Consider the following 43,074-nt stretch of genomic DNA (forward strand, 5'->3'; position numbering starts at 1 on the left):
AGGGATCACCGCTGTTAAAATTTGCGGTGGAAAGTGAGCTTTAGTGCTTGCTGTCCACCTCAGGGCGTGTTGTTAGCGCAAAACAGGCTCAAATCTGGTTGGAATACCGATAAAACACGTAAACTTACCATAACATTGGGCTGTTTAATTATGCTACCGGCACTGCTTGCAATGGCTAACCCAGGTGGCCCAGTAACAGCGGTACTTATTATGGCGGTTATTTTATTTGGTTTTCAAACAGCCATTGGTAACGTACAAACATTACCGAGTGACTTACTGGGTAAAAAGGCTGTGGGCACACTATCAGGCTTCTCTGGTATGGCGGCAAAGTTAGGTGCTGTAGGCCTTACATCTTTGGTTCCTATACTTACTGCCGATGGTAATTATGCGCCAGCATTTATTATTGGTGCCTCATTAGCAATTATTGCAATGGCTGCTGTTTGGATCCTTATTCCAAAAATAGAACCTCTTAAAAAGCCTCAATAATCTCGATACTAACTGCTATGCCACTGTGTTTTATAAAGCGCATAGCAGTTAACTACATAGGATAACTTCCAAAATGAAAAATATTTACTTTCTTGGTGAATGCATGGTCGAGCTTAGAGCTATGAGTGAGGCAACACTGCACCAATCATTTGCAGGTGATGTTTATAATTCTGCTGTTTATTTAAAGCGTAGCTTTGCGCAAATTTCGACCTCTGTTGTAACCGCTTTAGGCCAAGATAACTTAAGTAAAAAAATGCTTGAACGCTTTGAAAGCGAACAGTTAGACACTCAGTTTGTATTTGCTCACGATACCAAAGTACCGGGCATGTATTACATAGAAACGGATGAGCATGGCGAGCGTAGCTTTATTTATTGGCGCAGTGATGCTGCCGCTAAAAAGATTGTTGATTTTTTAACTCCCGATCTTGTTGAGCAACTTTCACAAGGTGATATGTTTTTCTTTTCGGGTATTTCACTTGCTGTAATAGAAGAAGGAGCGCGCGAGCGCTTTTGGCAAATTGTAACGCAGCTCAAAAATGCCGGAGTAAAAATAGTGTTTGATCCCAATTACAGAGCGCGTTTATGGAAAAACACAGAGGAGACGAAAGCGCAGTATCATTTAGCGTTTTCTGTTGCAGACATTACCCTGCCAGGCGTTGAAGATTTAGCCACACTTTATAATGTGCATAGCGTAGATGCGGTTATTGAATACTTACAAAAATATAAAATTGAAGAAATTGTTGTGAAAAATGGTCCAGCATCAGTTGTGACAAAACACGACAATACACTTCAGAGCCATACTATTATACCGGTTAAAAATGTTGTTGATACAACCTCCGCGGGTGATGCTTTTAACGGTGTATATTTAGGTGCGCGTTTATCGGGGCTAACTATTGAAAACGCAGTACAACTTGCTGCAAAAGCTGCCGGTGCAGTTATACAACAACCCGGGGCTATTGTGCCAAAAGATATATTTCAGTTAGCAATGGCTGAAGCCGCTATTTAACTAAATTTAAAGGCCGCATCAGTTCGGCCGGATTATCTTTAATAAAGGAACAAGGTTATGACTCGCTTTTCTGAACTTATGTCAGGGCAAACATTATTGCCTATAATTCAAGCCGACACACCAGAGCAAGGCGTTAAAATAGCTCAAGCTATGGCCAATGCTGGCCTTACTTTGGTTGAAGTAGTTCTTAGAACTGATGCATCGTTAGATGCATTAAAAGCTATTAAAAAGCAGGTGCCAGCGCTTAAAGTAGGTGCTGGTACAGTAATAAATACTGACATTTTAGAGCAAGCACTTGCAGCAGGTGCCGACTTTATTGTTACGCCAGCAGTGTCTCCGCAATTATTAGCCGCGCTAACAAAATGCAATGTACCGGTACTTCCTGGTGTGTCTAACACGGGTGACATTTTAATGGCGCTTGAGTACGGTTTTGAAGAGCAAAAATTATTCCCTGCATCGCTCGCTGGTGGTGCACCATTCGTATCGGCTGTATCGTCAGTATTTAGAGCCGCTAGCTTTTGTCCTACAGGTGGCGTAAGCGAGCAAAATAAAATGGATTACTTATCTTTAAATAATGTATTTGCTGTGGGTGGCACTTGGATCGCAAATAAAGAGTGGGTTGCACAAGAAAACTGGCAAGCAATTACTGACTCGTGTATTCAAGCATTAAAGTAGTAAGGAACAAACAATGAAAGATTTAGCCCCGGCAATATTGCCAGGTGTAGTAGTTGGCGACGATGTAAGAATTGTATACGAACATGCACGTGCTAATCAGTATGCTTTACCTGCGGTAAATGTTGTTAGTACAACGTCTATTAATGCAACGCTTGAAGCTGCAAAAAAAATGAACTCGCCTGTTATTATTCAGCTTTCTAATGGCGGCGCACAATTTTTTTGTGGTAAAAGTTTGGTATTACCAGAGCAACAATCTGCAGTACTTGGCGCAGTTAGTGCGGCTAAATATGTACATACAGTTGCTGCGCATTATGAAATCCCCGTAATGCTACATACAGATCATGCTGCTAAAAAGTTACTACCTTGGATAGATGGTTTGCTCGATGCAGGTGAACAGCACTTTGAGATAACGGGCAAACCACTTTTTAGCTCGCATATGATAGATTTATCTGAAGAACCTTTAGAAGAAAATATCGAGATATGTGCGCGTTATTTAGCGCGCATGAGCAAAATAGGGATGACGCTTGAAATTGAACTTGGTTGTACCGGTGGCGAAGAAGATGGTGTTGATAACTCTCACCTAGACAGTTCTGCACTGTATACGCAACCTGAAGATGTTGCTTACGCGTATGAGCGATTAAGCAAAATAAGCCCTAACTTTATTATTGCGGCGTCTTTTGGCAACGTTCATGGTGTTTATAAGCCGGGTAACGTGGTACTTACACCAACCATTTTAAAAGACTCACAAGCTTACGTATCAAATAAATTTAATTTACCCCCTAACTCAATTAACTTTGTATTTCATGGTGGTAGTGGCTCAGAGTACGACAAAATTGTTGAATCTTTAACCTATGGCGTAGTTAAAATGAATATTGATACCGACACCCAATGGGCGTGTTGGACCGGTATTTTAGATTATTACACTAGCAAGCAAGCGTACTTACAAGGCCAAATTGGTAACCCAGATGGGGACGATAAACCCAATAAAAAATACTATGATCCACGCGTATGGCTTCGCCATTCAGAGCAAAGTATGGTTGCAAGGCTTGTTCAGTGTTTTAACGATCTAAATTGTGTAAATAGGTATAGCGCATGAAAAGACTAAATACAGTATTAAAAGAAGATGGCGTACAAACCGACCTTATTTTACTTATTCGCACAATTTTAGCGACCAGCAAAGAAATTGCATTTAGAGTAAGCCAAGGTGAATTGGCCGGTGTTTTGGGTTCAACCTTAAATGAAAACATTCAAGGTGAAGTGCAAAAAAAGCTTGATGTAATAGCCAATCAACTACTTAAAGATATTTTGCTAGACGACAACTCAGTGAGAACTGTCGCGTCAGAAGAAGAAGACCACGCAGTCGGAGCCAACCCAGAGGGTAAGTTTATAGTGGCATTTGACCCACTTGATGGCTCTTCTAACATAGATGTAAATGGCCAAATAGGCACTATTTTTACTATTTATTTAGCCCGAGATGATGTGCCCTACGATAGCGATGAGCAATTTAACCAATTAGGTGCAAACCAAGTTTGCGCGGGCTATGTGCTTTACGGCCCCTCGTCATTACTTGTAATGAGTACTGGCGGCCCTACACGGTGTTATACATTAGACTCTACACACGGCGGTTACTTACTAACAAATAATCAGCTTAGTGTGCCAGAGCAAAGCAGTGAGTTTGCCGTAAATATGGCTAACTACCGTTATTGGGATGAGCCTACACAGGTATATTTTGATAAGTTGCTGTATACATGTAAAAGCTTTGATAAAAGCTCAGTGCGTTGGAACGCTGCTATGGTGGGAGATGTACATCGTATTTTATGCCGTGGCGGGTTATTTTTATATCCACAAGATAACCGCGCTGGTAATGAAAATGGAAAAATAAGACTCCTCTATGAAGCAAATCCATTAGCCTTATTAGTAGAAAATGCCGGCGGTAAAGCCACTTCAAAAGGAGCCCGAATATTAGATATAGCCCCGACTAACTTGCACCAGCGTGTGCCTGTTGTTTTAGGCTCTATAGCGCCAGCTGAATATTTTAATAGCACTGTTTATAACAGTAATGCTAAATATTAGTGTATATAAAACGTGTAGCGATGTGTTAAGGCCAATACACGCAATTTGGTTGCTCTTTTGTGCGTTACCCACATAGATGTAGGTAGCGCGCATTACCCCAAGTTTACTTGAGTCGGCTTACTCGGCTCTTGTATGGGTGTAAGGCTAAAATAACGCATAAGCAGTTATCGAGCCCATTAGAGGTTAAACTCGCGTTAATTTTATTTTTTGCTCCTCCTTATTACTCCTTAATTACTCATACCTTAATAAATCACACTTAAAAGCCTTACTTAAATTAATAGCCTCAAGTAAATACCAATACAGGGTAATAAATTGGTAATAACAAGAAGTCGTTGTTGGTAAGTTGTTTATGGGCGTTTCAAGCTTGTTTCGTTATTCTTTTGTGAATTAATTGTTCTTTTTTTGATTGTTTTTAGTGGCAAAAGTTATTTTATTATGGTTATATGACCAAGCTGGTTAACAGTGTAGGGTTTTATTTATACAAATTGGTAATGTATAGGTTTTTATTTGGTAATGTAAGTGGGTTTGTAGCGTGAAAAATTGATTTACAAATTTTCAGCGTTAAAGAAAAATCCACACCTAATAATAAACGCAGTAATAAAAGTCCTTTAACAAAAAATAGCTGCCTTAGTTCATTTACACAAATAAACGGCTAGCAACACACTTCACACACAACTAGAAAGGAGAATTTGTAATGGCGTTGAACAAAAAACATATAAATAATGTTGAAGCGTACAAACAAGTTCGTAATCGATTTAAACTTAGCCCAGTAGCTAAATTAATTAAAAACAGCGTTATTACAGGTGTATTAGGCTCATTTGTTTTTTCCGCAAATGGACAGGAAGCCGTTGAAAATACTCAAGCAAAAGAAGACGTTGAAGTTATTAGTGTTACAGGTACTCGTAGAACTATACAAGACCAAATAGCAATTAAACGCGAATCAACTACTGTGGTCGATGGCCTTTCATCAGAAGACATTGGTGATTTACCGGCGTTATCTATCGGTGAAGCACTTGAATCTATTACTGGCGCTGCCTCTCATCGTGAAAATGGCGGTGCAACAGAAATAACTATTCGTGGTCTTGGTCCTTTCTTAAGTGCAACACATATTAATGGCCGTGAAGCGACTAATGGTAGTGGTGATCGCTCAGTTAACTTTTCACAGTTTCCATCTGAGCTGGTAAAAAAAGTAGCCATATATAAAACCCAAGACGCATCAATGATAGAAGGTGGGGTAGCAGGTGTAATTGCACTTGAAACCATTACTCCGCTCGATTTTGGTAAGCAAAGTATATCTGGCGAAGTTAAATTAAATTACAACCCAGATGAAGGTAACGTAGATAACTCACTACAAAGTGATATGGGCTATCGCGGTACGTTTAGTTATGTAGATCAGTTTGAATTTGACAATGGGCAAGCCGTTGGTGTGTCGTTTGGTGTACAGCGCCAAGATATTAGCCAACCAGAAGCTGAATATAGAAGCTCTAGCCCATCGGGTTCATCATTATGGGCTTGTATAAACGATCCTAACAATACCAATGAGGGATTTTATCGCAGTAAAGCTGGCGACTGTGAAGACCAAGTAGCGGGCGATGAATTAAAAAACCAAGGTTATCAAACCAAAATAGACTCGCAAACTGGTAAAGCAGAAAGTGACGGTACTCCATATGCTTGGACTGGCAGTAGCCGCAGCTTTCGTCAAAACGAAACGTCTGATGAGCGTGATGCGGTGTTTTTTGCATTGCAGTACCAGCCATCGGCTGCGTGGGATATTAACATTGATACGCAAATATCAGATAGAACACAACAAGAAGCGCGTCACGATCTAATCTTTTTACAAAAACGTGCTACACCAGGTATAACAGGCCCTACATTGGTTACCAATGATGTAGGTGGTATTTTGCATTGGGAAGGTGAAGAGCGCATAGAGTCGGCGGGTGAGCAATTTTCTCGTGAAGAAAACTACCAAGGCTACGGCATAAACATTGAACATACTGTTACCGATAGATTAACAGTTGACTTAGATTTAGCCTATTCAAAAACTGAACGAGAAGAGCTGCAAATATCTAACCGCGGTAGGACTTCAAGCCAAAAATTCTTTACCTGGGATATGGGCACAGAAATACCTCACTTTACGTTAACAGACTTTGATGTTACCGATATTTCAAACTTTACAGATAGCTTAAGAACACGTTTAGATCGTGAAAACGTTCGTGAGAACGAAGTTATGTCAGCTCGACTAGATTTTGATTACTTACTCGAGGGTAATGTTTTTACTAGTATTAAGGGCGGCATTAGAACATCAGAATTGAGCTTTGTGCAATTTGGTGGCAGCCAAGGTAATGGTTCAAGAAACGAATTTACGTTAGATTCAGGCACTGATGCGCTTAATGTGCTACAAGGATGTCAAATCGACTTCCCTGAATCAGGTTTTTTATCAGGCGTATCTGATGGCAATATTGTAACCAATATAGATGCTGATGGTAATGCAATAGGCACTGGTACAGGCTCATCATGGGCAACCTACGATAACGTTTGTTTTTCTCAAGCAGTTGCCGGCTCTAACGTAGACGGGCAGTTTGCTTACCCCGATGTTGAGTACGAAAATACAGGTACAATAGATGTAACCGAAAAAACAACATCAGTATATTTAATGGCTAATTATGATACTGAAATGTTTGGTAAGTTTATTCGCGGTAACTTTGGTCTTCGTATTGTAGATACAGAAGTTACGTCGATTGGTTTTAGAAATAGCTTTGATATAGTAACAAGTGACACAGGTGTGCTTTCTCTTGTTGAATCAAGTTCAGGCTCATTAGATAGAATACAAAGTGGTGGTGATTACACTAAATACTTACCAAGCTTTAACTTAGTTATTGATTACAGTGAAGATATTTTACTTCGGGCGGGTATATACCGTGGTATGTCGCGTGCTGATCCATCAAATTTAGGTTACAGCCGTACATTTGAAGAAGATAAAGAAGGTACTGCAACATCAATTAGTGATTTACTAGTAGGCGTAAATGGTTCTGGTAACCCAAATACTCAACCACTTATGTCGTGGAACTACGATGCCGCTTTTGAATGGTACCCAAATGAAGACTCGATTTTTGCGTTAAGCCTTTACTACAAACAGTTCCAAGGCGGTTTTCAACAGCAAACAGTTATTGAAGACTTTATTGTGGGCGGTGAAACAGTATCTTTACCCATTACTAACTCTGTTACCTCTGACGAAGATAGCGAAATATTAGGCCTTGAAGCCTCATTTTCATATCGCTGGGATAACGGAATTGGTATGAAGTTTGGTTATAACTTTGCCGACACTGATTTTGAGTTCCAAGATAGTTTATACGGCGACACGTATGAAACTGATGTAGATGGAAATTCAACTCAACTGCAAGCAGGTATTATTCCACCAGCTTCAGTACCTGGCTTTTCTAAGCATGTATTTAGTAGCCAGTTGTACTACCAAATTGGTGGATTTGATACCGCGGTTATTTACAAATACCGTAGCGAATACTTCCAACCTTACACATCTAATGGTACTCGCTTACGTTATGTAGACGGGGTAGGGGTGTGGGAAATGCGCGCATCTTATAAAATTAATGAGCACATTAGAATTAAAGCAGAGGCAATTAACTTATTTAGTGCACCTAAATCACAAGACTTCTTTGTTGAGGGGAACTTAGGTGAAGTGAATGACTATGGCCCACGCTTATTCTTGGGTATGAGCTTTAAGTTCTAAATTAAAGCAACTAACACAAAAAAGGCTCTAATTTAGAGCCTTTTTTATTTGGTGAACACACTAACTTAGTGGGTTAAATGGGTAATAGAATACAATCCACGGGTTTCATCTGTTTTACGCTTTATCTCTTCAAGCGCTTTAGCTTCACTCGCTGCAAATAATGCGTTAATTAATCGGTTAAAGTGGTTATGCATTGCTTTTCTTGCTGCTGATGAGTCATGCGATGCAATTGCTTCGTATATAGCAGTGTGTTCTTGTATTCGTTGCTCGTTACTTTGCGAACAAACATCTTCATGAGCCGAGATAATTTCAGGTTCGGTTAATCTCAACTTCCAAAGATTATTAATTGTTAAAACAATAGCGTTATTGCGGGTTGATTGCGCGATAATTTCATGAAAACGTTGATCGGCTGCATTCGCAGTTTCAGCAATACGCATGTCATCAAGTGTTTGTTTTAACAACGCTAACTCTTCACTTTGTATCGTTGCCGCAGACAGTGCTGCAGCCTCTGCTTCAACCAAAGCACGGGCTTGAGTTAGCTCAAATGCACTTATTGGTTTAGCGAAGCTTTCTGACTTTTTAGTGTCAGTAACAAAAACACCAGATCCCGTTTTTACTTCAACGCGCTCTCTGACTTCAAGTGCAATAATTGCCTCGCGTATAGTTGGGCGGCTTACTTGGTGAATTTCGGCTAACTCACGCTCTGCTGGTAACCGTGTACCCACAGGATAAATACCTTGATCTATCGCGGTTTCTAATTTTTCAACAATTGTCCAAAAACGTCTGCGCCTTTTCATTTTCATATCCTCTGATTTAAATTGTTGTAAATTCATAATGTTGCCACAATAGAAAATTAATAAGGCTACTTTACGCCTACTTTGTAATCGTAAGTTAATTGGTAATTTTATAATACTAATTGGTAAGATAACCCCCTTCAAGAGGCTTGTCAAATTGGCTTCACTTTTCATGTAAGGTATTGATATACATTTCTCTATTGATAAATACCTAGCGCATTATTGCAAACAAAAACGCATTTATTAATCAATCTTATTTACAAATAAATCTAAGGCATAATACTGTGGTTTGAGGTAGCCTATTTAGCATTTTAAAAGGTGCATTTATAAGTAATTAAAAATTTAGCGATTAAATACATGGCGTATTTAAATACATAAGTTAAATATATCAATAAAAGGAGTTTAGTATGAAAAGTTATAAAGCGTTCCCGCTTGAAGTTAAAAATGACATAACAGAGTCAATTAAAAGTCAGTTTGGTGATACTTTTTCAAATGATTTAATTTTAACCTTTATTCGGGTAATGGAAGAGTCAACATTTGTTGAAGTTGACTTTGCGGATTTATTAGCATTTTTAGCCGAGTGTAAACATGGTTTTAAAACCTTTTCTAATCAAGATACGTTAACTGAATTTGTTAAATCAAATCAGTACACACCAAAGGCTTTATTTGGGCATAAAAAGTTGCTTGAAAACTCCGAGACTAATTTTATGGATGACTTTTCTGATAGTGTAAATAAGCTTAAACAGCTTGTAGCAAATGATGGCTTTTTATATGTGTCGGCTGGCTTTAATCAAGACTTAAGTGAGCAGAAAAACGGTTTTGAATTTTTTATGATTAGCTGTCATGAATAGAGAAGGTTAATTATGTAGTGGAACTGGTATAAGGGAGAATATATAAGTGCATTATTTAAATGGGTTATATAAATTAAACCACAGACTAAGGTTAACCACATTTATTACTGCTGTAATTAGCTGGCTTTTTGTTAGAAAAGCCAGCTAGCAATAACTGCGTTTTAGCATAAAACTCACAAATAGACCGGGTTACACTATTAAGCCAATAAAATTATTTGCCCTTTAAGGGCAGCAAATATTACAAAGCATCCTTGCTTATCAAAACTGTGTTTCTAGCTGTAATATCAAAATTTAGATATAACTAATAGTTTATAAGCAGCCAGGTAAATGTTTTGCAGGGTCTGTTTCACGTGCTTTTATTGCATCAGCAACCGTCATTCCAAGGGCTTTAGCAACACCTTCACCATAGGCAGGATCGCACTGATTACAGTTACGAATATGACGATATTTAATAAAGTCATAGGTATCACCCATTTGTGCCGCCGTATTACTAAATAGCGCTTGTTTTTGCTCATCATTCATTAAGTTAAAAAGAGCGCGTGGTTGGCTAAAGTAGTCGCTATCGTCTTCACGGAAGTCGTAATGTTTAGCATCGCCATTAATTTTAAGTGGCGGTTCAACATATTGTGACTGCTCTTGCCACTGGCCAAAGCTATTCGGTTCGTAGTGTGGCCTTGCGCCATAGTTACCATCAACACGGCCTTGTCCATCGCGCGCATTGCTATTAACAGGGCAGCGAGGTTGATTTACCGGCACTTGATTATGATTCACACCTACACGGTAGCGCTGTGCATCAGCGTAGTTAATTAAACGGGCTTGTAGCATTTTATCTGGTGATACGCCAATTCCAGGTACTAAATTACTCGGTGCAAAAGCAGCTTGCTCTACGTCAGCAAAGTAGTTATCAGCGTTTTTATTTAACTCATACTCACCTACTTCAATCAGTGGGTAATCAGCTTTAGGCCATACTTTAGTTAAATCAAAAGGATGATACGGCACGTTATCAGCTTCGGCTTCAGGCATAATTTGCACATACATTTTCCATTTAGGGAAGTCGCCGCGCTCAATCGATTCAAATAAATCTTTTTGATTACTTTCACGATCCATAGCAACTATTTCAGCAGCTTCTGCATCGGTTAAGTTTTTAATACCTTGCTGTGTACGAAAATGAAATTTCACCCAAAAGCGCTCACCGGCTTCATTCCACAAACTATAGGTGTGTGAGCCAAAACCATGCATATGTCTATACGAGGCAGGTATACCACGATCACTCATTACAACCGTTACTTGATGGAGCGCTTCAGGTAATAAAGTCCAAAAGTCCCAATTGTTAGTTGCAGAGCGCATATTAGTACGAGGATCGCGCTTTACCGCTTTATTCAAATCTGGGAATTTAAGAGGATCACGTAAAAAGAATACAGGGGTATTATTACCAACCATATCCCAATTGCCTTCTTCGGTATAAAACTTTAATGCAAACCCACGAATATCACGCTCAGCATCAGCAGCGCCACGTTCACCAGCAACCGTACTAAATCGAGCAAACATTTCGGTTTTTTTACCAACTTCGCTGAATATTTTTGCACAAGAATACTTACTAATGTCGTTAGTAACAGTAAATGTGCCAAACGCGCCAGAGCCCTTTGCATGCATACGGCGCTCTGGAATAACTTCGCGTACAAAATTTGCCAGCTTTTCATTTAGCCAAACGTCTTGAGCAAGTAATGGCCCACGCTTACCAGCGGTCATACTATTTTGGTTATCAACAACAGGCGCACCGCTGTTAGTGGTGAGAGGGGTATGGTCAAAAGGACATCTTTTATCACTCATACAATTGCTCCTTTAATGATTATTTAGAATAAAAACAAAATACACTGATCACTCAATACTATACTAATAGCCCAAATAGTATAGTACGAGAATTAGCCGAGATAGATCCCTGTAAAAAATGGTATTTAAAGTTTTATAAAAAGGCTTTTAGAATAGGCTTATCTTCGATAGCGAAACATGCAAATCAAATTATCATTAAACAAAGCTTTAGTTGCAGCCAAAGTTTATACTTTTAGTAATTATGCTAAGTATTAAGAATTAGATAAACTACTTGGGGTATTTAACTGCTTAAAATGAAAGAGTTAGCTGGTGTGATTGAGTTGGTTTTAACCGTAGAGCTTTAGAGTAGGTGAGCAAGAGTTGGGAGTGTTCTTTTTAGATGTTTTCATTACTTTGAATTGGTACGACTGAGTGGATTCGAACCACCGACCCCTACCATGTCAAGACGTTAGTTTAATTACTTCTATAAATAATAATCTCCAGTAAATATAATGAATTGCATATTATTACAATAACTTAGATAAAATTTAGTTAATATTAAAATCTGTTTTTGAGTGTTTTACGAACATTTAAAGCTTGATCTGGGCACTATTTAGGCACATTATGAAAATGTCAAAAATGACTACTTATTGTTCTGGTGCTGAATATGATTGATGAGAATGTTGAAGGCAAATTAAAAAAGATCGATGAATTATTAGACAGGTCTACATTTGAGTATATTGTCGCAGAAAATATTACCCTTGAAAAAACCATAGATAATTTAATCAGTAATATAAATTTATTTTCGTTTTTAAAACCAAGTTCAAACGACAGCTTTGATACAATTACTACTTGGAAACTTGATGCTTATCAAGCCCCGATAATTGGATATAAAACTGATAATGAAAAGTTAAAACTAGTCTCTGGCTTATTTACATTTCATAAAGTTTGTCGACTTCAAGATCAGTCAAATCAACTTGTCCCATGTTTGATCCTTCCTAATCGTCCGACACCCGATCTTAGACGTTTAATTTTTCTTAATGATATTGTTCGGCTACTTTTTAAGCAGTACTTTAATGCATCCGGCCCTTTAATCTCAGAGTTACTTATTGGCTTATTCAAAGGTGAACAACCAGTAATTGATTCAACAGAATGGCGTACCTTATTTCCAGCTATTAAAACAAAAACAGAATTATGTAAATGGCTTAAAATTAGTACAAAGGTGATTAAATTATGACGGGTATGCTAAAAGTTAAGCTTCTTGAGCAGATTGAGTTGTATTGCAAAGGGGTAAACTTGGAAATCAGTATCGAGGATATAAAATCTGACTTTGATGATTTTACTTCTCGCATAAGTGCTCCTGAAGATTTGAGTGGTTTATCACAAGTTTTTTTATTATTACAAAGGATGAATGATGCATCACGAAAGCTATGGGAGTTTACTAAAAGTGAGCTATGTCTTCCTGAGTATATTTATTACGCCTTTAATGAGTATGGAGTTGAGCTAGATGCAAGCTCAAGAGAGAGTTTTAAACGCTGTACATATAAAAATGGATGGTGCAATGAGATACCATTTTATGTATTACTTATTAAATCATATGAGTATAAGCAAGATTCAAAATCATTAAATCTTCTTGCTAATTTTATTGGTAATTATTTTAAAACAATACATACACTCATCGATCCTGAATTAGCTACAAGCTCGTCAACAAGGGAAGTAGAGGTTTGTAGAACGTTTCGCTTATTAATGACAAAGTACAATATAGCCTCCGAACTGGATAGAGATAAAATATTAACGAACTACCTTGATTCAGCTTCGTCAATCGCGAGTAAGTTAGAGTCAATTAATAATGATATATATAGTAATGATGCCAGAAAGAGAGGTTATTTAAATACTTTAATTCATTTTTATAAGAATGACTGGCAACCAGCTCGGCTTTATAAAACCGGAGGCCGTTACAGAGGCTCCATCGCTAAATGGTATAAAAAACCCAATACTTTACCTGTTATCGGTACTGTTGATAATTTGTCAGTTTTAATACCATTTTTAAACCATTCATTAGATACAGAGGGGTTTAATCCTGAAGATTCAGAGGTTCAGATGCCTTTTGTAATTGATAACAATGAAGGTAATACTGTACGAGATAAAACCGAGCATCAAAGTATTGAAATGATTTTTAGTCCCGCCTCTAAGAAGAAAAAACAGATAGATATAACTCGTAATGTGCACAGAGCTCATAATATTGCTTACCAAGATACGCGATTATTAAAGGCGCCAGAACTGGGTTTATTATTTGATACACTAAATAAGTATGGCCATTCCGATAAAAATATTGAGCTAGCGATATTGGGATGGCTGATGTTTTTGTTGGGTAAGACGTTGCATGAGATAAAAGATTTACAGATATTTAATAAAATAGATGACAAAACACGAGGTTTGTTTCTAGATGAAAATGACCGTGGTTGGTGGTATTTTCCTATAACTCAAACTGCTAAACCAACGATTAAAAAAGTTGGTCTTATTAAAACAGCAAATGGTGTATTTACAGCCTGTCCTACATTTTTTACAGATTTAATAATTAAATATTTAAAGGGCAGAAAAGAAGGTTTACTTATTAACGTAGACAATTTTGCAGCACTTGAAAGCAGTTTAGCCAAAAAATTAAAAAAGGTATCAGATAGAGCTTATAGCGGAAGACTAAGTATCAATAGCATTAGTAATTTTATTGGGAATTATATTAATGCAACAGGTGTGATAGACCCTATTTATATAGACTTTAGTTACGATGTAAAAATGTATTCTACTCGAGTATCTAGAAGCTATAGCAATATTGATGATGTTACGCGGTGTGAAAGGCTATTTGAGTTTTGGCAAGAAGTTGAGTCTGATTACTATGATTATTGTAAAGAAAAATTCCCTATAAAACTTTTTGAATTAGTGTGTTTTGATAAGCGTAATCGTATGCTTGGTTCTAAATTTACACCAAAGAATATGACAGTTAAGAGCCTCATAGCAGCTTTGGCATTAGAAGTTAAAAACACTAAGTTAAACTCTTTAAAACAACTTGATGCAATCTTAAAATACCATAACGCGTTTACAGTCTATACGGCATGGATGTTAATGTTTGGAACTGGTTATCGGGCTGTTTGGAACCCGTTACCAACTTTTTCTCTGTATTTTCCAACGCTAAACCTCATGGGGATAAGTGATAAAGATGATAGTGATTTTACGCATTCTAGATTAGTTTGTTTACCGTCTATTTTAAATGCGCAAATCACAGCTTATCAAGAGCACCTTAGTTGTTTGAGAGGGTTAATAAGAGTATTAAAGCCCAAGTTATGCCAGTCAATAGATGACTTTTTAAATGCCGCCTCTAAAAGCTTAAATCTCGATTACAAAGAATCTTGTCAGTGGTTTAAGCTAATTAGAAATTCACGTATAAATCATGGACCTTTATTCATATTTCAAAGACAAAGAGCAGGAATTGTTACTAAAGGTATTTCTCCTACAGAGTTAGTTCTCAGGTTACCTAAGGAACATAAAATACCTGCAAATGCAGGAAGGCATTGGCTTAAAAGTAATTTGCTTTATAACAATGTCAATTCAGAGCTAATAAACTTTCAAATGGGCCATTGGCAGTCTGGTGAGGTTCCTTTAGCTGATTATTCGACACTAAATTACATAGATTCTGTAAATGAATTATTACCTATTCTAGATAAGTTATTTAAGGGGGTAGGGTGGCAAACTCTAAAGTCCGATCTTATTTAAATGAACTGAAGAAGCAAGGTAAGTTCCATCAATGTTTTCAACAGATTGTAAATGCTTATAGAAACGGCTCAGATAATGATTTTGGAATTAGATTTAGCGATGATGATTTTTTAAACGAATATAAAAAGCTATGCATGCTAATGCTTAGGTATTTTAAAAAATCCGATGAGAATGTTCTTTCTAGTGAAATGAACATTTTAAAGTCACGGTTAAAAGAAGACTTAACGATTAAACACCTTCAGCTCATGCTTATTGATGCTATATTAAATTATGGATTAAAGCATCATGGTATTGAATCTTCAAAAGTCCCTCAAATCGTCGTACTAAAGCGCGATAAACCTATGTTATCACCAGTAGAATTAATAAAACTACCGATAGCACTACAAATTAAGTCAATATTAAGTAAAGAGCTACAAACACCAACTGCTAATTTATCAAAAGAAGCTAGTTATGGTCGGTTAGTTTTATTTTTATATATGACAACAGGTGTTCAGTTTGACGAGCTTATTACAATCATAAATGCCCCAGATGCTTTAATGTATTTAGGTGGTCAAGTATTTTGGTATGGGAAAAGCGAAAAAGAGGAACGACGATACGTACTATGTGATGCTGTTGTCCTTTTATTATTACATCATAAAAACTTCATTAAGCCGTCTGAGAAAATACGAGTAAATAAAAATAGATTAAGTGAATTTATAATAACGTTTTTAACAGAAGCTAGTGGTACAAACTGGCAAAGCTTGTCACTTTTAAAATTACGAACACTTAGAAAAATAGATACTATAATCAACCTCAGCCCTATCGACTATCAGATGTATTTACGGTCTAGTACCTGTACCGAGCTACCTCAAACAGCTTTTTTAAGGTTAATAAGTAATAAGGCATTAGTTGCAGACGAAATAGCAAAACAACCTAAGAAATTTAATGAGCTTAATAAGCTATTGTCATTTGATAGTGACAGCTTTGATTATATTGAGCCTAAATTAATAAAAGCCAAGTTAGAGTATACCTATAAAAATGTGAGGGAACTGAATGGCCAAAGAGCTTCAAGGGCACAGTGCATTAAATTTGTTGAACAAGAATTGAAAAATGATAAAAATAGTATTTATTTCAATATTTTGTGTGGTTGGCTTTATTATCTTTTGAAAGAGGGAGGGGTAACTAAAAAGAAGTTAAAAGTAGACACAGTAATTGATTATGTGAAAAGTATCAGTGAACCTTTTTTAAATGTTTTTACTCGAACTGATCTAGCAGTAATATCAGCGTCAGATTGGGCAATAAAGTTAAATGATACGAGTGAATATTTTAATTCTGCCCAACGTAAAAAGTATTTATATTATTTCTCTGTGTTTTTAATAGAGTCTGAAATTGTCAAAGACTTGTGTATTGACGATCTTGATATAGCTCCTGTCCAAAGTAAAGTTGATGCTAATTTAGTTTCAGCTAGTCATGTAAGCGCAATTCTTGAATATTTAAGTGACAGCCTCAATAACAGTCCGGTTGAGTTATATGCATATTTATTAATGTGTTTTTGTTTTTATAGTGGCTTGCGCCGTAATGAAGCCGCTAAGCTGTACTTTGGTGATATTCAGGTTTCACCTATAAAGCCAAATGAAGATGAATATGATTGGGTTCTACTATCAATCAGACCAAATAAAATAAGGAGTTTAAAAACACCTTCAGCTAGAAGAGAACTACCCCTAGATGCGTTATGGCCAAAAGAGCATTTAGCCAAGCTAAGAAGCTTTTATGACGTTAAAAAAAACACTGAAAATAAGCCATCAAATTCATTGTTATTTAACTGCTCTGTTAGCGTAAATAAAGCATACGAGCTATTAAAGCAATTACTGCATTACTATACTAAGGATCATACTCTAAGAATTCATCACCTAAGACATAGCTTTGCTAATTGGACTTGGTACAGATTAAATTCAAACTTGGTACTAACGGGAAGGCAGTATTTATCCATATTTGAAAATGACTTATTTGATCAAAGTTTTATTACTCACTTTAACAAAAGATTAAAAGTTAAAGACAATACTCGTTCAAAAATGTTTTTTTTGTCTCATTTACTTGGTCATAAAGTCACAGTGTCGACACTAAATAGCTATTTACACTTAAAGGACATACAGCATTACGCTCTAATGAATCAGACATATACAGTATCTAAGTATTTTTTATCTGAATGTATAGGGAGAGCTAATTTTAAGGAGCTTATGCCAGGTGAAAGTTTAATTGAAAGAATTGAATTTTATAGTAAAAAACAAGAGCAAGACTATTCGATCCAATATGCGGGTAAGGTTAGTGATTTAATCACACCATCGTTTAAAGGTTTTAAACAAAAGTTTGAAGCTGATGGGCAAATAAGAATGTTAGATTATGCAAATGCTCTTAAATCGCTAGAACTAAACTCAATACACGATACAGCATCGAGTTACTCACTCCCTGTGGAGCAAGTTCAAAAATTACATGATAATGCTCTGAGTGTAAGCAGAGAATATCCTAGGAAAGGTAAAAAGCTGCCCTTAATTCCTAACTTCCCAAGTTTAGATAATACTAAAGATGACTTAAAAAGAGTTTCTTCACAAAAAGCATTTTATTATTTATGTCAGAAATTTGATACTTTACTAAGTCAGAAAAATGTAACTCTTAGTGAAGCATTTGATGCCCTGCAAATATTAAAATATGCTGCTGCAGGGAAAAATTTCGCTCTTCGTTGTCCTGAAGAGCAAGTAATACGCAACTTTTTGAATTTATGTATAAAATTTAAATTAAAGTCGAGCCACTTCAAATTTCGTTTTCATCAAGTAGATTTAAAAAATCAAAATGTTACTCAAGCGAGGACTTACTGGGAGCAATTAGTTTCTTCATTTGGATTAAGCGATAGTCACATCGAAAGCGCCTCAATTGAGGAGGGCAGGTTTCTAGGTAAACATAATGGCAATGGCTTTTTGGAAGTTGGATTATTAATTACAGTAAAGGGTAGTAAAGGCACATATAAAAAGTCGAGGCGCCACCATAGCTTAATGAGTTTTCTTCATTTGCTGCTTATTATAAGTTATAGGGCCGGCGAAGACCCTTAAAAGCTTCAAATTAAGTTTAGGTATTTTAAAACTTTAACTCATTCTTTTAAGAACTTTATCGCCAACTTTACAAAAATGGTAGTAATCAGGAAGCTCTTGAAATTTAGCATGTATAAAAGCTGATTCAGAAGAGCATCGGTCAGCTTGTTGCACAATATGCTCAATTGCATATCTCGCTTTATAGCCAGATGGCTTGGCAGCTAATAAACTGCTTAATAACTCAAGCAATTGCCTATTCCGACTGCCTAGCTTCGCTAAAGGTTCAGCTAAGATAGCAAAGTTATAACCTTCGTGTGGTCCTGGTATATAGCGATCGTTGGCTTGATGTAGCATGACAAATATTTTACCAATATCATGAAATAAGCCAGCTACTAATGCAGCTTGGCATTCAATGCTGGAATGATTTAAGTGCTTGGCGTTATTAAATGCAATTTCAGCTACCTCTATACTGTGCTCAAACAACCCATGAGTATAAGAATGATGGTGGTTTAGGCTAGCCGGTGCTTGTATGAATTTTTGTAGAGTGCTTTGTTTAGTTAAAATAAAATCAATAAAAGGCTGCAACTCACTGCATGTGACGAAGCTAAGTAGCTTAAAAAATCGTGCTATTAAATGCTCATTTGTATTATTTATCATCGAAGTTAAATTAAGGTACTGCTGTTCGTTACATTGAGAAAGTATAGGCTCTATATCACAAACAACATGATTACCCATTATATCGTGAGTTAACTGAAATTGAGCTAAGCCAGACACTATTTGGCATTTTCTAGCAATATCAGCAGATGTAATAGCGTAAATTACTTGCTTACTTATCAATAGCTCACAATTGGCTGTTGGCAAAGTACCATTAATATGTAAATTTTTTAACCAACCATAGATATAGTTATTCATAAGTAGCCTCTTCTTCAATGTTGGCATTTAGAAGTAGGCGATCAAAAGCACTACCATCTTGTCGAGTATTGTTTGGAACATAACGGCTATAAACTTCAAATAGCATTTTAGTCGTGCTGTGACCCATTTGTTTAGCTATCCATTCAGGATTTTCACCAGCAGAAAGCCATAAAGTTGCGCATGTATGCCTCGTTTGATAAGGGCGTCTCCTCTTTAAAGAGAGCTCTTCTAGCGTTGGATACCATACCCTTTTAGTTATATTTCGATGGTCAAGAGGGTTACCTTTTTTATTACAAAAAACATAAGTGTTCTTACCTGTTATTTTGAATTGTGTTTTTAATGCATCAACAACAACTTTAGACAGCTGGATATTTCTATATGATGTGGCTGTTTTAGGTGTCTCAACATTGCCATCAACTAAGGTTTCATGAATAGTAATTTCATTTCGATCAAAGTTAACGTATTCCCACTTGAGGCCATCAATCTCTGCTGTTCGTATCGCAGTAAAAAAGCGAACTGTATAATAATTACGAAAATCACTTCTTACATACTTAAGAAATTGCTGAACTTCCTTGAGTGAAAAAGGTTCTATCTTGGTTTTAACTACTTTTAGTGGTTTTATATTGTTAAAAGGAGTTTGAAAATCATAACGTAATGACGCTTCTTTAAGTATGCCTCTAAGAGGTGTCATAACATGATTGATCCAATCATTACTCAATTGTTTTTTACTACTACGCTTAGGCTCTAATATGCCCGCGCGATATTTAATAATATGAGCACGGCTTATTTCATCAAGATTAAACTTGCCAAATTCAGGAATTAAATAACGCTCAAAGATCATAGACACATTTTTAAAATGACTAATTTTCCAATGAATTTTACTTTCTTCTAGCCACTCATAAGCAAATGCCTCGAAGTTAGGTACATTCTGTAAAATAACATCAGCTTTATTCGTTTCATTGGCTTTTATAGCTTCTATCTGGTCATCAAACAGTTTAAAAGCCTTGCAGCGGTTACTATTCGGAAACATATCTCGGTAAACAAAACGATCGAGCATAATTTGAATTTCAATATTTTCTAGAACTTTCTCAAGTTTGATACGATTAGCTTTTGTATCCTTGAGTAAGGTCTGCTCACGACATCGTATATTTTGATAATAAAAATCAAAAAACAACTTATCGTTTCGGCTTCTTACACTAGCCATAACATACACCTCCACTTGCGAGAGGAATGACAAACTCGCGTTCAGCTTTAGACGTGGTGCTGTACATTTCTTCCATTACACTTTCTAAAAGGTAAAGTATTTTTCTTGATCCAAAAGGTCTAATGTAATGCTCACCCTCAAAAAAAACATTGTCTTTCAACTTACGGTTAATGTAATCTGGGCTGAACTTAATAAAGCTTGAAAGTTCTTTAGCAGAAAGCAAAGTAAATTCATTTTTAATCATAAAAGTATCCTCACAAGAAACTGAAATGATTAAATCACACGAAAAGTATCCTGTAAAGAAACTTTTTAAATAATTGGTTGTATTAAAATGATTGTTTATAACTTAAAGGAATTAATCGCAGCTAAATCATTGAAAGAGGGACGTAAAATTACGTTAGATGAAGTTGCAAATGCCGCAGGAGTAAATAAAGCCGCTATGTCAAAAATGGCTAATAACAATAATTACTCAACAACTACGCGTACTTTGGATGCATTATGTGCTTACTTCGACTGTAAAATAGAAGAGATAATTACGTATAAAAAGTAGTGATATCAAAATAAGTTTATTTCCATATTACTCTCCTCGGAGTGTGAAAATTACTGATAAATACCAAGGCTATTAATTTTTTCAATGTAACTTCAGCCTGAGCCAGACATCGGAAGATTATTGTCTTGGAATATCGATAGCTATTTGCAAACCTGTTTAAATGAACTGGCCAAAAAGCCAAAAAGCCTAGAACATCTACTGGCTTGGAATATCAAGCAAGGCTAGACGGCTTTCCTCATAAGCTTCCGTTGTACTATGGGTTAGGTTTTAATAACTTATGATTACTCCTGTAGTCACTCGGTGTGCAGTGTTTTTGCTCCATAAATCTTCGATTGAAATTTGATAAATTGCCGTAACCACATTCAAATGCAATGCTAGTTATATCGTCTTCAGAGCTGACTAAAAGCCTACATGCTTCCATAATTCTCACAATGTTTACAAAAGATACAAAGGTGCGGCCAGTGGTCGAACGAAAAAAACGACTAAAGCCTTGAGGTGTCATATGAACTAATTCAGCGATATCGGTTTGTCGTATTTCATCAACAAGGTGTGCTTGAATATACTCCATAACTTTACGCATACGACCACAATGAAACTCTCTAACATCAATCGCATAAAGTTCACTTGCCAATAGTGCGTTATCACTATTTCGACTTACTAAATCAAGAATATCAATAAACCCTGATAAACGAGATAGCCCGTTTTTTTTATGAAGTTCTATAAGACGTTTTCCAATAGCATCTGAATCTGGCTTTTTAATTAAAATCCCTCGTTTGGCACGTTGAAACATTTCGATTAATACATGAGCGTCAGGTGAGTTGAGGAAATCATCACCTAGACAAGTAGGTGAAAACTGCATTGTGACTATTTCGTTCTCTTCATTTTTACTATTATTGATCCAGCAATGAGGGATGTTGGGTGCTATAAAAATCAGATCACCCTCAGTAAAGAGCTCGACACTATCGCCGATAAAGCGTGTACCGTTTCCTTTAATAATATAAGTTAATTCGCACTCAGGATGATAATGCCAACTATGATCATCTTGTAAGTAACCGCATTTAAAATGTTGCGTTCTAAAGCAACTATTACCTTCTAATTCAACGGTTTCAAATTGTGGGTTCATGATGTACATTTCTCAAGTGCGTATTTAACTGATATTAGGTTATATAAACTAAATTAACATTACAAAGTTAATCTAAACCTAAAATTATGCGGTTAGTTTGCTCATCTTCACCAGCATTAGCAAAATCATCAAAGGCGTGTTCAGCTGGTCTAATAATATGCTTTTCAATAAACGGTGCACCTTCTTTTGCTCCATCTTCAGGGTGTTTTAAACAACATTCCCATTCAAGTACAGCCCAACCATCATAGTTATGCGAGGTTAATTTTGAAAAAATACCACCAAAATTTACCTGACCATCGCCTAATGAGCGAAATCTACCCGGTCGGTCTATCCAATCTTGATAACCGCCATAAACACCACTTCGGCCATTAGGGATGAATTCTGCATCTTTAACATGAAAGGCTTTAATTCTTTCATGATAAATATCAATGAAAGCTAAATAGTCCATTTGTTGCAAAACAAAATGGCTTGGATCGTACAAAATATTAACTCGTTGATGATTTCCAGTTGCTTCAAGAAATCTTTCGAAAGTTACACCGTCATGTAAGTCTTCTCCAGGATGAAGCTCGTAACAGACATCAACCCCTGCATTATCAAATGCATTCAATATGGGTAACCAACGGTTGGCTAATTCTTTAAATCCTGCTTCAACTAAACCTGCAGGCCTTTGTGGCCATGGGTAGACGGTATGCCATAAAAAGGAACCTGAAAAACTTGCATGAGTTTTTAACCCTAATCGTGCACTTGCTTGAGCTGCAAGGTACATTTGTGCAATTGCCCAATCTGTTCTTGCTTGGGCATTACCTTGTACTTCAGGTGGAGCAAAACCATCAAACATAGGGTTATAGGCTGGATTTACTGCGACTAATTGCCCCTGTAAATGGGTAGATAGTTCAGTAATTGTTAAACCAAACTCTGCTGCTGTACCGATGAGCTCATCACAGTAATCTTGGCTACTAGCAGCTTTAGCTAGATTCATACATCTAGGATCCCAACTGGGAATTTGAATGCCTTTATAGCCTAAACCTGCTACCCATTGGCAGATGTTTCGAAAATTATTTACCGGAGCTTTATCTCCCATAAATTGCGCAAGAAATATTCCGGGGCCTTGAATTTGTTTCATATTTTATACTCCAATTAATTGTTTAATGTGAACCACTTTTCATCAGACTGATGGCTTTTTACCAGTCCTTCAATTATTGCCATGCCGTGTACGCCGTCATTGATACCTGGATAATCAAATGTTTGAGGGCTCGCATCTTTACCTTGTTGATAGGCTCTGATAGCCTGTGCAAAGTTACGGTATATATTGGCGAATGCCTCTAAATACCCTTCGGGGTGCCCCATAGGTATACGAGTATTAACCAGTGATATTGAAGTATTATTACCAGCCGTTCTGAGTATTTGCATTGGCTCATTTAGCCATTTTAGTATTAGGCTATTAGGTTCTTGTTGGTGCCACTCTAAGCCACCTTTCTCACCATAAACTCGAATTGTTAAGTTGTTCTCTTCGCCGGTAGCAACTTGACTCGCATGTAAAATTCCATTGATGTCACCTGACATTTTTATTAGCGCTATACCATCATCGTCAAGCAGACGGTTGGGGACAAACGAGGTGAGCTCAGCGCATAGTTGCTCAATTGATTCACTGGTGATGTATTCAGCTAAATTTGCTGCGTGAGAGCCAATATCGCCCATACAGCCACTTATTCCCGACATGGCAGGGTTAGTCCGCCATGCTGCTTGCTTGTTACTTTCATCTTGTGCTTCTGATAGCCAACCTTGGGTATACTCAACAATAACCTTGCGGAGCTTTCCAAGTTTCCCTTGGCGAATAATATCTTTGGCTTCCTTAACCATTGGGTAGCCAGTATAAGTATGTGTTAAGCAGAATAATAAGTTTGTTTTATTGACTAGTTTTGATAATTTTATAGCTTCATCAAGGTCTAGAGTTGCAGGCTTATCGCTGATAACATGAAAACCTGCGTTTAACGCAGCACAAGCAACAGGATAATGCATGTGATTTGGCGTCACTATGGCGACAAAATCCATACGCTCGGCTTCATCTAGTAACATTTCTTGTTCAAACATCTCTTCATAGCTAGCGTAATTACGTCGGTCGGTAATACCTAATTCTTTTCCTGAGGAAATTGCCTTTTCAGGGGAGCTGCTAAATGCCCCGCAAACTAACTCAATTTCAGAATCAAGTGCTGCGGCAAAACGATGTACGCTACCAATGAAGGCTCCTTGGCCTCCACCGACCATACCCATTTTTAATTTTTTATTCATATTATGTTCCTTGCTTAACTTGTTAATTGTCCGAGTTCAACTTCAGTAAAAATTAAGTTTACTTGCTGTGATACAGTTTGGTTTGCTTTTAAGATAGTGTCAGGGAAGTTATCTTCATTAATTGAGTTAGGATAGAACTGTGGCTCTAAACAAATACCTTCGTGGGTACCATGAATACCAAAAACAGCGAGCTGGTTACCTGTATAACATTGTATAGCAGGTAATGTAGATTCAATTTGTAGCAACAACTGGGTATCTTTACTGTATAACTCTGCTTGGGTTTTTAGTTGCGGACACTCATCAAATACCCAGTTATGATCTAAGCCTCCCCAGCGTAATATTTCTGGATGTGAGCCATCAAGTGCATCAGTTAATGGGGTAAACTTACGAAAGTCTAACGGGGTGTTGTTAACAGATGCTACTTCGCCGTTAGGGATTTGTTCATCACTATAGGGAGTATATTTATCAGTATTTATTCGCAGAAAATGATTTTTTATATCGCCAAACCCGGATAAATTGAAGTAACTATGGCTGGTTAAATTTAATGGTGTATCTTTATCACTAGTCGCAGACCATTGTAGTGAAAGGCTATTGTTCTCGTGTAAGGTATATGTTAAGTCAATGATGATATTACCAGGAAAGCCATTTTCATTATCTTTTTGTTTAATTTGTAGTGTTAGCGTGCTAACAGCATACTCAACTACTTGCCATAACTGCTGATGTAAGCCTTTTGCTCCACTATGTAATAGATTGTTGCCATCATTGGGCGCTAATCGATAGTCTTGATTGTTTAAATTGAATCTTCCATTAGCAATACGGTTGCAAACAGGTCCTATTATGGCGCCATGAAACATGGAATCTAAATGATATTGCTCATTATGTTCATAAGCTAATATTGTATTGATGCCACCATGTTTTATCGTCGGAATGATTAACTCAGTAAGCCTAGCGCCTAAATTAATTATCTTAACTTTGGCTCCATTGTTATTTGTTAATTGAAACTCCTGTATTTGACTCATATTCATTCCCCAGCTGATAGTTTAGATTCAATGGTTACTTAACATCAAATTAGCTAGAAATGACAATGATGACTACGTAGCAATTAACATACGATAGGTATTTATTTACCATCTGAAATTTAAACAGGCTAAAAAAGTACATGATACGTGTTAAGCAACAAGTAGATGCACAAAACCATAGAACCTATAGTAGCTATTAGTAGCTATATATTATTTTTTACAAATGTGTAAACTTACTTAGAGGTGAGCAAATGAAATTGATGCGTTTTGGACCAAAAGGTCAAGAAAAACCAGGTTTAATTGATACTGCAGGCAATATAAGAGACTTGTCATCTATTGTTGATGATATCTCAGGTCAACAGCTACTTCCTGAGAATTTAGCCTCATTATCAGATGTTGATGTGAATAACTTACCTATTGTTGAACAAGGTGTTCGTATTGGAGCATGCGTTGGCAATGTAGGTAAATTCATTTGCATCGGATTAAATTATGCTGACCATGCTGCTGAAGCTAATATGCCGATCCCAGAAGAACCGATTGTTTTTACTAAGTGGTCAAGTGCTGTTTGTGGTCCTAATGATGATATTGTTAAACCACGTAAAAGTATCAAGATGGACTGGGAAGTAGAGCTAGGTATAGTTATCGGTAAACCAGCAAAGTATGTTGATGAAACTGAAGCTGAAAATCACATTGCCGGTTATTGCTTAATTAATGATGTTTCTGAGCGTCATTTTCAATTAGAAATTAGCGGTGGTCAGTGGGATAAAGGGAAGGGTAGTGATACTTTTGGCCCTATAGGTCCTTGGCTTGCTACACGCGATGAAATAAAAGATGTACATGATTTAGGCATGAAATTAAGTGTTAATGGTAAAACCTATCAAAATGGTAATACTAAAACGATGATTTTCAAACCTGCTTTTATTGTCAGCTACTTGAGTCAATTTGTTACTTTAGAGCCAGGTGATATTATTTCTACGGGTACACCTCCCGGTGTTGGTATGGGACAAAGTCCCGAGGTTTTCCTAAATGTAGGTGATAAAATTACACTATCAATTGATTCTTTAGGTGAGCAAACTCAACAGGTTATTGCAGATATATAAATCAACATAATTGGTTATTTTACCGTCTGAATCAAAAAGTGAAACTTTGAACTGTTTCGCTTCTTTTATACTAAAATTCAATAACGATATATCAACCATAATGGAGAATGTTATGATTCAACATATAGTGTTGTTTCCTTAAACACCGAGAAAAATCCCTAGAAGAAAAGGAATTTCTTCATTGTTTGAAAAAGCTTACTTTGATCTCGGAAGTTAAAAACCTAAAAGCTTTAAAACAGTTTAGTAAAAAAAACCGTATCAATATGCATTATTGATGACATTCGATAACGTTAAAGCCTATCAAAACTACTTAAACGATGAGCATCATGACTATTTTGTTAAGATCTATTGGTTAGTTGAGGTAGATGGCTTTATGGAGTTAGATTTGGAACCTTTTTCTGACTAGAATTGAGTAAGGCAACTTGTTTCAAAGTAGCGGCTGATGCTTTAGTGTGAGGTGTACTTTGACTACAGCTCTACAATTAAGCCATTCAATGAGTCGAATGGCTTAACATAATCCAAATAAAAGACTAATTTTTTTCTCGGTACCCTTTGATAAATTGAAAAGCATCCCGACAAATTTGTTCTTCAGACTCGTACATTTTACGCCAAATTTTAACGACAGGAATAAGTTCAGGTAAGTTAAGGCCAAATGCTTCAACGGCAAATGTGCCCTGATAGCCTATTTCTTCTAGCGCAGCAAAAGTTTCATCCCATCGAACATGACCGCTACCAGGAGTGCTGCGATCATTCTCTGAGATATGGACATGGTTAATTAATGATGCATGATCCTTAATCGCTTGAGTAACATCTTTTTCTTCAATATTTGCATGGAATGTATCATAGAGTATACCAACATTATCATAACCAATATCTGTCACTAGACGTGCCATATCAGCGGTAGTATTGGTTAGGTAACACTCAAATCTATTAATAAACTCTAAGCTAATCTCGATATCTTTTTGTTGAGCGTGATGAGCCGTTGCTTGCATTACTTCGATGCTCCATTGCCACTCTTCTTGAGTTGGACCCTGGCCAGTAAATACACCGAGTGCAGTGTGGAGTAAACCTGAAATCTTACTTGCCCCCAATGCCTGCGCGCAATCAATAGCACGCTTATTGTTCTCAATAGCGAGCTGTCTTACTGCTGGATCTTCAGAGCAAGGGTTATCAGCTTCTCCTCGAGCCGTAATAGCTAATGGTATTAAGCCTATTTCTTTTAATATTGTTCCAAGCCATTGATAGTGATTAATATCTTCAAGGTCTAGAATAGGGATTTCAACCATGTTATAGCCGGAATCTTTTACTAGCTGAAGCTCAGGTAAATGCTCTTTGGTAACATGGGTTGTCCATAAAAACATATTCATTGCGCAATTCATTTTATTCTCCATCTAAGATAATGAATGATCGAAACATAGAAAGGAAGCTTATTGTAATCTATTACATCTTGTCAATGAATTCTACAAAGTGCCGTTGGTAAAGTTTTTATTTATTTAGTTGGTGCTGAAGTGGAGCTTCTTATTATTAATTGATGAGGAACAATAGACGGGGTAGATTTTACCTCTAGCCCTTCAATAATATGACAAAGTTGGTACATGGTTTTCTCGCCAATTTCTTCACCAGGTTGAGCTATTGTTGTTAAAGGCGGATCGCTTATTTCAGCATAACGGATATTATCAAAGCCAATAACTGAAATGTCTTCAGGGACTTTTAAACCACTGTTTTTTATCTCGTATATTGAACCAAGTGCCATCTCATCGTTAGCGCAGAGAATTGCTGTAGGGCGCGGGGATTGGTTTAATAAGCGACGCGTAATACGGCGTCCATCTTCAATTGTTAAATTACCACCAGTGATTAAATCTTCAAGAGTAGGTAAGTTATGTTTATTCATTGCTAAGCGATAACCCACCTCGCGCTCTCCCGAAACACTGCTAGATAAAGAGCCAGAAATGAAAGCAATTTTCTGATGTCCTAACGCAATTAAATGCTCAGTCGCTGCGGTAGAAGCGGCTTCATTGTCGATTCTAACACTCGGGAAGTTACTAATGTCAGGGGTTGCATTTTCACAGCTAACAATAATAGGCGGGTGGCTTTTTGAACTATTGGAGCGTGATAACGCATCCTTAAATGGTGAAACACTACCCAGTAAAATAATGCCATCCGCTTGATTTGAAAAAAAAGTATTGGCCATTTTATCAAAAGGCATAGTATTAAATTGGGTATCGATAATCATAATACTAAAGCCTTTTTCTCTGGCAACCGTTTCAATGCCTTTTAATACATCACCAAAATGAGGCACACCTATAGAAGGAATCACCACAACAATGACATTGGATTTTCCTCTACGAAAATTCCTTGCGAGGCTATTCATGGAGTAACCTGTCATTTTTATGGCAGCAGTTACTTTATTACGGGTGCTTTCTCTTAATTGTTCTGGGGCATTAAAATACCTAGAAACAGTTGCTGTAGATACTCCGGCCGATTTGGCCACATCTTTAACTGATGACATGCTAATTACTTCTATTCTTGAACTAAGGTAAATGGTATCGAATTCATTTAATAAAATACTCCAAAGAAAGCATCCTTGAAAGGAATATTTGCTTACATTTTAAATTAAACAGTTAATTGTGCAAAATTTATCGAATATTAAATTATAGTTAATACATTTATTTTTTGTATCTATTATAGAGAGCTTTGTCATCTAAATTTAAGCTAACGTCAGCCTTTATGTGATTGATATTGTATAGATTGAACTCGAAAGAAAAATATAAGCCACAATCACTTAACTATAAAGCTTTCAATTAGTAAGTATGGCAGTCTATTTAGGGTTATTACTCTTATTATTCAACATTGCAACATAAAAATGTAATCAATTACATTTTTATGTTGTAATCTATAATGTAATGGATTACATTTTGTGGAGAATAAATATTAATTATCAATGGGGCAAAGTATGAATGAGAAAGTTTCTAAAGGAATTAATCGTAATAAACTCTTTATTATAAGTCTTATTGCTTTGTTCACTTCGGGTTTAAGTGCTGCACTAAGGGCAACTATAGCTTCAGACATTCAAGGGGATTACCTTGATGCAATTGACTTAGCTCGTTCAACAATTATGATTGGAGAAATTTTAGGGGTAAGTTTCTTAGGGTTTGCTTTTTCATTATTTATAGCGAGTCCTTTACTTGATGCTATCGGCATGGCAAGAATGATTTTCTTCTCTGCGCTTTGCTTTATTGGTGGCACTTTGTTGGTTATTTTTTCCGATCAAATTACGCAAACTGCAGATATTTATTGGTACTTGTGGAGCGGTATGCTTATTAACGGTATCGGCTGGGGCTTGGTGGAAGGTATCACGAACCCTTTGACTACTTCACTTTATCCTGAAGATAAAACTAACCGATTGAATATTCTCCATGCTTGGTGGCCTGCTGGTCTTGTAATTGGTGGCTTATCAGGCGTAGGGCTTTCATATTTAGAACTCAGCTGGAAAATACAATTCTCCCTAGTATTACTGCCATCAGTTATTTATGCATTCATGGTGATAGGGGTGAAGTTCCCTTTAACTGAGCGCGCGGCGTCAGGCGTTAGCATGAAAGAAATGTTGACAGAAATTATTCGCCAACCAAGTTTTTTCATCTGGTTAGGAGCAATGTTACTAACTGCTGCTTCTGAGCTTGCTCCTGGACAATTAGTCGACCTTGTCCTAACTCGCACGGTAGGAATGGATGGTATTTTACTGTTAGTTTATGTTAGTGGTCTTATGTTTGTTATGCGTCACTTTTCTGGTCTGATACTTAAATTTATATCACCTGTTGGTTTACTGTGGTACTCATGTGTTTTTGCTGCTATTGGTTTGTATTTACTTAGTATTGCCAACTCACCTATTTCAGGACTTTTTGCTGCAACTATTTGGGGTATTGGTGTTTGTTATATGTGGCCAACTATGCTGGCAACAGCATCTGAACGTTATCCGCGTGGTGGTTCTTTCTTTATCGGCTTAATGGGAGTCGCTGGAGCACTTTCAATTAACTATGTTTTACCTGGACTAGGTGGGATTTTCGACCGAGCAAAACAAGATTTTGCTGGTGGAATAGAAGCTTTTGCTTTACTTGAAGGAGAGCCATTAAATCAAGCACTTGTCAGTGCTGCCCAAACAACTTTTCAGTCAATAGCAGTATTGCCATTATTTTTACTGATTATTTTTGGTGCTATTTGGTGGAAAGATAAAGCAAATGGCGGTTACGCGCCAGTAATGGTTAACAGAAAATAATTGAAGAATAATAAATTAGACGGAATGATTTTTAAATAACTACTTAAATTATAACTATCATAAGAAGAAACGGGAGAAGTCATGAAAATACATAAACTCACACAAGCGCTAGTGCTAGCAGGTATTGCCTCACTAACAAGCTATAGCCAAGCGGCAACTGAAGCAGATAAACCTGCAAATGTTTCAGAAAAGAAAAAGCTAGCTATTGAAGTTATCACGGTAACGGCTCAAAAACGCTTAGAAACACAACAAGAAGTTGCCTTAACGGTAAATACATTTGATGCAGAGTCATTAACTAAAGCCGGTGCTGTAGATTTAACTGATATTGAAAAAATGACAGCGGGTGTCACGTTAGATGGTGAATCGGGTCATCAGGCAAATATCTCAATTCGTGGTATTGGCTCAAATTCAATTTCAGGATTAGATCCTGCTGTAGCTGTTTTTATTGATGGTGTGGTGCAAAACAATGTTGGCTCTGCATTTAGCTCTTTACTTGATATAGCCCGTGTTGAAGTATTACGAGGACCTCAAGGTACCTTATACGGTAAAAATGCCCCCGCAGGCGCTATTAATATCATTACTAATTCTCCTGACTCTATTGATTTTTCTGGAAATGTTGAAGCAACTGCTAGCTCTTGGGGCACCCAAGAATATAAAGGGACTATTAACGTTCCGTTAGTCGAAGATGTACTTGCTGCTCGTGTATCCGGTTTATATTCCAAATCTGATGGTTATATCTATAACGAACATTTAGGCAAAGATGCTAATGCACGAGAGCGTTCAGCGACACGCTTGAAATTGCTTTATACACCGCTTGATAATTTATCAGCAACATTGAATGTAAATTTCAGCCAATCAGAAGTAGGCAACCCGTTACAACTATTGGGTGAAAATATCTATCAGTATAAATCATTTGAAAATGATCAAGGCCTTGCTGAAGATGACAACGAAGCTATTTCATTAGAGGTTGATTGGGAGTTAGATAGTTATGAATTTACCCTGATAAGTGCTTATCAGGAATATGAGCTAACAGGCCCTCGTGATAATGATTTTAGCCCGGCAGAAGTTGGCTCAGGTGGTTCAATTTTAACCGTTGACCAAGTGCTTACCAGCTCTAGTCATGAGTTTAGAATCACATCATTTGATAGCGATGAATTTGAATTTATGGCAGGTTTATTCTATTCAAATCAAAAATTAAAAGGTGGTAGCCTTTTTGATAATGGTGCATTTAACCAAAATATTACCGGTATTGATGCAACAGAGAGCTTTGGTATTTTTACCAACAATACTTACTTTATTGACGAAGATTGGTCTTTTTCTTTTGGCTTACGTTACAGCGATGATCGTAAATCAGCTACATCAAAGCAAGTTGATAGTACCTTCGGTGAAGTTGACGGTTATGATAGTGACCACTTCGAGGCCTTTTCTGGTAGTTTAAAGCTTAGATATATACCTTCAACAGACCGTACTTATTATGTTTCAGTTGATAGAGCTTACCGAGCCGGTGGCTTTAACGTAGTTGCTCCGCAACACTATAAAGATGCAGGTTATGATAAGTATGACGCAGAAACTAGTAATGCTATTGAAGTCGGCTCTAAAATATTGTTCTGGGATGAGCGCTTTCAACTTAACACTGCCATATATTATCAAACCTTTGACGATTATCAATCAAACTCTTTCTTAACTGAGCAAGCCGTTGCTTTTGCACCGTTCATCGTTATAGGTGCGCCTGCCGGTAATATTCGTATTAATGGCTCTGATGCAACGGCGACAGGTGCAGAAATAGAGTTCACAGCTTTACTTTCTGAGCAACTAACGGTTAGTGGTTCTATGGCATATAACCGAATAGAGGTTGGTGACTTTGATAATATTCCTACAACCTTTGCGGATGCTGGATATTCAACATCAGGCCCTGTTATAACAGATCCTAGGGTCTTACCAGGTGCTGGCGGAAATACTTTAATTGTTCCTGTTACAAGTAAATCGGGTGAAGTCTTAAAAGGTAACCCACAGTTTTCTGCAAATTTATTCGTTGAATATAAAGATGTGCTAGCCAGTACAAATTTAGATTGGTTTGTTAGAGCTACGGCTAAATACAATAGTGAACGTGATAAAGAAATACTAGGTAGTTATTTAACCTCAGATTTATTCGCGGGTATCACGAGCGAGTCAGGCAAGTGGAATATTACCGCTTGGGCGAAAAACATTACTGATGAGCAGTATGTTGTCTATGGCAATGATGCCGATAGCTCAGGTTTGGGTGTTGATGTAGGCTTTCCTAGTGCGCCGCGCTCTTATGGTGTGACCGTCGGTTATTCATTTTAAGTACCACTTTAGGGCCTAACATTAAGTTAGGCCAATTTAATTGATTTTGGAGCAGTTATGAGCAGAAGAAGATTTTTAAAACAAGCGACTATCTTATTAGGAGCTAGTGTTTCAGCGTCTTTGAGTGCAGCTGTACTTAAAGGTATCACTACTGATTCTCCTGTAAATAGCAGTACGCTTTCAGAGTCTCAACAGCAAGTTATTTCATTGTTATCTGAACGGATTATTCCTAAAACTGATACGCCTGGAGCTTTGGAGGCAGGTGTACCAGCCTTTATTAGTATAATTGTCTCTGAATGGTATAACCCAGATGAAAAAAAGGCATTTATTTCAGGCATAAATGATATGGAAAGCTATTGCTTTCAACAATTCAATTGCTCTCTTAGCAAAGCAAGCAGTGCTCAACATGATTTTGTTTTAACAGAGTTTGAAAGACTAACTTTAAAGAATAAAGATAGTGAGAAGCCAAGCATTTTTTCGACATTACGAGAATTAGTCGTTGTGGGCTTCTTTACTTCGAAACCCGGCGCTATGCAGGCATTAAAGCATAATCATGTAGCAGGCCAGTTTATTGGTGATTACCCATTAAGTAAAGTGGGTAAAGCTTGGTCTCCATTTTATTAAAAGTCGTTACATAACAGAGTGAAGGTTACTTATGTCAAATAATATTATTTATGATGCCATTGTTGTTGGTTCCGGTATTTCAGGCGGCTGGGCGGCGAAAGAGCTTACTGAAAAAGGACTCAGTGTTCTGGTTCTAGAGCGTGGTCGTCCTGTTGAACATGTTAAAGATTATGTAACTGAACATAAGGGGATTTGGGATTTTAAATATCGCAATTTGCCTGAACGTGAGCTTTATGACAAAGAGTATTATGTACAAAAGCATAATCATGCTTTTAGCGAGCTGACTCGACATTATTTTAATAATGATCTTAAAAATCCCTATGACTATAACGAGAAAAAACCTTTTTATTGGTTAAGGGGCGACGTAGAAGGCGGGCGCTCATTAACCTGGGGTCGTCAAGTATATCGATTTAGTGACTTAGATTTTACCGCCAATAGTAAAGATAACCATGGTGTTGACTGGCCAATTCGTTATGACGATATAAAAGAGTGGTATTCACACGTAGAAAAATTTATTGGTGTGAGTGGACAAGCAGAGAATTTACCTCAGTTACCTGACAGTGAGTTTTTACCACCAATGCAATTTACTAAAATAGAAAAGGTGATGAAAAAACGCATTGAAGAGCACTTTGATGATCGCATGATGACTATTGGTCGCTGCGCTATATTAACGCAAGCTCACAATGGCAGAGCACCTTGTCACTACTGTGGACCTTGTCATAGAGGGTGTATGACAGGCTCCTATTTTAGTAGTCAAAGCTCAACGCTACCAGCTGCTAAAAGAACGGGTAATTTAACCATAAGAACACACAGTGTTGTAGAAAAGTTATCTTACAACCCAGCAACGAAAAAAGTAGATGGCGTTTGTATTATTGATGCCAATAGCCATGAAAAAATTACCTTCAGCAGTAAACTTGTTTTCTTATGTGCTTCGACGGTTGGTAGTACACAATTATTATTGAATTCTCGTTCTGAATCTTTTCCAAATGGTTTAGCAAATAACTCAGGTGTACTGGGGCATTATTTGATGGACCATACCATTGGTATTGCAGCGATGGGCGTTATGCCCGGCAATGAAGAAGATTATCATTATGGCAATCGTCCTAATGGTACCTATATTCCTCGCTTTAAAAACTTGGATAAACAGCAAACATCTTTCCTGCGTGGTTATGGTTATCAAGGCTGGGGTATGCGCATGGATTGGCGCAGTATTCATGCAGATAAAAAAGGCTTTGGTAAAGATTTTAAAGAAGAAATGCAACAACCCGGTCCATGGGGGGTCGGTTTAATCGGTTTTGGTGAGTGTCTACCACGATTTGAAAATCATATGAGGCTGTCTGACACGAAAGTAGACAGTTATGGTATTCCACAAGTTGAGTTCCATTTTGAGTGGAGTAAAAATGAGTTAGATATGCGAGAAGACATTGCGAAAGAGGGTAAAGCAATGCTTGAAGCTTGTGGTGCTACAGACATTACTACCTCAACTCATATACATCCAGGTGGCGGTGCAATACATGAGATGGGCACTGCCCGTATGGGGCATGACCCGAAAACCTCGGTATTGAACAAATATAATCAATGTCACGATGTTGCAAATTTATTTGTCACGGATGGCTCATGTATGACATCGGCCTCTTGTGTTAACCCTTCTTTAACTTATATGGCGCTAACGGCAAGAGCAGTAGATTATGCCGTCAAACAATTCGCCAAAGAGTTTTGTTAAATAAGCAAGAATTTAGCTTACAGGTAAAGAGAAAGTTGTTTTATCGAGTCAAGACAACTTTCTTGTAAAACAAGGCGAGCAAGCGCCTTGTTTTACTTTCTTCGATGACTTGCGCTATTTAAAAGCTTTATTGATAAATTATAGAGCATTCGATATTGAGATAATTATGACCGTATTTTCAAAAAGTAACATTTGTATATCTGACCCTACAACAACATTTGATCGCTATTTCCAAAATTGTATTGGTTCTTGTCACGCGTATTTAACTTTGCGTGAAGATTTTCGCAAGCATGTACGTACCGTGCAAAAAGAAATTGGCTTTAACAATCTAAGATGCCATGGCATTTTTCATGACTGGGTTGGCGTGTATCGAGAAGTTGATGGTCAGCCAGTGTTTAATTTTCAAAATGTTAATAAAATTTATGACTTTTTTATTGAACAAGGTCTAAAACCTTACGTTGAATTAAGCTTTATGCCTTCGGCATTAGCCAGTAGCAAAGACACCCTTTTTCACTACCAAGCCAATATCAGTCCACCAAAAGATCATGGTTTATGGCAGCAAATGATCACCGCTTTTGTTGAGCATTTAATTCATCGCTATGGTTTAGCAGAAGTCAAAACATGGTATTTTGAAGTATGGAATGAGCCTGATTTAAAAGATATATTTTGGTCAGGTAGTCAAGCGGATTATTTTGAGTTATATCGCCATACGGTCAATGCAATTAAAACCATTGATGGAGAGTTAAAAGTAGGGGGGCCATCAACCTCTAAAAATTTATGGATCCAAGAACTTATTGATTTTTGTACTGATAATAATCTGCCCATCGACTTTATCTCCACTCATCACTATTGTGCTGATGCCGCGCTTGAAACAGGCAGTGATGTTTTTAATCTTGAATATCGTGGTCAAAAGGCTATGTTGTCTGATGTATTAGCAGCGGTTAAACAGGTAAAGAATTCAAAGTTTTCTGATGCAGAAGTACATTACTCTGAGTGGAATGTTTCTCCGTGCCATGAGGACAAATATGGAAAGGATTCTGAGTTCACCGCGGTATTTTTATTACAAACGTTAAAAGACTTAGCCGGTGTGGTTTATTCATATTCTTATTGGTGTTTATCCGATGTATTTGAAGAAACTGGTCCTGGTAGCCAGCCATATTCAGGTAAGTATGGCTTAATAAACATGCACGGTATTAAAAAGTCGGTCTTTCATGCTTACAAGTTTTTAAGTGATTTATATGACAACGTACTTGATAGTTCTGGTGAGTCATCATGGGTGACTCGTTCAAAAGGTGGCAATATTCGTCTATTAAGTTGGAATTTTAATGAACCGCTCGAAGTTGATTTTAATGGTAATGATTATCTCCTTGATGAACAAAATAAAGATGAAACGTTTAACTTGACTGATATGTACGGACATTATCGTATTAAAGGCTATCGTGTTGATAAACAGGTCGGCAATAGTTATCGCAGCTGGCAAGCTATTGGCTCACCAGAATACCTATCTAAAGAACAAGTGAATCAGTTAATTGAATGTTCTGAGCCTGAATTGTTTTTGGATGAAGAAATTAGCTGTGACGGTAAATTACCTTTGCATCACACGCTAACACCATGCGCCATTGTTTTTTATGATATTGAAAAAATAGCTGAGTTATAAATGCTTAATACTAATTACTCGCTAATAGGTGAATTTTTATGAGTGAACAACAAGTCAAGTTATCGGTTACTGAAAAAATAGGCTACGGCATGGGTGATGCTGCCAGTAATATCATATTTCAAACCGTGATGACCTTTTTAGCTTTCTTCTATACCGATATTTTTGGAATTTCTGCCGCCGCGGTAGGAACTTTATTTTTATCGGTACGATTATTAGATGCTATAACAGATCCCCTGATGGGCTCTTTAGCCGACAGAACAGAAACGCGATGGGGAAAATATCGCCCTTATTTGTTATGGCTCTGTGTTCCGTATGCACTCATTTGTATTCTGACCTTCACCACGCCAGATTGGGGTGATAATGCTAAGTTGATTTATGCTTTTGTCACTTACAGTTTGTTAATGATCATGTATACCGCCATTAATATTCCGTATTGTGCATTAGGCGGTGTCTTAACCTCAGATCCTCAAGAGCGTGTCTCTATTCAATCTTATCGATTTGCCTTAGCTTCACTCGCAGGTATTTTCATCACGGCCTGTACTTTACCTTTAGTTGATTATTTTGGTGGGGATAATAAGGCGTTAGGTTATCAATTAACCATGATTTTCATGAGTATTATTGGTATTGCATTATTTCTAATGTGTTTTGCTACCACGAAAGAGCGTATAGCTTCACCCAAAAGAGAAAAAGTGTCGATAAAGCGTGACCTAAAGCTTTTGCTTAAAAATGATCAATGGGTGATTGTTGCTATTATTACTTTCACTGTGATGTTTGCTGTAATTATTAGAGCAACGGTATCGCTATACTATGTTAATTACGTGCTTGAGCAACCCTCGCTTGCCACCGCGTTTGTGACTACGGGTATGATAGGTATGTTTTTAGGAACATTGTTTGCCAAACCCATCACAGACAAATTTTGTAAAGTAAAAGTTTATCGTTACACCATCTTACTCATTGCCTCTTTATGTTTTTGTTTATATTTCCTCAACCCGAGTTTTATTATTTTAGCCTTTGTATTCCAGTTTGTTATTGGCTTTTTACAGCAAATGACTACCCCTATTATTTGGGTGATGATGACAGATACTGTTGATTATGGTGAATGGAAAACGGGTGAGCGATTAACCGCCTTTACTTTTTCAGGTTCATTGTTCATTTTGAAATTAGGTATGTCAGTTGCTGGTGCTATTGCAGGTTGGATTTTAGCGTTTTACGGCTATCAAGGTGGCGAAAATCAAACTGAAAGTGCATTAGAAGGTATTAACTTGCTCTTTACTATTATTCCAGCTGTTGCGTCCTTATTTGCTTTTTATTTGGTTCGTCATTATCGACTGAATAAAAGTGAACTGGCTAAAGTACAAACGAAAATTTCAACGGAATCTGAACCTGAGCAAAAACTTCAACCGGAGCTTGGATAATGTCTTCATCAATAATATCTAGACGTAATGCTGTTAAATTAATGCTAGCTGGAATTGGAACTATGCTTGCGGCAAGTAAAGGGCTAATTCCTAAAGCCCAAGGAGCAGGCCATTTTATGAAAGCCCAAACATATAAAGATAACTTAGGTATCCAGCTATATAGCATTCGACAGCAGTTGTTAAATAATGCTGGTGGTGCTTTTGAAAAATTGGCGGCTATTGGTTACCAGCATGTTGAGTGGTTCGATGTAACCTCCTTAGATACGTTAGCGCCGTTAGCCCAATCAAATGGTTTACCAATAACCAGCGCCCATGTTTTATCACCCTATATAACGGGTAATAATTTGATGCAGGCAGTTATTCCTGATGATTTAAATAGTCCTGAAAAATTAATTGAAAAGCTCAATAAATATGATATCAAGCATTTAGTGTTGTCTTATATTTTTGACGATGAGCGCGAACATATTGATCAGTATAAAACATTGGCAGAGCACTTAAATCGAGTTGGTGAGTTAAGTAAAACAGCCGGTATTCAACTGTGTTATCACAACCATGATTTTGAATTTCAACAACTCAATGGTCAACGTCCATTTGATTTGTTACTCAGTGAGTTAGACCACGAAAATGTAAAGTTCGAACTGGATGTGTTTTGGACTAAATATGCGGGTTTACAACCTGATGCATTGATAACTTCATTAGGTGAGCGTTGTGCTTTGTTACATTTGAAAGATCTAAAAAGCATGCCTCCAATACCTGCAACAACTCATACACCTACGGGTGAAGCAATGTTTAAACCCGTAGGCTCGGGCATTATAGATTTTGAAAAAGTATTAACTGCAGCAAAAAAGGTGGGAGTAGATAATGTTTTTGTTGAGCAAGACCACAATACCGGCCATATATTTGAAGATCTTCAAAATAGTTTTAATTATTTACAAACATTGAATATTAAGTAAGGACAATATCATGTACATATTTAAATCCACTATCCAACTTTTTTTAATTTGCTCTTTGTTACTCATTAGTGCTTGTAATGATAACAGTAATACAGGAACTAAAGCGGTAAAAGCTACAGTACCTGTCAAAAGTGAGCAGGCAACTAAAATACTCTATATAACCAGTGTTGGTTGGTTTCATGATTATCAGCAACAAATCAAAACTATTAGCAGTAATATTAATCAATATATGAATGCCGATATTGATGTCATTGTTGGAGATATTGAGCGTTTGAAAACAACCGACTTTTCAAATGGCTATGATCTACTTATTTATAATTTTTGTCATGCAGCACAAAGAGATAATGAATTACTGCAAAGTTTAATGTCACCAGTTGTTAATGAAGGTAAACCTCTGATTGCCTTACATTGTGCCATGCACTCTTTCCAGTATTCTCCTGATTGGGCAACATTTTTAGGGTTAAAAACTTTGCGACACGAACAGCAAAGAAGTTTTGCTGTGGAGAAGGTGGGTAATCACAAGTTAATAGCTGATTTAGCTGAAACTTGGACATTATCGAGTGATGAGTTGTATATCACCATTAGTCAAGATGAAGGCATTGTACCATTGCTACAAAGTTATGGTATCGAAACTAAAAAGCAACATACGCAAGCTTGGTTATACCAGTCGGGTAAAGGAAAAGTAATAGGAACAACATTAGGGCATAACGAACAAACCTTAACCGATAGCAATTTTCAACAATTTATAGCAAATAGCATTCGCTTTTTAGTCATCAAAGAGCCTGAAGTAGCTCCTGAAACTGGTTATAACATATCACTGAACATACTTACTGAAGGGGTAAACTACCCTGACGACCAAGAAAAAAAATGTGTCATTCATAACATGTTTTCCATTGGCGGAGAAAAAGTAAAGTCCTGTGTTGCAAGTCAATGTACAGATACTTCAACACTTGCCCAGTGCACAGCGCAATGCCAACAAGATAATCCTTGGCCTGTACCCGAAACATTAAGAGAAGCTTGTCAAAGCAATGAGCTTACTGCCCCAAATTAATAATAAAGTATTTTCAAAGAGGAGTTTAAGATGACCCGAAATATTTTCAAAACCCTAGTAACAAGTTTTACTTGTGCGCTAGTGCTTTCAGCCTGTGCTGATAATAAGCATAGCAAAGAAGAAGCTGATGTTAAAAAGCCCATGGTAGCAACAAAAGTCAATGTGATTAATGAAATCACTTGGGATGACTTTCAGGCTTACGGCTGTAAAGTTGAGCGTTTAAAGAGCAATCAAATAAAAATTAAACTTGGCGCGCAACCTTGTACTTTGATGTTAATGAGTGACAAATTAAGTCAGTTAACGTCGGACAAGTGGTTATCCTTTATGCGTACCAGTGATGGAAAACGTGCCGTAGGTACTAGCATGTTATTTTGGTCAAAAAATAATAAGGGTCAACGACCTGATTTAACCTTAGCCGATGCACTTTTTCCAGAGTTAGCTTCTAGAAGAGCTATTCCATTAACCCTTTTAGCCGAAGGACGCGGCATGCCTAAAACACCAGGATCACTTATTGGTTTTGCTTTTGGGAGTGGGGTTCATTTAGATGAATGGTCAAGGTTTGCGGTATCAGTAACAAACTTTTTTGGTGGTGAGCGCACAGTAATTTTAGATGAATTTATGTTTACTGATGCTGAGCCTGATTATCCTGTTGGTAATAAAGTTATGGTCGATGAAATTGGCCAGTGGAAAGCCGTCGACTTTAAAGACAAGTTTACCGATGCTGATGCAATGACTCAATATTTAAAAAGTGAAGCAAGTAAAGCTATACCTGAAAGGGAGTCTGACAGCTTAAGTCATTTTGGCGGCATAAAAGCGAAAAAATATGAAGCGACGGGTTATTTCCGTACGCAATTTGACGATGAACGATGGTTTCTCGTTGACCCACAAGGCTATGCTTTTTACAGCATTGGTATCGACATTATAGCTGCTGGCATTGGTGGAAATGTTGATGGTATTAAACAATTACACGAGTGGCTGCCAAATGAGGATGATCCTGTTTATGCAAAGGCATGGATTCAAGCGGACTACATTCAAGATATTCGCTCTGAAACTGGATTATCTAGTTCAAATTTATTTGATTTTGGCACGGCAAACCTGATCAAGACCTTTGGTAAAGATTGGCATCAAAAATGGAGTGATATTACAGCTCGTCGTTTAATTGAATGGAACGTGAATACTGTGGGTAACTGGTCAGATATGGATTTTGCTCGTAGCAGTAAAACCCCATACGTTATGCCAATGGAAAAGTTTCCAGTAACAACTAAGCGTATATTTAGAGATTTCCCTGATGTGTATAGTGAAGAATATGCAAAGAAAGCAGCCATTTTTGCTCAACAATTAGCAACGTATAAAGATGACCCTTACTTAATCGGTTATTTCATGAATAATGAGCCCGGCTGGGCATATATTCCAACCATTAACTTAGCGGAGGAATTGCTTTCTAAAGGTGATGGTTTTGTGTCTAAAGATAAGTTAATTGAGTTCTTAACTCAACAGTATAAAAATGATATTCAAGTATTTAACAAAGCATGGAACACTGAATTTTCACAGTTTAGTGATTTAAATACCCCGATTAGACGTGCGGCAACATTATCAGAAATTGCGGCCGCTGATTTACAAGTTTTCTCAACAATGCTGCTTGAAGAATACATACGGGTACCTGTTGTAGAAACTAAAAAAGTTGACCCTAACCACTTGAATATGGGCATGCGTTGGGCTTCTAGTGCGTTAAAACAAAAGTGGCGTTTCGCTGGTAGCCAATACTTGGATGTATTTTCAATGAACAATTATACCGATGATCCTACCATGAGGTTAGATATTGCTGCTGAGTTCTCTGGTGGTAAGCCGGTATTAATTGGCGAATTTCATCATGGTTCAATGGAGGGCGGTCATCCTACATACGGCGCACGTTGGACAAAGACAGAAGCAGAAAGAGCAATAGCTTATCAGTACTACGCAGAAAAAGCAGCGGCTCACCCGAACAGTATTGGGATTCATTATTTTGCCTATAATGACGATCCGGTATTAGGTCGCTTTGATGGTGAAAATTTCCACCATGGTTTTGTGACCACAGCGCATAAACCATATACTGACTTCATTGAAGGTTATAAAAAAGCCAATAAAGGTCTTTATGACGTCCTGCTGAAGAAGCGTGAACCAGTAGAAAAATATGATGAAGACATGGTTAAGTCTATCAATATGAGCTTCTAAACGTAAATATAAGTATTTTCATATAAGTCTAAGTGCATTTTACTGCGTTCGGGCTTTTTTTGTTTAACATTTATCACTAAAGGTTAGGAACTTAGTAGAAAAGACTATAGTTAGCATTATACAAGACGGATAAGGTTACTATTAAGTGTAACCGTCGAGCGAAAACTATTGAAAGGTAAACCGTATAAACAAAAAAATGGGCCCAAGAGCCTAATGCCAGTCAGTTAACACTGACTGGCTTTTTTGTTTGCCCAGCGAAGCTGGCAAACCCGATAGGCTGAAAGATGCCTTATCACCCAGACTAAGGGGAAGATAATCTGAATGGCAAGGGCGTCACTGGCCAACGGTGGGGTCTGAAGGAAGCCATAAGAAGTTA

The 43,074-nt window shown here is 37.2% G+C and carries 32 protein-coding genes and 1 pseudogene; 22 read left to right on the forward strand and 11 right to left on the reverse strand.

Annotated elements, in window-relative coordinates; translation table 11 throughout:
• Window positions 1-63 precede the first annotated feature (63 nt).
• From AAEZ22_RS14620 to AAEZ22_RS14645, 6 genes and pseudogenes are all read left to right on the forward strand, one after another.
• Window positions 64-486: pseudogene (locus AAEZ22_RS14620) on the forward strand (MFS transporter); the annotation flags it as partial.
• 73 nt (window positions 487-559) lie between these two features.
• Entirely contained in the window at window positions 560-1,492 is a 933-nt protein-coding gene (locus AAEZ22_RS14625) for a sugar kinase (protein WP_352297760.1), read from the forward strand.
• Between the two features lie 57 nt (window positions 1,493-1,549).
• Complete coding sequence (gene eda, locus AAEZ22_RS14630) at window positions 1,550-2,167, forward strand: bifunctional 4-hydroxy-2-oxoglutarate aldolase/2-dehydro-3-deoxy-phosphogluconate aldolase (RefSeq protein ID WP_208833861.1); 618 nt, start codon at window positions 1,550-1,552, stop codon at window positions 2,165-2,167.
• A gap of 13 nt (window positions 2,168-2,180) precedes the next feature.
• Complete coding sequence (gene fbaA, locus AAEZ22_RS14635; RefSeq protein ID WP_352297763.1) at window positions 2,181-3,263, forward strand: class II fructose-bisphosphate aldolase; 1,083 nt, start codon at window positions 2,181-2,183, stop codon at window positions 3,261-3,263.
• Window positions 3,260-4,240, forward strand: a complete 981-nt coding sequence (locus AAEZ22_RS14640) for a class 1 fructose-bisphosphatase (RefSeq protein ID WP_011328418.1) — start codon at window positions 3,260-3,262, stop codon at window positions 4,238-4,240. The genes fbaA and AAEZ22_RS14640 overlap by 4 nt, the downstream gene beginning before the upstream one ends.
• Before the next feature lie 694 nt (window positions 4,241-4,934).
• Window positions 4,935-7,985: a TonB-dependent receptor gene (locus tag AAEZ22_RS14645; RefSeq protein WP_352297766.1), complete on the forward strand. Its 3,051-nt coding sequence runs from the start codon at window positions 4,935-4,937 to the stop codon at window positions 7,983-7,985.
• A gap of 65 nt (window positions 7,986-8,050) precedes the next feature.
• Here AAEZ22_RS14645 and AAEZ22_RS14650 read toward each other — a convergent pair whose 3' ends face one another.
• Window positions 8,051-8,782: a FadR/GntR family transcriptional regulator gene (locus tag AAEZ22_RS14650; RefSeq protein WP_041454459.1), complete on the reverse strand. Its 732-nt coding sequence runs from the start codon at window positions 8,780-8,782 to the stop codon at window positions 8,051-8,053.
• A gap of 404 nt (window positions 8,783-9,186) precedes the next feature.
• Between AAEZ22_RS14650 and AAEZ22_RS14655 the strand changes: the two genes are divergently transcribed.
• A complete protein-coding gene (locus tag AAEZ22_RS14655) occupies window positions 9,187-9,630 on the forward strand; it encodes a hypothetical protein (protein WP_089368412.1) in 444 nt (147 codons plus the stop codon).
• 309 nt (window positions 9,631-9,939) lie between these two features.
• On the opposite strand, the gene AAEZ22_RS14660 is transcribed toward AAEZ22_RS14655, so the two are convergent.
• Window positions 9,940-11,460, reverse strand: a complete 1,521-nt coding sequence (locus AAEZ22_RS14660; RefSeq protein ID WP_182683415.1) for a catalase — start codon at window positions 11,458-11,460, stop codon at window positions 9,940-9,942.
• 646 nt (window positions 11,461-12,106) lie between these two features.
• On the opposite strand from AAEZ22_RS14660, the gene AAEZ22_RS14665 reads away from it, so the two are divergent.
• The 3 genes from AAEZ22_RS14665 to AAEZ22_RS14675 are packed head-to-tail and all read left to right on the forward strand — an operon-like array spanning window position 12,107 to window position 18,290.
• Complete coding sequence (locus AAEZ22_RS14665; RefSeq protein ID WP_058373568.1) at window positions 12,107-12,676, forward strand: hypothetical protein; 570 nt, start codon at window positions 12,107-12,109, stop codon at window positions 12,674-12,676.
• Entirely contained in the window at window positions 12,673-15,207 is a 2,535-nt protein-coding gene (locus AAEZ22_RS14670; protein ID WP_290191941.1) for a hypothetical protein, read from the forward strand. The genes AAEZ22_RS14665 and AAEZ22_RS14670 overlap by 4 nt, the downstream gene beginning before the upstream one ends.
• Entirely contained in the window at window positions 15,177-18,290 is a 3,114-nt protein-coding gene (locus tag AAEZ22_RS14675) for a site-specific integrase (RefSeq protein ID WP_352297770.1), read from the forward strand. Before AAEZ22_RS14670 ends, AAEZ22_RS14675 begins: the two co-directional genes overlap by 31 nt.
• 33 nt (window positions 18,291-18,323) lie before the next feature.
• Here the strand turns inward: AAEZ22_RS14675 and AAEZ22_RS14680 are convergent, their stop codons facing one another.
• From AAEZ22_RS14680 to AAEZ22_RS14690, 3 genes are read right to left on the reverse strand one after another with little or no spacing between them, the layout of a single operon-like run.
• Entirely contained in the window at window positions 18,324-19,181 is an 858-nt protein-coding gene (locus AAEZ22_RS14680; protein WP_165725238.1) for an HD domain-containing protein, read from the reverse strand.
• A complete protein-coding gene (locus AAEZ22_RS14685; protein WP_335681020.1) occupies window positions 19,174-20,385 on the reverse strand; it encodes an Arm DNA-binding domain-containing protein in 1,212 nt (403 codons plus the stop codon). The genes AAEZ22_RS14680 and AAEZ22_RS14685 overlap by 8 nt, the downstream gene beginning before the upstream one ends.
• Entirely contained in the window at window positions 20,378-20,629 is a 252-nt protein-coding gene (locus tag AAEZ22_RS14690; RefSeq protein WP_352297773.1) for a hypothetical protein, read from the reverse strand. The genes AAEZ22_RS14685 and AAEZ22_RS14690 overlap by 8 nt, the downstream gene beginning before the upstream one ends.
• Before the next feature lie 87 nt (window positions 20,630-20,716).
• Here AAEZ22_RS14690 and AAEZ22_RS14695 point away from each other — a divergent pair, with 87 nt between their 5' ends.
• On the forward strand, window positions 20,717-20,935 hold the full coding sequence (locus AAEZ22_RS14695; RefSeq protein WP_024594199.1) for a helix-turn-helix domain-containing protein: 219 nt from the start codon (window positions 20,717-20,719) through the stop codon (window positions 20,933-20,935).
• 253 nt (window positions 20,936-21,188) lie between these two features.
• Here the strand turns inward: AAEZ22_RS14695 and AAEZ22_RS14700 are convergent, their stop codons facing one another.
• From AAEZ22_RS14700 to AAEZ22_RS14715, 4 genes are all read right to left on the reverse strand, one after another.
• Entirely contained in the window at window positions 21,189-22,058 is an 870-nt protein-coding gene (locus tag AAEZ22_RS14700) for an AraC family transcriptional regulator (RefSeq protein ID WP_352297776.1), read from the reverse strand.
• Between the two features lie 67 nt (window positions 22,059-22,125).
• Window positions 22,126-23,181, reverse strand: a complete 1,056-nt coding sequence (locus tag AAEZ22_RS14705) for a sugar phosphate isomerase/epimerase family protein (RefSeq protein ID WP_352297779.1) — start codon at window positions 23,179-23,181, stop codon at window positions 22,126-22,128.
• Between the two features lie 14 nt (window positions 23,182-23,195).
• A complete protein-coding gene (locus AAEZ22_RS14710) occupies window positions 23,196-24,347 on the reverse strand; it encodes a Gfo/Idh/MocA family protein (protein ID WP_352297782.1) in 1,152 nt (383 codons plus the stop codon).
• Window positions 24,348-24,361: 14 nt separating this feature from the next.
• A complete protein-coding gene (locus tag AAEZ22_RS14715; protein ID WP_352297785.1) occupies window positions 24,362-25,366 on the reverse strand; it encodes an aldose epimerase family protein in 1,005 nt (334 codons plus the stop codon).
• Between the two features lie 251 nt (window positions 25,367-25,617).
• Between AAEZ22_RS14715 and AAEZ22_RS14720 the strand changes: the two genes are divergently transcribed.
• Window positions 25,618-26,466 carry a fumarylacetoacetate hydrolase family protein gene (locus AAEZ22_RS14720; RefSeq protein ID WP_352297788.1) on the forward strand — a complete coding sequence of 283 codons (849 nt, stop codon included), beginning with the start codon at window positions 25,618-25,620 and terminating at the stop codon, window positions 26,464-26,466.
• 274 nt (window positions 26,467-26,740) lie between these two features.
• On the forward strand, window positions 26,741-26,872 hold the full coding sequence (locus tag AAEZ22_RS14725; RefSeq protein ID WP_352297791.1) for a hypothetical protein: 132 nt from the start codon (window positions 26,741-26,743) through the stop codon (window positions 26,870-26,872).
• Window positions 26,873-26,996: 124 nt separating this feature from the next.
• On the opposite strand, the gene AAEZ22_RS14730 is transcribed toward AAEZ22_RS14725, so the two are convergent.
• Complete coding sequence (locus AAEZ22_RS14730) at window positions 26,997-27,845, reverse strand: TIM barrel protein (RefSeq protein WP_352297794.1); 849 nt, start codon at window positions 27,843-27,845, stop codon at window positions 26,997-26,999.
• A gap of 110 nt (window positions 27,846-27,955) precedes the next feature.
• The gene (locus AAEZ22_RS14735; RefSeq protein ID WP_352297797.1) at window positions 27,956-28,975 is read right to left on the reverse strand and encodes a LacI family DNA-binding transcriptional regulator; all 1,020 of its coding nucleotides are present in this window, start codon (window positions 28,973-28,975) and stop codon (window positions 27,956-27,958) included.
• A gap of 444 nt (window positions 28,976-29,419) precedes the next feature.
• On the opposite strand from AAEZ22_RS14735, the gene AAEZ22_RS14740 reads away from it, so the two are divergent.
• The 9 genes from AAEZ22_RS14740 (at window position 29,420) to AAEZ22_RS14780 (ending at window position 42,698) form a co-directional block, all read left to right on the forward strand.
• On the forward strand, window positions 29,420-30,739 hold the full coding sequence (locus tag AAEZ22_RS14740) for an MFS transporter (RefSeq protein ID WP_352297800.1): 1,320 nt from the start codon (window positions 29,420-29,422) through the stop codon (window positions 30,737-30,739).
• 81 nt (window positions 30,740-30,820) lie between these two features.
• Complete coding sequence (locus AAEZ22_RS14745; protein ID WP_352297803.1) at window positions 30,821-33,064, forward strand: TonB-dependent receptor; 2,244 nt, start codon at window positions 30,821-30,823, stop codon at window positions 33,062-33,064.
• A 57-nt stretch (window positions 33,065-33,121) separates the two neighbouring features.
• On the forward strand, window positions 33,122-33,688 hold the full coding sequence (locus tag AAEZ22_RS14750) for a gluconate 2-dehydrogenase subunit 3 family protein (protein ID WP_352297807.1): 567 nt from the start codon (window positions 33,122-33,124) through the stop codon (window positions 33,686-33,688).
• Window positions 33,689-33,719: 31 nt separating this feature from the next.
• Window positions 33,720-35,411 carry a GMC oxidoreductase gene (locus tag AAEZ22_RS14755; RefSeq protein ID WP_352297810.1) on the forward strand — a complete coding sequence of 564 codons (1,692 nt, stop codon included), beginning with the start codon at window positions 33,720-33,722 and terminating at the stop codon, window positions 35,409-35,411.
• A gap of 166 nt (window positions 35,412-35,577) precedes the next feature.
• Window positions 35,578-37,068: a GH39 family glycosyl hydrolase gene (locus AAEZ22_RS14760; protein ID WP_352297813.1), complete on the forward strand. Its 1,491-nt coding sequence runs from the start codon at window positions 35,578-35,580 to the stop codon at window positions 37,066-37,068.
• 38 nt (window positions 37,069-37,106) lie between these two features.
• Window positions 37,107-38,483 carry a glycoside-pentoside-hexuronide (GPH):cation symporter gene (locus tag AAEZ22_RS14765; RefSeq protein ID WP_352297816.1) on the forward strand — a complete coding sequence of 459 codons (1,377 nt, stop codon included), beginning with the start codon at window positions 37,107-37,109 and terminating at the stop codon, window positions 38,481-38,483.
• On the forward strand, window positions 38,483-39,436 hold the full coding sequence (locus AAEZ22_RS14770; protein ID WP_352297819.1) for a sugar phosphate isomerase/epimerase family protein: 954 nt from the start codon (window positions 38,483-38,485) through the stop codon (window positions 39,434-39,436). Before AAEZ22_RS14765 ends, AAEZ22_RS14770 begins: the two co-directional genes overlap by 1 nt.
• Window positions 39,437-39,446: 10 nt before the next feature.
• A complete protein-coding gene (locus tag AAEZ22_RS14775) occupies window positions 39,447-40,487 on the forward strand; it encodes a ThuA domain-containing protein (protein ID WP_352297822.1) in 1,041 nt (346 codons plus the stop codon).
• A 30-nt stretch (window positions 40,488-40,517) separates the two neighbouring features.
• Window positions 40,518-42,698, forward strand: coding sequence for a beta-galactosidase (locus AAEZ22_RS14780; protein ID WP_352297825.1), 2,181 nt, complete (start codon window positions 40,518-40,520; stop codon window positions 42,696-42,698).
• Window positions 42,699-43,074: the final 376 nt, after the last annotated feature.

It is taken from the genome of Pseudoalteromonas sp. 20-MNA-CIBAN-0454 (assembly GCF_040308685.1).
In the GTDB taxonomy this organism is placed as follows: domain Bacteria; phylum Pseudomonadota; class Gammaproteobacteria; order Enterobacterales; family Alteromonadaceae; genus Pseudoalteromonas; species Pseudoalteromonas nigrifaciens.

What these genes read in the sequence shown, in the direction of transcription:
- AAEZ22_RS14770 (WP_352297819.1), top strand. Translation starts at nt 38,483, where the DNA reads ATGTCTTCATCAATAATATCTAGACGTAATGCTGTTAAATTAATGCTA.
- AAEZ22_RS14705 (WP_352297779.1), bottom strand. Translation starts at nt 23,181, where the DNA reads ATGAAACAAATTCAAGGCCCCGGAATATTTCTTGCGCAATTTATGGGA.
- AAEZ22_RS14685 (WP_335681020.1), bottom strand. Translation starts at nt 20,385, where the DNA reads ATGGCTAGTGTAAGAAGCCGAAACGATAAGTTGTTTTTTGATTTTTAT.
- AAEZ22_RS14655 (WP_089368412.1), top strand. Translation starts at nt 9,187, where the DNA reads ATGAAAAGTTATAAAGCGTTCCCGCTTGAAGTTAAAAATGACATAACA.
- eda (WP_208833861.1), top strand. Translation starts at nt 1,550, where the DNA reads ATGACTCGCTTTTCTGAACTTATGTCAGGGCAAACATTATTGCCTATA.
- AAEZ22_RS14735 (WP_352297797.1), bottom strand. Translation starts at nt 28,975, where the DNA reads ATGTCATCAGTTAAAGATGTGGCCAAATCGGCCGGAGTATCTACAGCA.
- fbaA (WP_352297763.1), top strand. Translation starts at nt 2,181, where the DNA reads ATGAAAGATTTAGCCCCGGCAATATTGCCAGGTGTAGTAGTTGGCGAC.
- AAEZ22_RS14755 (WP_352297810.1), top strand. Translation starts at nt 33,720, where the DNA reads ATGTCAAATAATATTATTTATGATGCCATTGTTGTTGGTTCCGGTATT.
- AAEZ22_RS14765 (WP_352297816.1), top strand. Translation starts at nt 37,107, where the DNA reads ATGAGTGAACAACAAGTCAAGTTATCGGTTACTGAAAAAATAGGCTAC.
- AAEZ22_RS14700 (WP_352297776.1), bottom strand. Translation starts at nt 22,058, where the DNA reads ATGAACCCACAATTTGAAACCGTTGAATTAGAAGGTAATAGTTGCTTT.
- AAEZ22_RS14640 (WP_011328418.1), top strand. Translation starts at nt 3,260, where the DNA reads ATGAAAAGACTAAATACAGTATTAAAAGAAGATGGCGTACAAACCGAC.
- AAEZ22_RS14695 (WP_024594199.1), top strand. Translation starts at nt 20,717, where the DNA reads ATGATTGTTTATAACTTAAAGGAATTAATCGCAGCTAAATCATTGAAA.
- AAEZ22_RS14780 (WP_352297825.1), top strand. Translation starts at nt 40,518, where the DNA reads ATGACCCGAAATATTTTCAAAACCCTAGTAACAAGTTTTACTTGTGCG.
- AAEZ22_RS14670 (WP_290191941.1), top strand. Translation starts at nt 12,673, where the DNA reads ATGACGGGTATGCTAAAAGTTAAGCTTCTTGAGCAGATTGAGTTGTAT.
- AAEZ22_RS14650 (WP_041454459.1), bottom strand. Translation starts at nt 8,782, where the DNA reads ATGAAAAGGCGCAGACGTTTTTGGACAATTGTTGAAAAATTAGAAACC.
- AAEZ22_RS14625 (WP_352297760.1), top strand. Translation starts at nt 560, where the DNA reads ATGAAAAATATTTACTTTCTTGGTGAATGCATGGTCGAGCTTAGAGCT.
- AAEZ22_RS14690 (WP_352297773.1), bottom strand. Translation starts at nt 20,629, where the DNA reads ATGATTAAAAATGAATTTACTTTGCTTTCTGCTAAAGAACTTTCAAGC.
- AAEZ22_RS14665 (WP_058373568.1), top strand. Translation starts at nt 12,107, where the DNA reads ATGATTGATGAGAATGTTGAAGGCAAATTAAAAAAGATCGATGAATTA.
- AAEZ22_RS14680 (WP_165725238.1), bottom strand. Translation starts at nt 19,181, where the DNA reads ATGAATAACTATATCTATGGTTGGTTAAAAAATTTACATATTAATGGT.
- AAEZ22_RS14715 (WP_352297785.1), bottom strand. Translation starts at nt 25,366, where the DNA reads ATGAGTCAAATACAGGAGTTTCAATTAACAAATAACAATGGAGCCAAA.
- AAEZ22_RS14645 (WP_352297766.1), top strand. Translation starts at nt 4,935, where the DNA reads ATGGCGTTGAACAAAAAACATATAAATAATGTTGAAGCGTACAAACAA.
- AAEZ22_RS14750 (WP_352297807.1), top strand. Translation starts at nt 33,122, where the DNA reads ATGAGCAGAAGAAGATTTTTAAAACAAGCGACTATCTTATTAGGAGCT.
- AAEZ22_RS14760 (WP_352297813.1), top strand. Translation starts at nt 35,578, where the DNA reads ATGACCGTATTTTCAAAAAGTAACATTTGTATATCTGACCCTACAACA.
- AAEZ22_RS14720 (WP_352297788.1), top strand. Translation starts at nt 25,618, where the DNA reads ATGAAATTGATGCGTTTTGGACCAAAAGGTCAAGAAAAACCAGGTTTA.
- AAEZ22_RS14745 (WP_352297803.1), top strand. Translation starts at nt 30,821, where the DNA reads ATGAAAATACATAAACTCACACAAGCGCTAGTGCTAGCAGGTATTGCC.
- AAEZ22_RS14710 (WP_352297782.1), bottom strand. Translation starts at nt 24,347, where the DNA reads ATGAATAAAAAATTAAAAATGGGTATGGTCGGTGGAGGCCAAGGAGCC.
- AAEZ22_RS14730 (WP_352297794.1), bottom strand. Translation starts at nt 27,845, where the DNA reads ATGAATTGCGCAATGAATATGTTTTTATGGACAACCCATGTTACCAAA.
- AAEZ22_RS14775 (WP_352297822.1), top strand. Translation starts at nt 39,447, where the DNA reads ATGTACATATTTAAATCCACTATCCAACTTTTTTTAATTTGCTCTTTG.
- AAEZ22_RS14660 (WP_182683415.1), bottom strand. Translation starts at nt 11,460, where the DNA reads ATGAGTGATAAAAGATGTCCTTTTGACCATACCCCTCTCACCACTAAC.
- AAEZ22_RS14725 (WP_352297791.1), top strand. Translation starts at nt 26,741, where the DNA reads ATGACATTCGATAACGTTAAAGCCTATCAAAACTACTTAAACGATGAG.
- AAEZ22_RS14740 (WP_352297800.1), top strand. Translation starts at nt 29,420, where the DNA reads ATGAATGAGAAAGTTTCTAAAGGAATTAATCGTAATAAACTCTTTATT.